This window comes from Actinoallomurus acanthiterrae, assembly GCF_054775715.1.
Map to the genome: position 1 here is coordinate 10,536,674 of NZ_BAAHCO010000001.1, position 56,783 is coordinate 10,593,456.

51 protein-coding genes and 2 pseudogenes (1 of these 53 cut by a window edge) are annotated in these 56,783 nt (G+C 72.3%); 30 read left to right on the forward strand and 23 right to left on the reverse strand.

Features of this window, described 5'->3' with window-relative positions; translation table 11 throughout:
- Positions 1–542: the 3' portion of an alpha/beta fold hydrolase gene (locus tag ACYVF7_RS49690; RefSeq protein WP_460353627.1), read on the forward strand. It extends 328 nt beyond the left edge of the window; the window shows 542 of its 870 coding nt (coding positions 329–870); its start codon lies off the left edge, out of view; its stop codon occupies positions 540–542.
- 86 nt (positions 543–628) lie between these two features.
- A complete protein-coding gene (locus tag ACYVF7_RS49695) occupies positions 629–1,528 on the forward strand; it encodes an oxygenase MpaB family protein (RefSeq protein WP_460353630.1) in 900 nt (299 codons plus the stop codon).
- 33 nt (positions 1,529–1,561) lie between these two features.
- On the opposite strand, the pseudogene ACYVF7_RS49700 reads toward ACYVF7_RS49695, so the two are convergent.
- Together ACYVF7_RS49700 and ACYVF7_RS49705 are read right to left on the reverse strand one after the other, a co-directional pair.
- A pseudogene (locus ACYVF7_RS49700) lies at positions 1,562–2,439 on the reverse strand (RecB family exonuclease).
- Positions 2,440–2,443: 4 nt separating this feature from the next.
- Positions 2,444–3,136, reverse strand: a complete 693-nt coding sequence (locus ACYVF7_RS49705; RefSeq protein ID WP_460353632.1) for an MBL fold metallo-hydrolase — start codon at positions 3,134–3,136, stop codon at positions 2,444–2,446.
- Between the two features lie 152 nt (positions 3,137–3,288).
- On the opposite strand from ACYVF7_RS49705, the gene ACYVF7_RS49710 reads away from it, so the two are divergent.
- Both ACYVF7_RS49710 and ACYVF7_RS49715 read left to right on the forward strand, forming a co-directional pair.
- Positions 3,289–3,798: an Lrp/AsnC family transcriptional regulator gene (locus tag ACYVF7_RS49710; RefSeq protein ID WP_460353633.1), complete on the forward strand. Its 510-nt coding sequence runs from the start codon at positions 3,289–3,291 to the stop codon at positions 3,796–3,798.
- Complete coding sequence (locus tag ACYVF7_RS49715; protein ID WP_460353635.1) at positions 3,798–4,415, forward strand: LysE family translocator; 618 nt, start codon at positions 3,798–3,800, stop codon at positions 4,413–4,415. Before ACYVF7_RS49710 ends, ACYVF7_RS49715 begins: the two co-directional genes overlap by 1 nt.
- A 23-nt stretch (positions 4,416–4,438) precedes the next feature.
- Here the strand turns inward: ACYVF7_RS49715 and ACYVF7_RS49720 are convergent, their stop codons facing one another.
- On the reverse strand, positions 4,439–5,341 hold the full coding sequence (locus ACYVF7_RS49720; protein ID WP_460353637.1) for an alpha/beta fold hydrolase: 903 nt from the start codon (positions 5,339–5,341) through the stop codon (positions 4,439–4,441).
- A 62-nt stretch (positions 5,342–5,403) separates the two neighbouring features.
- On the opposite strand from ACYVF7_RS49720, the gene ACYVF7_RS49725 reads away from it, so the two are divergent.
- Positions 5,404–6,000: a TetR/AcrR family transcriptional regulator gene (locus ACYVF7_RS49725; protein WP_460353638.1), complete on the forward strand. Its 597-nt coding sequence runs from the start codon at positions 5,404–5,406 to the stop codon at positions 5,998–6,000.
- A 138-nt stretch (positions 6,001–6,138) separates the two neighbouring features.
- Here the strand turns inward: ACYVF7_RS49725 and ACYVF7_RS49730 are convergent, their stop codons facing one another.
- The 3 genes from ACYVF7_RS49730 to ACYVF7_RS49740 form a co-directional block, all read right to left on the reverse strand.
- Positions 6,139–6,999: a PHP domain-containing protein gene (locus ACYVF7_RS49730; RefSeq protein ID WP_460353641.1), complete on the reverse strand. Its 861-nt coding sequence runs from the start codon at positions 6,997–6,999 to the stop codon at positions 6,139–6,141.
- 7 nt (positions 7,000–7,006) lie between these two features.
- A complete protein-coding gene (locus ACYVF7_RS49735) occupies positions 7,007–7,627 on the reverse strand; it encodes a DUF6758 family protein (RefSeq protein ID WP_460353643.1) in 621 nt (206 codons plus the stop codon).
- 85 nt (positions 7,628–7,712) lie between these two features.
- Complete coding sequence (locus tag ACYVF7_RS49740) at positions 7,713–8,657, reverse strand: HpcH/HpaI aldolase/citrate lyase family protein (RefSeq protein ID WP_460353646.1); 945 nt, start codon at positions 8,655–8,657, stop codon at positions 7,713–7,715.
- Between the two features lie 334 nt (positions 8,658–8,991).
- Between ACYVF7_RS49740 and ACYVF7_RS49745 the strand changes: the two genes are divergently transcribed.
- The 8 genes from ACYVF7_RS49745 (at position 8,992) to ACYVF7_RS49780 (ending at position 19,168) form a co-directional block, all read left to right on the forward strand.
- A complete protein-coding gene (locus ACYVF7_RS49745) occupies positions 8,992–10,611 on the forward strand; it encodes an alkaline phosphatase PhoX (protein WP_460353649.1) in 1,620 nt (539 codons plus the stop codon).
- Positions 10,612–11,464: 853 nt separating this feature from the next.
- A complete protein-coding gene (locus tag ACYVF7_RS49750; RefSeq protein WP_460353651.1) occupies positions 11,465–12,091 on the forward strand; it encodes a hypothetical protein in 627 nt (208 codons plus the stop codon).
- Between the two features lie 28 nt (positions 12,092–12,119).
- Positions 12,120–14,288, forward strand: a complete 2,169-nt coding sequence (locus tag ACYVF7_RS49755; RefSeq protein ID WP_460353653.1) for a tetratricopeptide repeat protein — start codon at positions 12,120–12,122, stop codon at positions 14,286–14,288.
- Between the two features lie 56 nt (positions 14,289–14,344).
- Complete coding sequence (locus tag ACYVF7_RS49760; protein ID WP_460353655.1) at positions 14,345–14,857, forward strand: hypothetical protein; 513 nt, start codon at positions 14,345–14,347, stop codon at positions 14,855–14,857.
- Between the two features lie 101 nt (positions 14,858–14,958).
- Entirely contained in the window at positions 14,959–16,314 is a 1,356-nt protein-coding gene (locus ACYVF7_RS49765) for a magnesium transporter MgtE N-terminal domain-containing protein (RefSeq protein WP_460353656.1), read from the forward strand.
- Positions 16,311–16,883 (forward strand): DUF1003 domain-containing protein, encoded by a 573-nt coding sequence (locus ACYVF7_RS49770; RefSeq protein WP_460353658.1) that lies wholly within the window; start codon positions 16,311–16,313, stop codon positions 16,881–16,883. Before ACYVF7_RS49765 ends, ACYVF7_RS49770 begins: the two co-directional genes overlap by 4 nt.
- Positions 16,884–16,903: 20 nt before the next feature.
- Positions 16,904–18,040, forward strand: a complete 1,137-nt coding sequence (locus tag ACYVF7_RS49775; protein ID WP_460353661.1) for an Mrp/NBP35 family ATP-binding protein — start codon at positions 16,904–16,906, stop codon at positions 18,038–18,040.
- 279 nt (positions 18,041–18,319) lie between these two features.
- Positions 18,320–19,168, forward strand: a complete 849-nt coding sequence (locus tag ACYVF7_RS49780) for a glycoside hydrolase family 16 protein (protein WP_460353664.1) — start codon at positions 18,320–18,322, stop codon at positions 19,166–19,168.
- Positions 19,169–19,175: 7 nt separating this feature from the next.
- Here ACYVF7_RS49780 and ACYVF7_RS49785 read toward each other — a convergent pair whose 3' ends face one another.
- The 5 genes from ACYVF7_RS49785 to sigE form a co-directional block, all read right to left on the reverse strand.
- Entirely contained in the window at positions 19,176–19,502 is a 327-nt protein-coding gene (locus tag ACYVF7_RS49785; protein ID WP_460353667.1) for a sec-independent translocase, read from the reverse strand.
- A gap of 92 nt (positions 19,503–19,594) precedes the next feature.
- The gene (locus tag ACYVF7_RS49790) at positions 19,595–21,247 is read right to left on the reverse strand and encodes a S1C family serine protease (RefSeq protein WP_460353670.1); all 1,653 of its coding nucleotides are present in this window, start codon (positions 21,245–21,247) and stop codon (positions 19,595–19,597) included.
- A 170-nt stretch (positions 21,248–21,417) separates the two neighbouring features.
- Entirely contained in the window at positions 21,418–22,494 is a 1,077-nt protein-coding gene (locus ACYVF7_RS49795; protein WP_460353672.1) for a sigma-E factor regulatory protein RseB domain-containing protein, read from the reverse strand.
- On the reverse strand, positions 22,491–23,054 hold the full coding sequence (locus ACYVF7_RS49800) for a zf-HC2 domain-containing protein (protein WP_460353674.1): 564 nt from the start codon (positions 23,052–23,054) through the stop codon (positions 22,491–22,493). Before ACYVF7_RS49800 ends, ACYVF7_RS49795 begins: the two co-directional genes overlap by 4 nt.
- Positions 23,055–23,118: 64 nt before the next feature.
- Complete coding sequence (gene sigE / locus ACYVF7_RS49805) at positions 23,119–23,745, reverse strand: RNA polymerase sigma factor SigE (RefSeq protein WP_460353675.1); 627 nt, start codon at positions 23,743–23,745, stop codon at positions 23,119–23,121.
- A 136-nt stretch (positions 23,746–23,881) separates the two neighbouring features.
- Between sigE and ACYVF7_RS49810 the strand changes: the two genes are divergently transcribed.
- The 3 genes from ACYVF7_RS49810 (at position 23,882) to ACYVF7_RS49820 (ending at position 26,468) form a co-directional block, all read left to right on the forward strand.
- A complete protein-coding gene (locus tag ACYVF7_RS49810) occupies positions 23,882–24,505 on the forward strand; it encodes an O-methyltransferase (RefSeq protein ID WP_460353677.1) in 624 nt (207 codons plus the stop codon).
- A gap of 349 nt (positions 24,506–24,854) precedes the next feature.
- Positions 24,855–25,430, forward strand: a complete 576-nt coding sequence (locus ACYVF7_RS49815) for a hypothetical protein (protein WP_460353679.1) — start codon at positions 24,855–24,857, stop codon at positions 25,428–25,430.
- Positions 25,431–25,493: 63 nt separating this feature from the next.
- Complete coding sequence (locus tag ACYVF7_RS49820; RefSeq protein WP_460353681.1) at positions 25,494–26,468, forward strand: glycosyltransferase family 2 protein; 975 nt, start codon at positions 25,494–25,496, stop codon at positions 26,466–26,468.
- A 242-nt stretch (positions 26,469–26,710) separates the two neighbouring features.
- Here ACYVF7_RS49820 and ACYVF7_RS49825 read toward each other — a convergent pair whose 3' ends face one another.
- Positions 26,711–27,523: a glycosyltransferase family 2 protein gene (locus ACYVF7_RS49825; RefSeq protein ID WP_460353684.1), complete on the reverse strand. Its 813-nt coding sequence runs from the start codon at positions 27,521–27,523 to the stop codon at positions 26,711–26,713.
- Positions 27,524–27,542: 19 nt separating this feature from the next.
- Here ACYVF7_RS49825 and ACYVF7_RS49830 point away from each other — a divergent pair, with 19 nt between their 5' ends.
- The 10 genes and pseudogenes from ACYVF7_RS49830 (at position 27,543) to ACYVF7_RS49875 (ending at position 41,978) form a co-directional block, all read left to right on the forward strand.
- Positions 27,543–28,136 (forward strand): acyltransferase, encoded by a 594-nt coding sequence (locus ACYVF7_RS49830; RefSeq protein WP_460353686.1) that lies wholly within the window; start codon positions 27,543–27,545, stop codon positions 28,134–28,136.
- Positions 28,137–28,379: 243 nt separating this feature from the next.
- A pseudogene (locus tag ACYVF7_RS49835) lies at positions 28,380–33,034 on the forward strand (DUF4082 domain-containing protein); the annotation flags it as partial.
- 181 nt (positions 33,035–33,215) lie between these two features.
- Positions 33,216–34,247: a Gfo/Idh/MocA family protein gene (locus tag ACYVF7_RS49840; protein ID WP_460353689.1), complete on the forward strand. Its 1,032-nt coding sequence runs from the start codon at positions 33,216–33,218 to the stop codon at positions 34,245–34,247.
- Positions 34,244–35,197: an NAD-dependent epimerase/dehydratase family protein gene (locus tag ACYVF7_RS49845; RefSeq protein WP_460353692.1), complete on the forward strand. Its 954-nt coding sequence runs from the start codon at positions 34,244–34,246 to the stop codon at positions 35,195–35,197. Before ACYVF7_RS49840 ends, ACYVF7_RS49845 begins: the two co-directional genes overlap by 4 nt.
- A gap of 148 nt (positions 35,198–35,345) precedes the next feature.
- Positions 35,346–36,464: a glycosyltransferase gene (locus tag ACYVF7_RS49850; RefSeq protein ID WP_460353693.1), complete on the forward strand. Its 1,119-nt coding sequence runs from the start codon at positions 35,346–35,348 to the stop codon at positions 36,462–36,464.
- A gap of 5 nt (positions 36,465–36,469) precedes the next feature.
- On the forward strand, positions 36,470–37,558 hold the full coding sequence (locus tag ACYVF7_RS49855; protein WP_460353695.1) for a DegT/DnrJ/EryC1/StrS family aminotransferase: 1,089 nt from the start codon (positions 36,470–36,472) through the stop codon (positions 37,556–37,558).
- Complete coding sequence (locus ACYVF7_RS49860) at positions 37,555–38,790, forward strand: glycosyltransferase (RefSeq protein ID WP_460353698.1); 1,236 nt, start codon at positions 37,555–37,557, stop codon at positions 38,788–38,790. The genes ACYVF7_RS49855 and ACYVF7_RS49860 overlap by 4 nt, the downstream gene beginning before the upstream one ends.
- Positions 38,787–40,211, forward strand: coding sequence for an oligosaccharide flippase family protein (locus ACYVF7_RS49865; protein WP_460353699.1), 1,425 nt, complete (start codon positions 38,787–38,789; stop codon positions 40,209–40,211). The genes ACYVF7_RS49860 and ACYVF7_RS49865 overlap by 4 nt, the downstream gene beginning before the upstream one ends.
- A 50-nt stretch (positions 40,212–40,261) precedes the next feature.
- The gene (locus ACYVF7_RS49870; protein ID WP_460353701.1) at positions 40,262–40,900 is read left to right on the forward strand and encodes an acetyltransferase; all 639 of its coding nucleotides are present in this window, start codon (positions 40,262–40,264) and stop codon (positions 40,898–40,900) included.
- On the forward strand, positions 40,893–41,978 hold the full coding sequence (locus tag ACYVF7_RS49875) for a DegT/DnrJ/EryC1/StrS family aminotransferase (protein ID WP_460353704.1): 1,086 nt from the start codon (positions 40,893–40,895) through the stop codon (positions 41,976–41,978). The genes ACYVF7_RS49870 and ACYVF7_RS49875 overlap by 8 nt, the downstream gene beginning before the upstream one ends.
- A 91-nt stretch (positions 41,979–42,069) precedes the next feature.
- On the opposite strand, the gene ACYVF7_RS49880 is transcribed toward ACYVF7_RS49875, so the two are convergent.
- Positions 42,070–43,584 (reverse strand): S1 RNA-binding domain-containing protein, encoded by a 1,515-nt coding sequence (locus tag ACYVF7_RS49880; protein WP_460353706.1) that lies wholly within the window; start codon positions 43,582–43,584, stop codon positions 42,070–42,072.
- A 164-nt stretch (positions 43,585–43,748) separates the two neighbouring features.
- Here ACYVF7_RS49880 and ACYVF7_RS49885 point away from each other — a divergent pair, with 164 nt between their 5' ends.
- Together ACYVF7_RS49885 and ACYVF7_RS49890 are read left to right on the forward strand one after the other, a co-directional pair.
- Positions 43,749–44,096, forward strand: a complete 348-nt coding sequence (locus tag ACYVF7_RS49885) for a GntR family transcriptional regulator (RefSeq protein WP_460353709.1) — start codon at positions 43,749–43,751, stop codon at positions 44,094–44,096.
- Positions 44,093–44,596: a hypothetical protein gene (locus tag ACYVF7_RS49890; RefSeq protein WP_460353712.1), complete on the forward strand. Its 504-nt coding sequence runs from the start codon at positions 44,093–44,095 to the stop codon at positions 44,594–44,596. Before ACYVF7_RS49885 ends, ACYVF7_RS49890 begins: the two co-directional genes overlap by 4 nt.
- A gap of 72 nt (positions 44,597–44,668) precedes the next feature.
- On the opposite strand, the gene ACYVF7_RS49895 is transcribed toward ACYVF7_RS49890, so the two are convergent.
- From ACYVF7_RS49895 to ACYVF7_RS49910, 4 genes are all read right to left on the reverse strand, one after another.
- A complete protein-coding gene (locus tag ACYVF7_RS49895) occupies positions 44,669–46,099 on the reverse strand; it encodes a hypothetical protein (RefSeq protein ID WP_460353713.1) in 1,431 nt (476 codons plus the stop codon).
- Positions 46,100–46,346: 247 nt separating this feature from the next.
- Positions 46,347–47,300 carry an O-antigen ligase family protein gene (locus ACYVF7_RS49900; protein WP_460353715.1) on the reverse strand — a complete coding sequence of 318 codons (954 nt, stop codon included), beginning with the start codon at positions 47,298–47,300 and terminating at the stop codon, positions 46,347–46,349.
- 20 nt (positions 47,301–47,320) lie between these two features.
- The gene (locus tag ACYVF7_RS49905; RefSeq protein WP_460353718.1) at positions 47,321–47,677 is read right to left on the reverse strand and encodes a hypothetical protein; all 357 of its coding nucleotides are present in this window, start codon (positions 47,675–47,677) and stop codon (positions 47,321–47,323) included.
- Entirely contained in the window at positions 47,674–48,282 is a 609-nt protein-coding gene (locus ACYVF7_RS49910) for a hypothetical protein (RefSeq protein WP_460353720.1), read from the reverse strand. Before ACYVF7_RS49910 ends, ACYVF7_RS49905 begins: the two co-directional genes overlap by 4 nt.
- Before the next feature lie 104 nt (positions 48,283–48,386).
- Between ACYVF7_RS49910 and ACYVF7_RS49915 the strand changes: the two genes are divergently transcribed.
- Positions 48,387–49,013, forward strand: coding sequence for a hypothetical protein (locus ACYVF7_RS49915; protein WP_460353721.1), 627 nt, complete (start codon positions 48,387–48,389; stop codon positions 49,011–49,013).
- Positions 49,014–49,017: 4 nt separating this feature from the next.
- Positions 49,018–50,016, forward strand: coding sequence for a hypothetical protein (locus ACYVF7_RS49920; protein WP_460353723.1), 999 nt, complete (start codon positions 49,018–49,020; stop codon positions 50,014–50,016).
- Positions 50,017–50,029: 13 nt separating this feature from the next.
- On the opposite strand, the gene ACYVF7_RS49925 is transcribed toward ACYVF7_RS49920, so the two are convergent.
- The 6 genes from ACYVF7_RS49925 to ACYVF7_RS49950 are packed head-to-tail and all read right to left on the reverse strand — an operon-like array spanning position 50,030 to position 56,482.
- Positions 50,030–50,878 (reverse strand): class I SAM-dependent methyltransferase, encoded by an 849-nt coding sequence (locus ACYVF7_RS49925; RefSeq protein ID WP_460353725.1) that lies wholly within the window; start codon positions 50,876–50,878, stop codon positions 50,030–50,032.
- Entirely contained in the window at positions 50,871–51,593 is a 723-nt protein-coding gene (locus ACYVF7_RS49930; protein ID WP_460353727.1) for a hypothetical protein, read from the reverse strand. The genes ACYVF7_RS49925 and ACYVF7_RS49930 overlap by 8 nt, the downstream gene beginning before the upstream one ends.
- Positions 51,590–52,750, reverse strand: coding sequence for a non-hydrolyzing UDP-N-acetylglucosamine 2-epimerase (gene wecB / locus ACYVF7_RS49935; protein ID WP_460353730.1), 1,161 nt, complete (start codon positions 52,748–52,750; stop codon positions 51,590–51,592). Before wecB ends, ACYVF7_RS49930 begins: the two co-directional genes overlap by 4 nt.
- A complete protein-coding gene (locus ACYVF7_RS49940) occupies positions 52,747–54,003 on the reverse strand; it encodes a nucleotide sugar dehydrogenase (protein ID WP_460353732.1) in 1,257 nt (418 codons plus the stop codon). The genes wecB and ACYVF7_RS49940 overlap by 4 nt, the downstream gene beginning before the upstream one ends.
- On the reverse strand, positions 54,000–54,761 hold the full coding sequence (locus ACYVF7_RS49945) for a WecB/TagA/CpsF family glycosyltransferase (RefSeq protein WP_460353734.1): 762 nt from the start codon (positions 54,759–54,761) through the stop codon (positions 54,000–54,002). Before ACYVF7_RS49945 ends, ACYVF7_RS49940 begins: the two co-directional genes overlap by 4 nt.
- A complete protein-coding gene (locus ACYVF7_RS49950; RefSeq protein ID WP_460353736.1) occupies positions 54,719–56,482 on the reverse strand; it encodes a hypothetical protein in 1,764 nt (587 codons plus the stop codon). Before ACYVF7_RS49950 ends, ACYVF7_RS49945 begins: the two co-directional genes overlap by 43 nt.
- Between the last annotated feature and the right edge of the window lie 301 nt (positions 56,483–56,783).

Genomic DNA, 56,783 nt, shown 5'->3' on the forward strand with positions numbered 1-56,783 from the left:
ACCTCGTCGGGCACTCGTTCGGCGGGCTGGTGACGCGCGAGGCGGTGATCGCCGATCCGGCGATGCTGGCCTCGTACACGGTGATGAGCTCCGGACCGGCCGCGATCGGCGGCTCGCGGGAGGTCGAGGGCCGGGTGCTGCTCGCGGCCCTGCCCAAGGTCGGCCTCGAACACCTCTGGTCGACCCGCATGGAGCCGGACGTGATCGCCAAGGGGGTCGCTCCCGAGATCGTCGCGTTCCTGCGCCGGCGGATGTTCATGAACTCCCCCGCGGGCCTGCTGACGATGGCCCGGGAGGTCCTGTCCTGCCCCGACCGGGTGGACGAGCTCGCCAAGGTCGCCGACGACGCCGACCTGCCGGTCCTCGTGCTGTACGGCGAGGACGACGACGGGTGGGATCCGCGCGAGCAGGCCGCGATGGCCGAGCGCCTGGGCGCCCGGAAGGTCGTGATCCCGGGGGCCGCCCATTCGCCCGCCGTGGAGGCCCCGGAGACCGTGGCGAGCGCGCTGACCGCCTTCTGGAACGAGGCCGAGCGCGCCTGACGACACCGCATACCCATCGCCACCCCGACGACTTTGAGACAAGAAACACCTGGCGTCTCATGTAACTGATCGCTTACCCTGATCCCATGGCAGCGACGGTTCAGCCCCCGCAGAGCGTCACCTGGCAGGTGCACATCGACCGGTCGATGTGGATCGGCGGTGTGCGCGGCCTGATGCTCCAGGCCCTGCACCCCATCGCCATGCGCGGTGTATGGCAGAACTCCAACTTCCAGGAGGACCCGATCGGCCGGCTCCAGCGCACGGCCGACTTCGTCGGCGTCGTCACCTGGGGCACGCGCGAAGAGGCCGACCGTCTCGGCCGCCGGGTCAGGGACATCCACCGCGCACTGCGGATCAAGGATCCAGACACGGGCCGGACCCACCGCGTCGACGACCCGGAACTGCTCCTGTGGGTGCACTGCGCGGAGGTCTCCTCCTACCTCGAGGTCGCGCGGCGCGCCGGGTTGCGGCTCACCGACCGGCAGGCCGACCGTTACCTCGCCGAACAGCGCCGCAGCGCCACGTACGTCGGCCTGCACGAGGAGGACGTGCCGGGCAGCCTCGCGGAGATGGAGGCCTTCTTCGCGGAGATGCGCCCGCGGCTGAAGGTCACCCCGGAGGCCCGCTCGACCGTACGCTTCCTGCTGTGGCCGAGGCTGCCCGAGGAGATGCGGTGGCTGTCGGCCGGCAAGCCGATGTACGTCCCGTTCGGCGCCCTGTGCTACTACTCGCTGCCCGCCTGGGCCCGGCGGATGTACGGCGTCCTGCCGGAGATCCCGCAGCCGGCGGTGACGGCGGCGCTGAGATCGTTCCGGCTGGCGATGAACACCCTCCCGGAGAAGGTCCACGACCTGTCGTTCCAGCAGGCCACGAAGGACATGCTCGAAGCCGCCCGGCAGCGGCTCGCCGCCGAGGGCTACGACCTCGACAAGGGCCTGCAGGGCCTCCGCGACCCCCGCCGCTGGCCCAGGCCCGCCGCCGCCTGACCCCCGGTACGACGGCGGGGTCGGGCGGTAGGTCTAGTCCGACGCCAGCGCGGACCAGGGGTCGCGGGTGGGGGCGGCGGCCTGGCCCTCCGGGCAGTGGCGCGCGTAGTCGCACCAGGCGCACAGCGGGCCCGGCTGGGGCGGGAACCTCTCGTCGAAGCGTTCGTGGCGGCGCTCCGGCGGGATCGCGACGTCCGCCGGCCGCGTGGTGGCGCGGAACCACTCGTCCGCCTCGCCGCACTCCTCGGCGATCTGCTCGGCGCGCCGGAGGTGGCGGTCGAGGGACTCGTCGGTGTGCTCCCAGACCGCGACCTCGCCGGTCGGCAGATGGTGGAGCTCGACGAGACGGCACGGGGTCCGCATCATGCGGCGTGCCGACGCGGCGTACAGCGCGAGCGCCAGGGACGTGCGGGCGTCGTCGGCGGTCAGCGGCCGGCGACCGGTCTTGTAGTCGACGACCACGAGTTCGTCGCCGCGCCGGTCGAGGCGGTCGATCCGCCCCTGGACGGTGATCACGTGCGTCTTCATCGAGACCGTGCGCTCGACGCCGACGGGCTCGTCCGCCGGGTCGAGCCCGGCGGCGTAGCGCAGCACCATCTCCCGGGCGCGGTGCCGCCATTCGGCGGCCTGGGCGTCGTCCCGGAAGCCGTCGCTCAGCCAGGCCCGGTCGAGCAGCCGGCGGCCTCGGTCGTGCGCTCGTCGAGCGGCAGCCGCCACCAGCCGGCGAGGGCGTTGTGGACGCTCGCGCCGACGCTGTTGTGCGCCCACGGCGGACCCTTCTCCGGCTTGGGCCGGTCGAGATAGGTCATCCGGTAGCGGCGCGGACAGTCGAGCCAGGTGTTCAGGCGGGAGGGCGTGCAGGGGTAGAGCCGTCTCGGCATCCCCTCGAAACCGAGCTGCTCGGCCGCCATGGCGTCAGTCCTCGGAGCTCGGCTCCTGCGCGAGCGCGAACCAGCTCTCCCACTGGGAGTCCTCTTCGCCGACGGTCGTCTCGTCGCCCTGGCCGGGCAGCACCCGCGTGTCCTTGGGCAGCGGCCCGAGCAGCGACCCGATGGAGTTGAGCTGCTCCTGGAGGTCGTGGTACTCCTCGCCGACCCGGCCCGGACGGCCCTTGTGCAGGGTGTCGCCGGAGAACAGCACACCGAGCTGCTCGCTGTAGAGGCAGATGCTGCCGGGGGTGTGCCCGGGCGTGTGCATCACCTCGAGCTGGGCGCCGGCGATCTCGAAGATGCCGCCGTCCTCGATGTCGATGTCGGGCTGGAGGTCCTTGAACTCCGAGTCCTCCTCCTTCTTGGCGAGGGCACGGAAGTACTGACGCCACAGGAGGCGGTCCCGCGAGTGCACGCCGATCGGCGCCACCTCTTCCTCGTCGGCCTCGGCGATCTCGAGCACGGCGCCCAGGTGATGATCGCGACCGTCGGTACAGATGACGGCCATCACCTCCCGCTCGCCGATCTCCTTGAGGATCGCCTCGGCGTCGTTGGCGGGGTCGATCACGATCACCTCGTCGTCGTCTCCGACGATGTAGGTGTTGCTCTCGACGTCGTACTCGTTGTCGTCGACGGTGACCTTGCCCGACGTCACCACTTTGTCGATACGCGCGTCCACATTGGAACCTTACCGACTTCCCAGGACTGGTGTGCGGTACGCGGCCGATCCCGGCCCCGCGTAGGGCCGTCGACAATCCACCGCGAAACGCCGACGAAACATTGCCGATCTATGCTGCCGACTCTAATGAACATTCGCGAAGGAGCTAATCCGTGAACGATCCGGTCGACGAGACGGATCTGGCGATCCTGCGGCGGCTGCAGGCCGACGGGCGGGCGACGCACGCGGCCATCGGCAAGGCCGTCGGCCTGACCGGGCCGTCGGTGTACGCGCGGATCAAACGCATGGAGCGGGAGGGGATCATCCGCGGTTACACCGCGCTCATCGATCCGGCCGTCCTCGACCAAGGGCTCGTCGCGATCGTCCGGGTCGAGGTCAGGGCGTCGGCGGACGAGCAGCAGCCGTTCGAGTCGGTCATCGGCGCCGATCCCCAGGTCGTGGAATGCCATGACGTGGACGGCGAGGACAGTTACATCCTCAAGGTCCGTACCGCGTCCCCGCAGACCCTGCGCCGCCTGCTGGCCGATCTCCGCGCGATCCCGGGCGTCACGCGGACCGTGTCGTCCATCGCGCTGGAGACCGTGAAGGACGTGACGGCGACCGCCGTGCTCGGCCCGGTCGCGGGCTCCGGCCGGACCGCCGACGCGGCGGAGGGCCGCTGATGGGCGAGGTCGTCTGGCTCGGAGTGCTGCTCGGCGCGGGTGCGGCGGTGTCCGTCGGGCCGATCTTCATCACGATCCTGAACGAGGCCGCCACCCGCGGTTTCGGCGCGGCGTTCCGCGTCATCCTCGGCTCCGCGGTCGCGGACGTCGTTCTCCTGCTGCCCGCGCTGGCGTTCGCGTGGGTGATCGCCGCCGTCGCCCAGGCCACACTGTGGGTCGCGCTCGTCGGCGCGGCGTTCTTCCTCTGGCTCGCGGTCCGCGCCGTACGGGACACCGTGCGCCTGTGGCGGAAGGAGACGGTGCCGCAGGGCGAAGGGTGGGCGTTCTGGAAGGGCGTCGCGGCGAACCTGGCCAACCCGCTGACGTGGACGTTCTGGCTCGCCACGGGCACGCCGGCGATGCTGCGCGCCCAGCATCTCGCCGGTCCGTCCGGCCTGGTGGTGTTCACCGTCACCTGGTTCGTGGTCGCCTCCGGCCTGGAGGCGGTCATCGCGCTGGTGGTGGCGCGGTCGGGCCGACGTCTCGGCCACCGCGGGCAGGGCGCGTTCACCGGCCTGTCCGCGGCGCTGTTCGCCGCACTCGCGGCGCTGATGCTCGCCCGCGCCGTCGCCCCGTGAGCGGCCGTCCCCGGGTGGGCGTCTCAGGAACCGGGTGACCGTCCGTCGACGTCGTCGACGAAGCGCAGCACCCGGGCGTTGACCTCGTCGGCGCACTGGCCGGAGATGGCGTGGGTGGCGTCCGGCCAGAGCTCGGCCTGGACGTCGCCGATGAGGGTCTCGGCGCGGCGGAGCGCGCGGTGTGGATCGTGTACGGCGCTGCGTCCGGCGACGAGCACGAGCGCGGGCACGTCGATGGAGCGGATCTCCTCGTCGGTGAAGTAGGCCGGAGTGGGCATGGCGGCGCGGTGGTCGCGCATGCCGGCACTGATCACCCGGCCCACGGGATCGTCCTCGGGAGCCTGGCCCTGACCGTCGATCCAGCTCAGGAACCTGGGCCGCGCCCATCCCGCCGTGAGCGGCAGGACGACGGGGATCGTCCGGAGGATCAGGCCGAGGGACATCCGCGCCAGGGTGTTGATCGGGTCGAGGAGACTGATCGACGCGACGGACTGCGGCGCTCGTACGGCCTGGTTGCAGGCCATCCAGCCGCCGATGGACGCGCCCACGAGATGGGCGGCCGGGACGTCGAGCCGTTCCAGGACGGCGGCGAGCCACGCGGCCTGGTCGCCGGCTCCCCGGATGGGCGCCGTCTGTTCGCTGCGGCCGGCCTCCCCCAGCAGGTCGATCGCGTACACGCTGCGCTTCTCGGCCAGGGCCGCGACGTTCGGCCGCCACATGACGCTCGTTCCCCCCGTGCCGTGCAGCAGCACGATGGGGACGCCCCCGGCGTCGCCGAAGCGGTACGCCCGCACCCGGCCGAAGGCGGTCGGCACGTCGCGCACCTCCACAGGGCGAGGCAGCAGCCGCATCCCCTCCTCGTACACCCGGTCGAACCGGCTGCGGCCTTCCGGCGTGGTGAAGCCGCCGACCTTGTCGCGGGACATCCGGACCACCTTTCGCAATATGATCGTATCGTAACGATAGGTGATATCCGGGAGGACTCGGCATGCCGAAACAGGTCGACCACGATCAGCGGCGCCGGCAGATCGCCGAGGCGTTGTGGCGGATCTCCGCCGAGCGCGGCCTGGAGGCGGTGAGCATGCGGGAGGTGGCCGCCGGGGCGGGCGTGTCGATCGGCCTGGTGCAGCACTATTTCCGCGACAAGAACGACCTGGTCGGATTCGCCGTCGGGCGCCTACGCGAGCGCATCGAGGAGCGCGTACGCCAGAGCGTCGCGAGAACCCCGCCGCCGCACACCCCGCGACGGCTGCTGCGCGCCGTCCTCGTCGCGTTGCTGCCGCTGGAGCCCGAGGGCCGGACGGAGTCCCTGGTGGGCATCGCGGTGTTCATCCGGGCGCTGGGCGATCCGGATCTCGCGGCCACCTACCGGCGTGGCCAGGTGCTGCTGGTCGCGGCGGTGGCCGACCAGATCAGGGCCGGCGTCCGCGACGGGGAGCTCCGGCCGGACCTCGACGCGGAGACGGAGGCGGACATCCTCCTCGCCCTCGTGAGCGGGCTGACCACCACCCTGCTCCTGGGACACGGCTCCGCCGACCAGGCCCTGAACACCCTCGACCATCAGCTCGCCCGGCTGGCGACGTGATCGCACCGGCGCTTCTGGCGAATGGGACGCACCGTCGACGAGGACACGCGCCGCGTGTGCGGACGGACCACGCCTGATCGCCGGCGTACGCCGCCCAGGAAGGCGGCAGCCGGGCAGGCGCGCGGCGACCGGCGGTGGTCAGAAGTCCCCGCGTCCGCCCACGTCGGGGCGCGCGCCGGTGGCCTGGGCGAGCAGTGCCTCGTACGCCTCCGCCGACGTGGTCTCCGCGCCGAGCCGGTGGCCGGTCGCCTCGCCGTGGTCGTCGCTGGCGCCGGTCGTGAACAGCCCCAGGTCCGCCGCGAGTCCCCGCAGGCGGGCGCGGTCCGCCTCCGCCTGCTCCGGATGGTCGGCCTCGATCCCGCCCAGTCCGGCGCGGGCCAGGCGCGTGATCTCCTCGTCGGTGAAGAGGTAGCCGCCCCGGGACGCCCGGGGGTGGGCGATCACGGGGACGCCGCCCGCCTCGCGCACCAGGCCGACGGCCATGACGGCGTCCAGGGCGTACCGGTCGACGTACGCGCGGCCGCCCGCGCCGATCCACTCGCGCGTGAACGCCTCGTCCATGCGGGAGATCACCCCGGCCTCGACCATCGCGCGGGCGATGTGGGGCCGTCCGGGGACGGACTCCCCGGTGACGCGCTGGACCATCTCCCAGGTGACCGGCGCGCCGAGCCGGCCCAGGCGCTCGACCATGCCGCGCGCCCGGTGCGCCCGGTCCTCGCGGATGCGCCGCCGCTCGGCCGCGAGCTCGGGCTCGGCGGGGTCGAACAGGTAGGCCAGCAGGTGGAGGCCGCGCCCGCCGAGGCGGCAGGACAGCTCCATGCCACGGATGAGGGTCATGCCGGGCGGCAGCGCGCGTACGGCCTCGGCGTGGCCGGCGACGGTGTCGTGGTCGGTCAGGGCGAGGACGTCGACGCCCGCGGCGTGCGCGCGGCGGACGACGTCGGCGGGCGGCTGGCTGCCGTCCGAGACGGAGCTGTGGGAGTGCAGGTCGATGCGCACGATCCGATCATGCACCCAGCCGGGGACACGCGGCTCCGTACGGCAGGTCGAGATCGGCGTCGCGCAGGTCGCGCAGGCGCAGGTCCTCGAGCATGAGCGCGCCCGCCGAGACAGGCCACAGGACGGCCCAGAGCCAGTGGCCGAGCGCCTCGCCGGCGAACGTCGCCGTCTCGGCGGTGGGCAGCGCCCACAGCGGCAGCGGATGCCCGCCGATGTCGACCTTCGCGTCGGGCGCCGAGGTCCCGAATCCGTGCCCGGGATCCGGACCGGGCAGCCCGGCGTACGACGCGCCGAGGCCGATGCCGGGCTCCTCGGCGACGAGGATCAGGTCGGCCGGACCGCCGACCGGTGACGGGCCGGACAGCGCGACCGCGACGGCCCGGCTTCCGGACCGCTCGTCGCCGGCGTCGGCGAACCCGGTGACCAGCCAGCCGAGCGGCAGGGGCCAGGGCGTCCAGACCGGGACCCGCGTCTCGGCCCGCGTCGCCTCGAGCCCCTCCCGGCAGGGCCGGCGGGGCGGGCGCAGGGGGCAGACCTCGCCGTGCGTCGAGCAGGTCCAGGCACTCGACCAGACGTTTGGCGGGGCGACGGGCCCGCGACACCGCGGGCAGATGGGCGCGGCCCTCATGGTGTTTCACGGTCCCGCTGTCGCGGTGGCCACGTCAAGGTTTCCGGACGGCCAAAAAACGGTGATCTGGCGTCTTTACTCAATGCTACGCGGGAGGGGAGAACTCCTTCGTGCGCCGCAGTCCGGCGGCCCGGCCCTTCGCGGCGATGACCAGGGCCATCTTCCGGGACGCCTCGTCGATCATCTCGTCGCCGAGCATCGCCGCCCCGCGGCCCTCCACCCGGGTGGCGTGGTCGTACGCGTCCAGGATCAGCTCGGCGTGGTCGTAGTCCTCCTGGGCCGGGGAGAACACCTCGTTGCACGCCTCGACCTGGGCTGGATGCAGGACCCACTTGCCGTCGAAGCCGAGCGCGGCGCTGCGCCGCGCCGCCCGCGTGAAGGCCGCCGCGTCGCGGACGTTGAAGTACGGCCCGTCGATCGCCTGCAGGTCACGGGCGCGAGCCGCGATGAGGATGCGCATCAGGACGTGGTGGTAGGCGTCGCCCTCGGTGTAGCCGGGTGGCTGCTCCCCCACTACCAGGGTCTTCATGTTGAGCGAGGCCATCAGGTCGCCGGGGCCGAAGACCAGCGTCTCCAGCCGGGAGGACGCGGCGGCGATCTCGTCGATGCGCGTGAGCCCCCGGGCGTCTTCGATCTGTGCCTCGATGCCGATCCGGCCGACGGGCAGGCCGGTCGCGCGCTCGAGCTGGGTGAGCAGGACGTCGAGCCACACGACGTGGTCCGGGGAGGTGACCTTGGGCAGCATCAGGCAGTCGAGGTCGGCGCCCGCTCCCTCGACCACCTCGATCGCGTCGCGGTGGGCGAACCCGGTCGTCGCGTCGTTGATCCGGACGACGCGGACCCGGTCGCCCCAGCCGCCGTCGCGCAGCGCGGCCACGGCGTTCGCCCGGGCGTCCGCCTTGGCGGACGGCGCGACGGCGTCCTCCAGGTCGAGGAAGAACGCGTCGACCGAGAGGCCTCGGGCCTTCTCGATGAACCGCGGGTTGCTGGCGGGCACGGCGAGAGTGCTGCGGCGAGCGCGCGTCGGCATGGTTCCGGATGCTATCCGCCCGGCCCGTCGCCACCCGCGAGGCCCGTCACCGCCCGCGGGCCCGTCACCGCCCGCGAGGCCCTCCACCGCCCGGGAGGTCCGCCACCGCCCGGGAGGTCCGCCACCGCCCGCCGGGCCCGTCGCTGTCCGCGAAGCCTTCACGGGCATCGTCGAATCCACGGTGAATCACCTCACCGGGTCACTTTCTCGCCGTCAGACAGGTGCACGGCTCGCCGGTTTCATCGGCGGGACACCGTCGCGCCACGGAGATGACGCCGGTCCTGGATTGACTCCGGCCGCCCCCACCATCGGGGAGCGGGATGGAGCGAGGACCATGAATCACGTTACAAGGCGCGTCGCCACGGCCGGGGTGGCCCTGGGCGCGGTCGTCGCGCTCGGCGCGACCTCGGCGAGCGCCGCGAGCGGCGTCGGCGGCTGGGCGTCGGTGCCCGCCGTCGCCAAGGCCGCCGGAGCGGCCGCTCCGAACACGCTCTCGCCCGGGCTGGCGGAGCACGCGGTCGCGCAGGGATCGAACAGGCTGGAGAACCCCGCCGGGGAGGTCCAGTACTACGGCTACCACGCGGACGGCCCGATGCTGCCGCAGCCCGGCGCCGTCCAGTCCCCCGGTCACAACGTCGAGGCGACGAAGACCGAGCCGGACAAGAACACCTACCTGCGGCTGCGCGGCCTGCACGGCGCCGACTCCGGCTACGACTACGGCACGCACTTCCTGTTCCAGGGCCACGAGCGCGGCGGCCCCGGGTACATCAGCCGGGTCAACCTCGACGCCGACGCGGCGCACCGCGTCACGCTGCTGGCCACCAAGACCACCGACGGCAGGGAACTGCCCGCGTTCGACGGGTCGACGTGGAACCCCTTCGCCAAGAAGCTGCTGCTCACCGCCGAGAACGGCGCCGACGGCGGCGTCTGGCAGAGCGACCCCGACGTCGGCGCCAAGGTCCAGGACATCTCGAACGTCCTCGGGCGCGGCTCGTACGAGGGCATCCAGGTCGACCCGGCCGGGAACCTGTGGATCGTCGAGGACGCCAGCGGCGACGTCCCCTCGGGCACCGGCGCCCGCCTGCCCAACAGCTTCGTCTACCGGTTCGTGCCGAAGGACAAGGGCGACCTGAGCAAGGGCGGCACGCTCCAGGCCCTCCAGGTGATCTCCCGGCGCAGCGGGCAGCCGATCACCTTCACCCCCGCCGACGCGTCCCACCCGACCGGCGCGATCTTCTCGGACGACACCAAGGACCTGCACACGTACGGGACGGTGTTCGACACCCGCTGGGTGACGCTCCACCAGGGCGACGCCTCCAGCACCCCGTTCGACGCGAACGCGCTGGCCAAGGCCGCCAAGGCGACGCCGTTCAAGCGACCGGAGAACGGCGTGTTCCGGCCGGGCGTCGACTTCCGCGAGTTCTTCTTCACCGAGACCGGCGACACGAACGCGAACAGCAAGGCCAACGGCGCGTACGGCGGCTGGGGCGGGATCTACAAGCTCACCCAGTCCGGCTCCGCCGCCGACCAGGGCAAGCTGACGATCTTCTTCAACGGCGACCAGGCGCACACCGGCCTGGACAACATCTCGTTCCTCGACCGGGACCACGTCGCCGCCGTCGAGGACGCCGGCGACTCGCTGCACACCCAGCGCGGCCTGCTCGACTCGGCGTACCTGTTCGACCTGAACGCCGACTACGCCAAGGGCCAGCCTGTGCGGTTCCTGGCGGAGGGCCGCGACCCGTCGGCGACCGTCGACTCGGCCTGGTCCGCGCAGGGCAACGGGTTCCAGAACGACGGCGACAACGAGATCACCGGTATCCACACCTCCGACGGCGACCCGACCGTCGCCGGGCTCCTCGGCGCGAAGAACCCCCACCCGTTCCACGGCGACTGGCGGATCTTCTGGACCCAGCAGCACGGTGACAACACCACCTGGGAGATCACCCGCTAACATCGATCATGATCATCTCAGCCGGCCGGATGGTGTCGCGGCGATCGGCAGCGGGCGGTTGAGGCCACACGCAAAGGAGTGATCGCGTGGAGAAGGCGGACCAGGACCAGCCCATGAAGAAGATCGTGGTGCGGCGGACCGAGCCGATCAAGGTGACGTCCGCGCCGCTCAACCACCAGCCCGCCATTGCCACTACCTGACTCGGCCGGCGAACGGGCGGAGCGCGCGGGGCGGCAGCCTCCGCGCGTTCCGCCGCCGGTTCCGGGAGCACGGGCGGCGCATGCGGCCCCGTAGTCCGGGATGAGCGGCGACGTCCTGATGTTCCATCCGCTGACCATGGTGCCGGACGGCCCCGATGTCATCGTGGGGCGCAGGGACAGCGACAGCTACGCCGCGTTCCCGGCGGACGGCGCGGAGCTGCTACGGCGGCTGCAGGCGGGCGTCGGCGCCGAAGAGGCGGCCCGCTGGTACCGGGAACGGTACGGCGAGTCCGTGGACATGGCGGACTTCCTGGAGACCTTGCGGGATCTGGGGTTCGTCCGCTCGGCCGGTGAGCCGGACCCGGCCGCCGCGCCGGAACGGCCGCGCTGGCAGCGTCTCGGGCGCGCCGCCTTCTCCTGGCCGGCCTGGCTCGTCTACCTCGGGATCTGCGGATACGCGCTGTGGCTGATGATCCGGTTCCCCTACCTCCGGCCGGACTACCGGAACTTCTTCTTCACGCCGTCCCTGCTGCTGATCGAGCTGGGGCTGTTCTTCGGGCAAGTGCCGGGAATCGTCTTCCACGAGGCCATGCACGCGCTGGCCGGCGCGGCTCGGCGTCTCCAGTCGGCTGCGGCTCGGCAACCGGCTCTACATGCTGGTCTTCGAGACCCACCTGAACGGGCTGTGGAGCGTGCCGCGCCGGTCCCGGTACCTGCCGCTGGTGGCGGGGATGGTGGGCGACCTGGTCTGGTGCTCGCTGCTCACGATCCTGGCCCGGCTGACCGACCCGCACGGCCTACCGCACGCCTTCCCGGGCGCGTTCTTGCGGGCACTGGCCCTGTCCACGTTGCTCCGGCTGGCGTGGCAGTTCTATTTCTATCTGCGAACCGACGTCTACCAGGTGTTCGTCACCGCGCTGCACTGCGTGGACCTGCACCGGACCACCAGGGAGTACCTCTCCAACCGGGCGCACCGGCTGGTGCGCCGTACCGCGCCGTACGACGAGGAGCGCTGGCATCCGCGCGACCGGCAGGTGGCCCGCTGGTACGGCTACCTGTTCGGGCTCGGTTACCTGTTCACCCTGGGCACGCTGGCCTGGGTCGGCGTCCCGGCCGTGCTGGAGGTCCTCTCCGGCATCGCCACCCGGCTGCTGAGCGGCACCGCGTTCGACGCCCGGTTCCTGGACGGTTGTGCCACTCTCGCCCTCAACTTCGTCCCCCTGGCGATCGTCGCCGTCATGGTGCTGCGCCGCCGGAGAGCACGCCGGAAGGCCGGCTGACCATGTCCCCAACGAATCGGAACGAGGAATGTTGAGCCATCTCAGGATCACCGGCCCGCACCGGCAGAGCCGGCTGGCCGCCTGGCAGGACGCCGCGCCGGCCGGGGTGACGCTGGTGGCCGACTGCCACAGTCGGCTGCGCGGCATCTACACGGGTGTCAACACCCTGATGCGCCAGTTGGTCCCGATGGTGTACGAGAAGGATCCAGAGCTCGTGCACGCGCACGCCACCGAGATCCTCTACCTGGCTCCGGAGCTGAACGAGCTCATCGACGACGAGGTGTTCCGGCCGATCCCGGTGGACGTGTACCAGGAGCACCGGCGCTTCCTCACCCGGGCCTATTCCACGGTGCGACCGCTCCTGCTCGCGCACGGCCTGACGAACTTCCTCAAGAAGTGCGCGGCCCTGCCGTACCTCGGACAGCTCGGCTGCCACTTCGAGAACGTGCACGCGGCGGACGAGTTGGACCGTCGGTTCCTCGCCATCCTGGTCCGCCGGATGGACCCCGCCCTGCTGACCGTGGGGATCGGCGTGACAGGCGACCCGCTGCCCGCGGACCTCGAGACCGCGCTGGACGGGTACACCCGCCCGGTGCCGGCGGCACCGTCGACCGGGCCGGACGTCGCCCACGAGCTGGAGCGGGCGTCTGCCGCCGTCCGCAGCACCTGGGCGAGGGCGTTCGTCGACTCGGACGGCACCAGTGACGTGCCTCTGGAGGTGGCCGCGTACGAGGCCGCGGAGGCCGCCGAGCGGCAGCGGTGGCACGACGAACGCGCCGAGGTGCTGGAGCGGCAGGACGACTTCGGACTCCGGCTGGGCGCGATCCCCTACCATCGCGCGCACGGCCGGTCCCCCGGCACGCTGGGGGCCGCCGCGTACCGGCTCGCGACCGAGTACGTCACCGACGTCGGCTACTACGAAGCGGCGGTGCGGATCGGCGACCTCGGCCGCGCCCTCGTCGATCGGGCCACCCAGCTGCGCGACCAGCCGAGTCTCTTCCTCGATCAGGACATTCCGCTGCTCGCGCTCCGCCGCACCGACGAGGCCCGCCGTGTCTACGGGGAGCTGCGTGCCTTCTCGGCCGAGCCGTCCGTGCAGGCCCACGCCGCGTACGGCATGGCCATGCTGTACGTCCGCTTCTACCCGCCGGAGCGACGCGACTACGCCGAGGCCAGAGGGTGGATCAACACCGCCCTCGCCCTGGCGCGCACCCTGCCCGAGGTCGGCCTCCGCGCTCACCTGACCGCGTTCGAGCAGAACGGTCTGGCCCTGGTCGAGTTCCGGCTCGGCAACTTCGACGAGGCGATCCGTCTGGAGACCGAGGCGATGGAGCTGCTGGACGCCCAGCCCGGTCCCCACCCGTACGAGCTGTACCTCCGCCGCGCGCTGCTGTCGTTCAACCGTGCGCAGGTCTACGCCGTGGTCGGCCGGTACGACGAGGCCATCGCGGACCTGACCTCGGTCATCGACCTGTTCCCCGAGGAGAGCGACGGATATCTCGAGCGAGGCAACGCGCACCGCCGCGCGGGCCGCCCCGAAAAGGCCCTCGCGGACTACGACCGCTCGATCGCCCGCAATCCCCCGCCCGAGGCGTACTACAACCGGGCCGGGCTGTTGTCCGAACTCGGCCGGGACGAGGCGGCGCTCGCCGACTACGACAGCGTCCTGGACCTCGATCCGGACCACGTGGACTCGCTGGTCAACCGCGCCGGCCTCCACTACGACCGCGGCGACTTCGGCGACGCCCGCCGGGACGTCGAGCACGGCCTGACCCTGGATCCCGGCAATGCCCGGCTCCTGTGCACCCTGGGCCTGCTCGACCTGGCCGACGGCCGTACGGAGGCGGCCGGACAGGCGCTCACCAGGGCGATCGAGCGCGACACCACGCTCGCCGCGGCGTGGGTCAACCGCGCCGTCCTCGCCTTCGAGAACGGCGAGGTGGACGCCGCCATCGCCGACCTGAGCGAGGCGCTGACCCTGGGTGAGGACGCCGTGGCCCGGTTCAACCGGGCCGTGGCCTACCAGCGCCGCCGGCGCTGGCAGGAGGCCATCGACGACTTCACCCAGGCCCTGGCCGTGGACCCGGGCGTCGCCGAGGAGGTCCTGACCCGCCGCGCCGCCTGCCACCGCGAACTGGGCCGGTCCGAGGAGGCCCGGCGCGACCTGGACGAGCACGCCCGGCTGCGCGCCGGGTAGGACGCCGCCTGTGCTCCGGGTCCCGAGTCCCGGCCGGTCGTGAAAAGGTGGGATCCATGAGCGATCCCACCAACCCGCTCGTCGAAGAGGCCACCAAGCGGTCGGGTCTCATCTGGCTCGCCCTGCCCGACCTCCCCCAGCCGCGCGCCGCCTGGCACCTCTGGCACGACGGGTCGGCCTACGTCGTGACGGGCGGCATCGAACAGCCACTGCCGGGTCTGCCGGAGGCCGAGCGCGTCACCGTGACCGTTCGTAGCAAGGACAAGGGCGGCAGGATCGTCTCGTGGGTCGCCGCCGTGAGCGAGGTCGAGCCGGCGTCGGAGGAGTGGTCGGCGGTGGTGCCGCTGCTGGCGAAGGAGCGCCTGAACGCCCCGGACGGCGAGGCGCAGACCGAGCGCTGGGCCCAGGAGGCGTTCGTCATGCGGCTCACGCCCACCGGCGAGGTCACCGAGTCGCCCGGCGCGATGCCCGCCGACTACGCCGCCGTACGCCCGGTGCTCAGCCCCGCGACGTCCGTCGGCAAACCGCCCTTCATGGTCGGCGGACGGCGCCGCCGCCCGGACCGATAGGCCCCCCGTGGCATCCGTACGGACCCGCGTCATCTCCCGGCTCCCATGGAATAGATCGCCCTTTACCTGGAGACAGGACGCGTATCGATAGCCTTCGAGCTATGACCGGAACGCCGTCGCGGGTGTTCGTCGCGCGCCTGGCGGGGATCGCCGTGTTCGACCCCGCGGGAGACCAGATCGGCCGCGCGCGCGACGTCGTCGTCGCGCTCCGCCCGCCGCCGAGGCCGCCGCGCGTGCTCGGCCTGGTGGTCGAGGTCCCCCCGCATCGTCTCGTCTTCCTGCCGATCACCCGGGTCACCAACATCGACGCGGGCGCCGTGATCTTCGACGGGCGCATCAACATGCGCCGGTTCGAGAAACGCGAGTCCGAGACCCTGGCCCTCGGCGAGATGCTCGACCGGACCGTCGAGCTCAAGGAGGACGGCGAGAAGGCCATCGTCCTGGACCTGGGCATGGAGCAGACCCGGACCCGCGACTGGCTGATCACGAAGGTGGCCGTACGCCGCGTCGGCCCGGCCGCCGGGCGAGGCCACGGCGCCCGCCTGAGCCTGCGGCGGCGCCGGGGCGAGACGTTCGTCGTCGACTGGGACGCGGTCAGCGGCCTGACGACGGTCGAGGAGAAGCAGGGCGCCGCGAACCTCATCGCCGCGTTCGAGCAGATGCGCGCCCCCGACCTGGCGAACGTCGTGCACGAGCTGTCGGCCAAGCGGCGGGTCGAGGTCGCCGCCGCGCTCGACGACCGGCGGCTCGCCGACGTCCTGGAGGAGCTGCCCGAGGACGACCAGGTGGAGATCCTCGGCGAACTGGGCGTGGACCGGGCCGCCGACGTGCTGGAGGAGATGGGCCCGGACGACGCGGCCGACCTGCTCGGCGAGCTGCCCGCCGAACAGCGCGAGCAGCTCCTCGCCCTGATGCAGCCCGAGGAGGCCGCGCCCGTGCGCCGCCTGCTCACCTACGCCGACAACAGCGCGGGCGGCATGATGACCACCGAACCGGTGATCGTGTCCCCCGACGCGACCGTCGCGGAGGCCCTCGCCCTCATCCGCAACTCCGACCTGAACCCGGCACTGGCCGCGCAGGTGTACGTGTGCCGGCCGCCGACGGCGACGCCGACCGGCCGCTACCTCGGCACCGTCCACTTCCAGCGGTTGCTGCGGGAGCCCCCGCCGACCCTGGTCAGCGCCATCTGCGACACCGAACTGGACCCGCTGCGGCCGTCGCGCTCGCTGGAGGCGGTGGCGAGCTACCTGGCGACGTACAACCTCGTCTCCGTGCCGATCGTCGACGAGGGCGGGCATCTGCTCGGCACGGTCACGGTCGACGACGTCCTCGACCACCTCCTGCCGGACGACTGGCGGGAGAGCGTCATGGACGCCCCGGCGGAGGAGGCCGACGAAGAGGAAGAAGCCCTCCGCAGCGCGGTGGGCGGCGGAGAACGAAGGGTGGAACGGCGATGAGCACCGCCCTGGGCAGAAGCCGTGAGGAGCGGCGGTTCGGACGTCTCGACCAGCCGCTGGAGTACCGCCGGACGATCTCGCCACGGCTCTATTACGACCCGGAGGCGTTCGGCCAGTTCTCCGAGCGGATCGCGCGGTTCCTCGGGACGGCGCGCTTCCTCGTGTACATGACGGCGTTCATCACGATCTGGCTCGCCTGGAACGCCTTCGCCCCGACGAACCTGCGCTGGGACCCGTACCCCTTCATCTTCCTGACCCTGATCCTTTCGCTGCAGGCGTCGTACGCCGCGCCGCTGATCCTGCTGGCCCAGAACCGCCAGGACGACCGCGACCGGGTGCAGTACGAGCAGGACCGCGCCCGCAACGAGCGGAGCGTCTCCGACACCGAGTACCTCACCCGGGAGATCGCGAGCCTGCGGATGGCGATGAACGAGGTCGCCACCCGCGACTGGATCCGCGACGAACTGGCGCACCTGCTCAAGGAGCTCGACGGCCACCGCCGCCCGGAACCGGAGTGGCGCGACCACCGAACCTCCGGCGCGGGCGAGCTCGGTTCGCCCGGCGGTTGACCTCTAAATATCATGTACCCATGGCCTCCCCCACGATCGAGCAGGTGACCGCGGCACTCGCGACGGTGAACGACCCGGAGATCCGCCGTCCGATCACCGAGCTTGACATGATCAAGGGCGTCGACGTGGCCGCCGACGGCAACGTGACGGTCGGCGTGTACCTCACGGTCGCCGGCTGCCCGCTCCGTGACACGATCACGCGCGACGTCACCGCCGCCGTCTCCAAGGTCGCCGGCGTCACCGGCGTACGGGTCGACCTCGACGTGATGAGCGAGGAGCAACGCTCCGCCCTCCAGACGAAACTACGCGGCGGGCAGGCGCCGAAGGAGATCCCCTTCGCCAAGCCCAACTCCCTGACCAAGGTCTACGCCGTGGCGAGCGGCAAGGGCGGCGTCGGCAAGTCGTCGGTGACGGTGAACCTCGCGGCCGCCATGGCCGCGCAGGGCCGCAAGGTCGGTGTCGTCGACGCCGACATCTACGGCCACTCCGTGCCCCGCATGCTCGGGGTCACCGGCCGCCCCACCCAGGTCCAGCAGATGATCATGCCGCCGAACGCCCACGGGGTGAAGGTCATCTCGATCGGCATGTTCACCGAGGGCAACGCCCCGGTCGTCTGGCGCGGCCCGATGCTGCACCGTGCGCTGCAGCAGTTCCTCGCCGACGTCTACTGGGGCGACCTCGACGTCCTGCTCATGGACCTGCCGCCCGGCACCGGCGACATCGCCATCTCGGTGGCCCAGCTGCTGCCCTCGGCGGAGATCCTCGTCGTGACCACCCCGCAGCAGGCCGCCGCCGAGGTCGCCGAGCGCGCGGGCGCGATCTCCGCGCAGACCCACCAGACGGTCGCCGGTGTGATCGAGAACATGTCCTACCTGCCCTGCCCGCACTGCGGCGAGCCGGTCGACGTGTTCGGCTCCGGCGGCGGGCAGACGGTCGCCGACGCGCTGACCCGGACGCTCGGCACGTCCGTGCCGCTGCTCGGCCAGGTCCCGATCGACGTGCGCCTGCGCGAGGGCGGCGACGAGGGCCGGCCGATCGTGCTGGACGACCCGGACGCCCCGGCCTCCAAGGAGCTGCGGGCCATCGCCGACAAGCTCTCGGGCCGCGCGAAGAGCCTGCGCGGCCGTCAGCTCGGCCTGAGCCCCAGCCGCGCCTGACCGATTCGCCAGGGCCTGTCGCAAGGCTCCCGTCCAGTAGGACAGCGGGGTTTTGAGGCGGGCCCTGGGGCATGTCTGGACAAATCCGCTGTCCGGCTGCGCGGCGCCCAGACGACGCTCGCCACGAACGGGGTCTGTCAGACCCGCCCTAGGCGCGTCCGGCGGGTCTCTGTCCGGCCGCGCGGCGCCCGGAGCGCGCCTCGTGACGAACGAGACCCTCGGACATGCCCTGGCGCGTCAATCGCTTGACCGGCCGTACGCGCGTGGTTTCGTGTGGTCATGGCACCTCGTCACGCCCGTACGGCCGTCGTGCTCTTAACGATCGCGGCGGTGGGATGCTCGTCCGGCGGCCGCGGGCACACCGCCGCGCCGCCCGCCGCCCCGCCGGCCGCAACCGCGGTCCCGCCGTCGAGTGCCGCGACGCCGGTTCCGACCGACGCGCTGCGGCCCATCCGGCCGTCGCCCCGGCGGTCGTACGGGCCGTGGGGTGCTCCCGTCCTGTCCGACGACTTCGGCAGCGACCGCCTGGACCCGGGCAAGTGGCAGGTCTACGACGCGCCGAACGCCGTCTCCCACCCCGGCTCGCCCGCCGGGGTCCACGTGTCCGGCGGGCTCCTGCGGCTCGTCGGCGGGCTCTACGGCGGCAAGGACCAGTCCGCGGGCGTCGTCTCCCGCCTCGCCCAGACGTACGGCCGCTGGGAGGCGCGGATCCGGGCCGACCGCGGCAGCGGGTACTCGGCGACCGCGTTCCTGTGGCCGACGCGGCTCGGGTCCCCGGAGTGGGCCGAGATCGACTTCGCCGAGATCATCGACGGGACCCGGCGTACGGGCGGGCTGTTCGTCCACCACGGCGCGGACGACCGGCAGCTGATGAAGATCGTCCATGTCGACTTCACCCGGTGGCACACCGTGGCCGTGGACTGGCTGCCCGGGCGGCTGACGTTCGAGGTGGACGGCAAGGCGGTGTGGAGCTACCAGGGGCCGTTCGTGCCGAGCCGGGCGGACATGCACCTCAACCTGCGGAACGAGACCGCCGACGGCTTCCACCGCTTGGCGAGCACGCCGCAGCGCGTGACCATGGAGGTCGACTGGATCCGGGTCTTCCGCGCCCCGGCTGCCATGCGCTGAGCGGGGCTCAGGTGGCCTCGGGATCGTACGGCGGGCGCTCGCCGTACGGCAGGAAGGGCTCCTCCTCCGCCGACTCTCGCCCGTCGAAGTCGTTCATGTCGTCGAGCAGGTGCTTGGTGACGAAACGACGAGGGTTCAGGTCCGAGATGTCGAAGTCGGCGAACTCCGGGCCCAGCCCCTCCTGCAGATCCGCCTTGGCGCTGTTGGCCATCGTGCGCAGCTGCCGCAGGGCACGGCCCGCCTGGGCCGCGACCTTGGGGAGCTGGTCCGGACCGAAGATGATCACAGCCAGCACCACGAGGACCGCCGCCTCGCCGATCCCTACGTCGAACACCCGTCCTCCTGACGGTGGCCACCGCTCGTCCGCGGAGCCACCGACCCCAGCTTAACCGGGCCGGGATCGGCGGTCTCCCCCCGAGGGCGGCGTCAGTTGCCGGCCGCGAGCGTCAGCTGGACGGTCTTGTTCTGCCCGGCGCGGACGAAGGTGACCGGCACCGTGTCACCGGGGGCCTTGCTGCGGATGGCCACGATCAGCTCGTCGGCCCCGCCGATCGGCTTCCCGGCGAAGGACGTGATGACGTCGCCCGCCTTCAGCCCGGCCTTCTCCGCCGGGCCGCCGGGGGTGATCGTTCCGGTCTTGCACTGTGTGCCCGAGCCGGACGTCGCGATCCGCGCGCCGCTGCCCTGGTAGGACATGTCCATGCAGGCGCCGATGATCGGGTGGACGACCTTGCCGCCCTTGATCAGTTGCTCGGCGACCCGCTTGACCTGGTTGGCCGGGATCGCGAAGCCCAGGCCGATGCTGCCGCTCTGCTGCTTCTCACCGCCGAGGTCCTGGCCGCCCAGCGTGGCGATGGCGGAGTTCACGCCGATCACGCGTCCCTGGGAGTCGACCAGCGGGCCGCCGGAGTTGCCGGGGTTGATCGCGGCGTCCGTCTGAACCGCGCTGATGTAGGCGGACTCGCCGCCCTCGCCGCTCGTGGTGACCGGCCGGTTCAGGGCGCTGACGATGCCGGTGGTGACCGTGCCCGCCAGGCCGAGCGGCGATCCGATCGCGATGACCGGGTCGCCGACGGCCAGTCCGTCGGAGTCGCCGAGGACGAGCGACGGGCGGCCGTCGAGGGAGGCCGGCTTGATCACCGCGATGTCGGAGTTGGGGTCGCGGCCGACGATGGTCGCCGAAGTGGTCTTGCCGTCGTTGAAGACGACCTGCATCGTGCCGCCCTGGGCGGCGGGGGCGACCACGTGGTTGTTGGTCACGATGTAGCCGCCGTTGACGATGAAGCCGGTGCCCGCACCGCCCTCGGTGCCGTTCGCGACCTTGATCATCACGACGCTGGGCACGACGCGCTTGGCGATCCCGGCCACGGACCCCGGATCGCGGTTCTTGGCCCCGGTCGAGGTCGCGCCCGAGCCCAGGTCGACGGACTTGTTGCCGTCGCCGCGGGTCGCGATCACGCCGATGCCGGCTCCCAGGGCGCCGGCGATGAGCGCGACCACCACCGAGACGGCCAGGAACATTCCCATGACCGGGCCGGACCGCTCGTTCGGCCGGATGGGAGGCACGGGCGCCCAGTTGGGGCTCGAGCCTCCGGGGCCCGAGCCTCCGGGCCCCGGCTGTGCGCTCCAGGCGTACGGCGTCGGGGACGGGTGCGGCTGGTGGTGCGGCGCGAAATACGGCCGGGTCGGCGTCGGCTCACCGGGCACGCCGCCCGGACCGGGCTGCCCGCCCTGGCCCGGCGGACCGGGCGGAACCGTCGGACCGCCCTGGCCGTACTGACCCGGTTGACCGCCTGGGCCCGGTTGACCGCCTGGGCCCGGCTGACCTGGCGGAGCGGGCGGGCCCATCGGGCCTCCCGCTCCCGGGCCGCCCGGCGAACCGGCGTAGTCCGCGGGCTCCCCGCCGTACGGCAGGGCCGCTCCCGGGTCCGGTGGCGCCATGCCCTCGTGTCGCGGCGGGCCGGAGACCAGCAGCTTGTCCGTCAGGCTCGGGGCGGTGTCGTCATCCCCGGCGTTCGACCCAAGCGCACGCCCGTCGTCCGGCGTCGGTCCCCCGGGCGCGCGGCTGTCGTCCGTCATCCCAAAGCTCCTTGCGTACCGCGCATGGATTTCGTCTCAGCGCTCCACAGTGGCGGGCGAGGCATGTGGCGAGCATAAGCGACCCGGCAGGCGGAACCTTCCGCATCGCGGCGTTGCCTCACCGGTGCCCGCTTCCCCCTGAACGTCCTACAAAACGCGATCTTCACCGATCAGTCAAACGGGTTCGCCCATGATGTCAGGCGGTTCAGCCCTCGGCCGAGGCGCCCCCAGAAGCCCGTGTCGCCGTGTGGGAGGGCCGCCATGGCGCGGTCGACGACCGGCGGCGGCGCGTCCGCGAGGATCGTGTAGACGTAGCCGCGGCTGGCCCACACGGCGCGCTGCTGGACGGTGTCGCGGAGGTAGACGGTCCGGCCGCCCCGGGTGGTCTTGTGCCAGTGTGCGACGCTGGCCGGGTCGAGGGTGCCGCGCTGGACGAACACCGACACGACCGAGAGGCCGTCGGAGTAGCTGAGGTGCACGACGGGGGCGTGGCTGTCGAGCTGGCGCGCGTCGTACAGGCTGAGCTCGCCCGGCAGGGTGGACTGCACCGGCCAGCCGCGGTAGCGCAGGGTGTCCAGGTCGGCCCCGGCGAGCCGGTGGGTCCACGGCGTCTCCACGGTCTGCGGCGTCACCGAGGCCATCAGGAACGTCGGCTTCGGCGGCGACGGCCGGATCTCGGTGAAGAACGTGAGGTTCACCGCGCGGCCCTGCTGGTCGAGCAGTTCACGGCGCAGCATCAGGCCGGTGGCCCGGTCGAGGTGGAACCGGCCGGCGGCGGTGCCGTCGGCGCGGCGCGCCTCGACGATGGTCGTGGGCCGGCCGCAGACCTGGCCCTCGCCGGCGCGGACGACGGCGTAGTTGCGGGCGAGCAGGTCGAGCATCTTCGGCGTGTAGCCGGTGAGGCCGCCCCGGCCCTGCTGAGAGTCGTCGGCCTCGAACATCTGCCCGCCCTGCTCGGCGGTGGTGCTCTCCACCCGCATCCGGGTGCCCTGGCCGGGCATGTGAGCGACGTTGACCAGCGACGTCGTCGACATGCCGCTGCGGCTCCAGGAGGTGATGTACTGCACGCCCTCGTACGAGGTGCCGCTCTCGGCCCCCTCGGCGGCGCGCAGGAGCCGCAGCGCCTCGGGGTCGGAGCGCAGCCGGGCGCCGCTCGCGGTGTCGCCGGTGGACACGAACCACAGCATCAGCAGCGCGGTGGCGATGCCGCCCGCCAGCCACGCGCGATGCGAGGCCCGGTGGTTCACGGGTGCTCGCCGGCCGTGACCGCCGGCCGCGGGTCGGTGAGCGGAACGTCCCCGGAGGTCAGGGCGTGCTCGACGGCGAACTGCTCGACGGACGGTGAGACGCGGGGCAGGCGGTCCGGGTCGGCGCCCGCGGCGAACGCCGCCGTGCCGACGCCGAGGACGGCGAACGCGGCCGCGCCCGCGACGAGGTAGCGGCCACGCGGCAGCCGCCGGCGCGTCGCCGCGGCGCGGCGGGGACGGTTGTCGGACGGCCGCGCCCGCGAGGGGCGGATGTCGGCGGGCCGGACGGCGGCCGGAGGCCGCGCCTGGCCGGGCAGCCGGGGGACGGGCGGCGGAAGGGGGTCTCCCGGCTCACCCATGGCCTCCAGGCGGCGCAGGAGGGCCTCGGACGGCATCGTGTCGTTCAGCGCCCGGAGCCGCTTCTTCAGGCCGCGCATCGCCTCCGCCTCGGCGCGGCACTCCGCGCAGGCGGCGAGGTGGCGGTGCGCCTTCTCACGCTCGTCGTGGCCCAGTTCGCCGTCGATCAGCGCGGTGAGCCGCTCCCCTAGGTGGCCGCTCATACGACCTCCTTTATCGGAGGAGTGACCGGACGCGCGGCGCTCACGATTCGCTCGCTCCGCTCACTCATGAGGCCTCCTCGGTCGGAGGCTCCAGACCAACCCGTTTGGACGGTGCGGCGGCGCGTCGCGGGCCACGGTGCTCCAGGGCGGCGCGCAGCTGCGAGCGGCCGCGGTGGATCCGGCTGCGGACGGTGCCGAGCTTCACGCCGAGCGTCGCGGCGATCTCCTCGTACGACAGGCCCTCGATGTCGCACAGGACGACGGCCGCCCGGTAGTCGGGCGCGAGGGAGTCGAGCGCCTCCTGGACGTCGGCGTCGAGGTTCTTGTCGTCGTAGGCCTGGGCGGGCGAGGGCTCCGGACCGTGCAGCCGCTCGGCCGCGTCCTCGGCGAGTCCTTCGAAGCGGATGCGCTGACGCCGCCGCGCCTGGTCGAGGAAGAGGTTGGTGGTGATGCGGTGCAGCCAGCCCTCGAACGTGCCGGGCTGGTAGTTGGCCAGGGATCGGAACACCCGGACGAAGACCTCCTGAGTGAGGTCCTCGGCGTCGTGGGGGTTGCCGGTCAGCCGGAAGGCGAGGCGGTAGACGCGCGCGGAGTGCTCCCGCACGATCTCGTCCCACGTCGGAGGAGTCCAGGCGATGCCGGGGTCGTGCACCGGCGCTCCCCTTTCACGTACGAGTTCTGCCACCGACATACTGCCCCGTTTCTTCCTTCGCGCCTAGCCGTAGCCACGCCCTCTGAAGAACGTGACGGTACGCGGCGGAGTTCCCCCTCCGTACTAGTGTTTGCCCTGCAGGCTCATGCGTCCCTAGGAGGAAGTCATCGACGCGGTGAAGGCCACCCTGGCCTACGTGGAGCAATACCTCCCGGAGGACGAGCCGCTGCGCGATGCCCGGCAGCGGGGACTGGACGTCGGAGCGACCCCGATCGGACCGGCGGGCGGCGCGGCACTGCGCCTCCTCGCCAGCGCGATCAGCGCGCGCACGGTCGTGGAGGTCGGCTCCGGGTGCGGCGTGTCCGGCATCTGGCTGCTGCGCGGGATGCGTCCCGACGGCGTGCTCACGAGCGTGGACGTCGAGCCGGAGAATCAGCGGCTGGCCCGCGAGGCGTACGCCGCGGCCGGTTTCCCGACCTCGCGCGCCCGGCTGATCGCCGGCCGCGCCCTCGACGTGCTGCCGCGCCTCACCGACGGCGCGTACGACATGGTGTTCTGCGACGCGGCCAAGCACGAGTATCCAGACTATCTGGGTGAGGCGCTGCGGCTGCTGCGGCCCGGCGGCGTCGTGGCGTTCGACAACGCCCTGTGGGGCGACCGGGTGGCCGACCCGTCCAACCGCGAGCCGGAGACCGTGGCGATCCGCACGCTCGGCCGGATGGTCCGCGACGACGACCGCCTCGTGCCGCTGCTGCTGCCGGTCGGGGACGGACTCCTCATCGCCGTCAAGAGCCGGTGACCGCGCTCCGGAGCGAGCCCGACGCAGCGAGCGGAGTGGTCGGGTGAGGCACGAGCCCGGCCGCGAAGCGAGTGAGGAGGGTGAGCGACCATCGAACGCGAGCGAGCCCGACGCAGCGAGCGGAGTGGTCGGGTGAGGCACGAGCCCGGCCGCGAAGCGGGTGAGGAGGGTGAGCGACCATCGAACCCGAGCGAGCCCGACGCAGCGAGCGGCTGAGCAACGACGCCGCCCGCGAAGCGGGTGAGGAGGGCGAGCGACCATCGAACGCGAGCGGAGTGCGCGGCCGAGGCACGAGCCCGACCGCGAAGCCGGCGAGGACGATCGAGCGGCCCGCGGGCGCGGTGATGGCGTGATCGCGGTACGGTCGCGGGCTTCGGCCCAGGGTGTCATCGCGGCGACCGGGACGCTCGTCCTGGTGGCGGTGTCGGTGGCGTTCGCGGTGAGCGGGGCGCGGGACGTGACGGCAGTCGGCGGCATGGTCGCCCTGGCCGTCGGCGTGGCGGGGATCGCGCTGTTCGGCGGGGGGCTCGTGGTCGCGGCCGGGCGGGCGGTGAGCGGCCGCCCGGTGCTGGAGGTCGACGAGGCGGGGGTGCGCCTGCCGGCGGCATGGCCGTGGTCGCGTTCGCGGGACCGCCGGCTCCCCTGGCCGGAGGTGGCCGCGGTGGTCGTGTGGAGCCGGGAGATTCCGCGCGGCCGGCAGCGGGTGGTGGAGCACGTGGCCTTCCTGCCCACCGAAGAGCGCGCCGAGGGCTCCTCTCCTCCGCCGAGCGCGGAACTGCTGGCCATGGGCCTGGACGACGTGCCCGGAGTGGCGACCCTCCACTGGTCGGTCGAGGTCTCGCCGGGCTGGGACACCGATCTGGCGACGGTCCTCACCGAGATCCACCGTCGCGGCGTCCCCACCGCCGACGTCCGGTCGCGGTGAACACCACGGCGGTACGCTCCCGGCAGCAGGGATGAGCGACCGCGTCATCCCGGGAGGGTTGGCATGGCCGGTGCTCCTCACCCCGACCCGGACGTCTCGATCATCGTCGTGACCTACCGCAGCGCCGCGTACATCGGCGAATGCGCGGAGGCCGTACGAAAGGCGTCGGCCGGCGTCTCCGCCGAGCTCATCATCGTGGACAACGCCTCGGGCGATGGCACGGCGGACGCGGCCCGTGCCGCGGCGCCGGACGCGCGGGTCGTCGAGAACGACCGTAACGGGGGGTTCGCCTACGCCTGCCACGCCGGCGTCGCCCGGGCGCGCGGCCGGCTGCTGTGGTTCGTCAACCCCGACGCCGTACCGGCCCCGGGAAGCCTCGCGGCCCTCCTCGCGTGCGCACGCCGCAATCCGCGGGCGGGGATCGTCGGCGGCCGGAGCATGCTCGAGGACGGCACGCCGGACCCGCGTTCCTGGTGGGGCCGCCCGACGTTCTGGTCCACGCTGTGCTTCGCGTTCCTCCTCGGCTCGGCCTTCCCCGGCAGTCGCGTGTTCGACCCCGAGACGCCCGGCCCCTGGACGGACGAGGAACGGCAGGTGCCGATCGTCACCGGCGGATTCATGCTCGTCGACCGCGCTCTCTGGGACGAGCTCGGCGGTTTCGACCGGTCGATCTTCATGTACGGCGAGGACGCCGACCTGTGCCTGCGAGCGCGGAAGGCCGGTTTCCGGCCGATGGTGACCGCGCGCGCCGAGTACCGGCACGAGGTCGGCGCCTCGTCGTCGAGCGTGCGCAAGCTCGTCCTGCTGTTCACAGGGAAGGTCACCGTGCTGCGGCGCCACCTGCCGTACGGGCGGCGCGGCGCGGGCGTGCGCCTCCTGACGCTCGGTGTGCTCTTACGCGCGCTGCTGAGTCGCCTGGTCTCCGCGCGGCCGCAGCGGCAGGGCCGTCCGACGGCCAGCGGCGCGGACTGGCGGGGGCTGTGGGCGGCGCGCCGCGAATGGACCGGCGGCTGGCCCGTTTCACAGCCCCGCCCGTAGCGCCGCGCCGCGAATAGACCCGCGGCCGGCCCGTTTCACAGCCCCGCCCGTAGCGGCACGCCGCGAATAGACCCGCGGCTGGCCCGTTTCACAGCCCCGCCCGTAGCGGCACGCCGCGAATAGACCCGCGGCCGGCCCGTTTCACAGCCCCGCCCGTAGCGGCGCGCGGCCCGATCGCGGCCTGTCTCAAAGCCCCGCCGTCCCGCGGACAGGGACTTCGAGACAGGCCCTGGGAGACATCCCTATGCCCGGCTGCTCTCGTCGCGCTGCCAGGTGGTGGCGCCGGACCGCCGGGCGCGCCACCGGGCGAGCAGCGTCACGGTGAGGAAGAGGGCGAGGCGCGGCAGGAGACGCGGGTCCCGTGACGCCATCGCCGCCAGGTCGCGCACGCTCGTCCGCGCGGAGCCGCCCGCCTGACCGAGTGCCGCCTCCTCGAGCTGCGCGACACCGGTGACGGCGCGGGTCCGGCGGCGCAGCAGGTCCCCCCAGGTGCGCGGCGGGTGGATCAGCACGCCGGCCGTTTCGACGACGGCGCGCTCGTCCGCGGCGAACGCGAGGGAGGCGGCGAGGTCGTCGGCGATGACGCCCGGCAGCCGCGCCAGGCGCGCGTGCCCGTCGGCGCCGACCGCGATGACGCCGCGGCCGAAGAGCCCGCGCCGCACCTCCGGGAGCCGGGTCCAGACGTCGTAGTACCAGCGGACCGGCCACGGCCGTCGCGTCATGTCCAGAACGCGCGCGGGCGCCGCCGCGAGCACACCCGGCCGGTCGAGAGCGGCCACCAGGGCCCGCACGTCATCGGCTCCCAGCTCGACGTCGGCGTCGACGTACAGCCTGGGGAACCCGCTGGCCGCGCGGTCGCCGAGACGCAGTGCCTCCGCCTTGGACGCCTCCGGCGACGTGACCACCCGCACGCCGAAGGACGCGGCGATCTCCGCGGTGCCGTCGGTGCAGCCATTGGGCACGACGACGATGTCGAACCCGGAGTCCGCGAGGCGCGCGAGTAACCGGCCGATGACCCGCGCCTCGTCGTGCGCGGGGATGACGACGCTCACCATAGGAGCGATTATGGCGCGCATGAGTCGCATTCACCCGGGCGCCGATGTGGACGACACGGCGCGCATCGGCGCGGACACGACGATCTGGCATCTCGCCCAGATCCGCGAGGACGCCCGTCTCGGTCAGGGCTGCATCGTCGGCCGGGGCGCGTACGTCGGGCCGGGCGTGCGCATCGGCGACCGCGTCAAGCTGCAGAATTACGCGCTCGTCTACGAACCGGCGGAGCTGGAGGACGGGGTCTTCATCGGGCCCGCCGCCGTCCTGACCAATGATCCCTACCCTCGTTCGACCGGTCTGGACGGCGAGCTCAAGCGCCCGGACGACTGGGAGGCCCACGGAGTGGTCGTCAGGGAGGGCGCCGCCGTCGGCGCGCGGGCGGTCGTCCTGGCGGGCCGGATCATCGGCCGCTGGGCGCTGGTCGCGGCGGGCGCGGTCGTGACACGGGACGTCGCCGACTTCGCGCTGGTGGCGGGCGTGCCCGCGCGCCGGATCGGCTGGGTCGGGCACGCCGGCGAGCCCTTGGAGGACGAAGGCGGCGGGCACTGGCGGTGCCCGCGTACGGGCGATCGCTACACGGAGAGCGACGGACGCCTCAGCCCGGCCGGAGGATGACCCGGCGCCTCACTGCGCCAAGGCCGAATGCGGACAACCCAGACCTCGCTTTCCGCCGTATATTCGGAGTCGCATTACCGAGGACTGCTTCATTTGGCGATCTGACCGCGCGCCAGCGGACGCGGGTTTCGGAGGTTGAGGAATCCGTTTTCGGCTTCCGCTCAGCCGGGGGAAATCATGGCCAGTGCAGGGCTAAGGCTGTTAGTAAGAGGGCTTCTCCTCGCGGCCGCGGTGTTTCTCATCATGGCGATCGCCGGATCGAAGGCGCACGCCGCCGGTCCGTGCGATTCCGGCGGAAATCTCGTGGCCTGCGAGAATACAAAACCGGGGTCGCCGAGCACGGAGTGGGACAAGATCTCCGGCGGCGGCCAGACAATCGAGGGCTACGCCGCCGAATTCAGCGTGAACGCCGGGGAGACCGTGCACTTCAAGGTCAATACCCCGGCCCGGAGCTATTCGATCGACATCTACCGGATGGGCTACTACGGCGGCGACGGCGCCCGGAAGATCGCCAGCATCACCCCGTCCGCCTCCCTCCCGCAGACGCAGCCGTCGTGTCTCAGCGACGACGCCACCGGGCTGATCGACTGCGGCGACTGGAAGGTCTCGGCGAGCTGGCCGGTGCCGGCCACCGCCGTCTCGGGGATCTACTTCGCGCACATCTCCCGTACCGACGGGAGCAACGACGACAACCACATCGTGTTCGTGGTCCGCAACGACGCCAGCCACTCGGACGTGGTCTTCAAGACCTCCGACACCACCTGGCAGGCGTACAACAGCTGGGGCGGCAACAGCCTCTACACCGGCGACAGCACGGCCGCGCCGGGCCGGGCCGTCAAGGTCAGCTACAACCGGCCTTTCAACACGCGCGAGTCGACCCCCTGGGGCCGTGACTTCGTCTTCGCCAACGAGTACCCGATGGTGCGGTTCCTCGAGGCCCAGGGGTACGACGTCACCTATCTGAGCAGCATCGACGCCGACGCGCGCGGCTCGCTCCTGAAGAACCACAAGGTCTTCCTGTCCGTCGGGCACGACGAGTACTGGTCCGCCGGCGAGCGCGCCAACGTCGAGGCCGCCCGGGACGCGGGAGTGAACCTCGGGTTCTTCAGCGGCAACTCGGTGTTCTGGAAGACCCGCTGGGAACCGAGCACCGACGGCACCTCGACCCCGTACCGCACGCTGGTGACGTACAAGTCGACGAGAGACAACGCGCAGACCGACCCCACCGGGACCTGGACGGGCAGCTGGCGGGATCCGCGGTTCAGCCCGCCCGCCGACGGCGGCCGCCCGGAGAACGGCCTGATGGGCACGATCTGGACGGTCAACTGCTGCGGCGTGGCCATGAAGGTGCCGGCGGCCGACGGGAAGATGCGGTTCTGGCGGAACACCCCGGCCGGAAGCCAGTCCGCGGGCGCGACCCTGACCCTGCCCGACCTGACGCTCGGCTACGAGTGGGACGAGGACCTGGACAACGGGTTCCGGCCGGCGGGGCTCATCGACATGTCCTCCACGACGGCCGACGTACCGGAGAAGCTCGTCGACTTCGGCGTCAACGTCGCCCCGGGGACCGCCACCCACCACCTGACGCTCTATCGCGCGCCGAGCGGCGCGCTCGTCTTCGGCGGCGGGACCGTGCAGTGGTCGTGGGGGCTGGACGCCGTCCACGACGGCCCCGACGGCGCGCCCACGGCCCCGGACCCGAGCATGCGGCAGGCCACGATCAACCTGCTGGCCGACATGAACGTCCAGCCGCTGACGTTGCAGAGCGACCTGAGGGTGGCCACGGCCTCCACCGACCACACGGCGCCGACCTCGACGGTCACCTCTCCGGCCGCGAACGCGAGCATCGCCAACGGCAGCACCGTCACGATCAGCGGCACCGCCTCCGACGCCGGCGGGCAGGTGGGCGGCGTCGAGGTGTCCATCGACGGCGGGACGACCTGGCATCCCGCGAACGGCCGCGCGACCTGGACCTACTCGTGGGACGCGACCGGCGCCGGCCCGGTGACGATCAGGACGCGCGCGACCGATGACAGCGGCAACATCGAGACGCCGGGCTCCGGGCGCACCGTCAACGTCACGTGCCCCTGCGGGCTGTTCGGGCAGTCGGCCACTCCGGCGACCCCGGCGGAGAACGACGCGACCCCGCTCGAGGCGGGCGTCAAGTTCCGCGCGGGCGTCGACGGCTGGGTCACGGGCGTGCGCTTCTACAAGGGCACCGGCAACACCGGCACGCACACCGGCAGCCTGTGGGCCGCCGACGGCACCCGCCTCGCCACCGCGACGTTCACGAACGAGACCTCGACCGGCTGGCAGTCCGTCTCCTTCCCGGTGCCGATCCACGTCACCGCCGGCACGACCTACGTCGCGTCGTACTTCGCGCCGGCCGGGCACTACGCCGCGGACGCCGCGTACTTCGCCTATCAGCCCAAGAACTCCCCGCCGCTCACCGGCCTGCGGGCGGGCACGGACGGCGGCAACGGCGTCTACCACGCCGGCGGGGCGGGCTTCCCCACGACCACCTACAACGGCGGCAACTACTGGGTCGACGTCGTGTTCAACACGGTGGAGCCGCCGGACACGACGCCTCCCGCGGTGATCGACTCGACGCCCTACGCGGGGTCCTCCAGCGTGCCGACGGCCGTCCTGCCGTCGGTCACGTTCGGCGAGCCGGTGCGGGCCGGGTCGGCGTCGTTCACCCTCAAGGACTCCGGTGGCACCGCCGTGGCCGGCAGCACCTCCCTGGACTCCGCGGGCACCGGCCTCACGTTCGTGCCGACCGGCCCACTGCCGGGCGGGACGACCTTCACGGCGACGGTGACCGGCGCCAAGGACGCCGCCGGGAACACGATGACGTCCTTCTCGTACTCGTTCACGACCGCGAAGCCACGGCCGGCGGCGGGTCAGTGCCCGTGCAGCATCTGGGCCGACGACACCGCGCCGTCCGTCGAGGGCGTGAACGACCCGAACGCACTGGAGCTCGGGGTCAAGTTCACCCCGGACACGAGCGGCTTCGTCAGCGGGATCCGGTTCTACAAGGGACGGAACAACACCGGAACCCACACCGGCACGCTCTGGACCGCGGGCGGCACCCAACTCGCCACGGCCACGTTCTCAAGCGAGTCGACGCTCGGCTGGCAGGAGGTCCGCTTCTCCTCGCCGGTGGCGGTGACGGCGGGCACCACCTATGTCGCGTCGTACCACACGACGACCGGCTGGTTCTCCGCCGACGGCGGCGGCCTGAGCCGCGCGGTCGACGACCCGCCGCTGCACACCGTCGCCGACGGGGCGGACGGCGTGTTCGCCTACGGCGCGCACGCCTTCCCCAACCAGAGCTACAACACCACGAACTACTGGGTGGACGTCGTCTTCACCCTGCCGCCCGACACCACGCCCCCGACGGTCGCGTCGACGAACCCCTCGAACAACGCGACGAGCGTTCCGGCGGGCGCCCCGGTGAAGGTCACCTTCAGCGAGGCCGTGCAGCCCTCGTCACCGGTGTTCACGCTGAAGAATCCCGGTGGCACCGCGATCGCCGGCAGTACCGCGTTCGACGCCGCGTCCAGGGTCCTCACGTTCACGCCGTCGAGCCCGCTCGCCGCGGGCACGAAGTACACCGCGAGCGTCAGCGGGGCGAAGGACGTCGCGGGCAACACGATGCAGGGGACGACCACGTGGTCGTTCACCACGAGCGGATCGTGTCCGTGCACGCTCTTCCCGAGCGACGCCGCGCCCGTCACGGCCTCCGCCGGCGACACCGGCTCGGTCGAGCTGGGCGTCAGGTTCACCCCGGACACAAGCGGGTGGATCTCCGGGGTGCGCTTCTACAAGGGGGCCGGCAACACCGGCACGCACACCGGCAGCCTCTGGACCACGGGCGGCACCCGGCTGGCCACCGGCACCTTCACCGGCGAGACGGCGTCGGGCTGGCAGACCCTGGCGTTCTCCGGGCCGGTGCAGGTCACGGCCGGCACGACGTACGTCGCCTCGTACCACGCGCCGAACGGCCACTACGCGGCGGACGGCGGCTACTTCTGGAACGCCCTGGACAACGCGCCGCTGCACGCCCCCGCGAGCGGCGCGTCGGGCGGCAACGGCCTGTACTCCTACGGTTCGGGCACGCGCTTCCCGAACGAGTCCTACGGCGGGTCGAACTACTGGATCGACCCCGTCTTCTCGACCGCCCAGCCGGGCGACGTCACGCCACCGACGGTCGACGCGTCGAACCCGGTCAGCGGCCAGACGAGCGTGCCGCCGGGCACCGGCATCTCCGCCACGTTCGGCGAGGCGGTGCAGGGCGGCACCGTCCAGTTCGCGGTCACCCCGTCCGTGACGGGCTCCGTGACGTACGACTCCGCGACCAGGACCGCGACCTTCCAGCCGCCGGCGCCCTGGCCTGGAACACCGCGTACACGGTGAAGGTCACCGGCGCCAAGGACATCGCCGGCAACACGATGACGGCCGCGTACACCTGGTCGTTCACCACCGCGCGGCAGCCGACCCCGGGCACGTGCCCGTGCTCGATCTGGGCCGACAGCGCGATCCCGCAGGTCACGGACGTGGACGACCCGAACTCTGTGGAGCTCGGCGTCAGGTTCACCTCCGACACCGCCGGGTGGGTCACCGGCGTCCGGTTCTACAAGGGGCCCGGCAACACCGGCACGCACACCGGCACCCTGTGGGCCGCCGACGGCACCAGGCTGGCCACCGTGACGTTCTCCGGCGAGTCGGCGGCGGGCTGGCAGGAGGCGCACTTCTCCACCGCGGTCGCCGTCGCCGCGAACACGACCTACGTGGTGTCCTACCTCGCGCCGAACGGCGAATACGCGGCCGACTCCGCCGCGCTCGCCGGGGCGGGCGTCGACGCCCCGCCGCTGCACGCCCTGCAGTCCGGCGGCCTCTACGGGTACGGCGCCGGGGGCTTCCCGCCGAACGCGAGCACCGCGAACTACTGGGTGGACGTCGTCTTCACCACGACCGCCCCGTCGGCGGCGCCGGCCGCGTGCCGAAGAACAGCCCGTCGCCGACGCCTACGCCATCGACGCCACCGTCGACCACACCACGCGAAGGAGAACACCGTTGACGGACGCAGTGGGACTGGCGGTCATCGGGGCCGGCTACTGGGGGCCGAACCTCGTACGGACCGCTCAGGCGACCCCGGCTCTGCGGCTGGAGTGGCTGTGCGACCTGGACGAGGAGCGGGCGCGCACCGTGCTCGGGGCCTACACGACGGTCCGGGTCACGACGTCCTACGAAGCGGTCTTAGACGATCCCGCCGTCGACGCGGTCGCGATCGCGACACCGGCCGCCACCCACTTCGATCTCGTACGGTCGGCGCTCGAAGCGGGCAAGCACGTGCTCGTCGAGAAGCCGCTCACGATGTCGGCCGCCGAGGGCCGCAAGCTCGTCGACCTGGCCGACCGGACCGGCCGCGTGCTCATGTGCGACCACACCTACTGCTACACCCCGGCGGTCCGGCGGATCCGCGAGCTGATCCACGGCGGTGAGCTCGGCGACGTGCAGTTCGTCGACTCCGTCCGCATCAACCTCGGGCTGGTGCAGTCCGACATCGACGTGCTGTGGGACCTCGCCCCGCACGACCTGTCGATCCTCGACTTCGTGCTCCCGGAGAGGGTCGCCGCCGTCGCCGCCCACGGCAGCGACCCCATCGACGCCGGCCGCGCCTGCGTGGCGCACCTGACGCTGTGGCTGACGTCGGGGGCGATGGCCCACGTCCACGTCAACTGGCTCAGCCCGACCAAGATCCGCACCACCGTGATCGGCGGGTCGCGTCGGACGGTCGTGTGGGACGACCTGGACCCGCTGCGCCGGGTCTCGGTGCACGACCGGGGCGTGGACCGCGTCCCCCAGGGACCCGACCAGCGCCGGGAGGCGCTGATCTCCTACCGGCTGGGCGACATCCACGTGCCCGCCCTGCCGGAGCAGGAGGCGCTGCGCGGGGTGATGACCGAGTTCGCCGCCGCCATCAACGAGTCCCGGCCGGCGCTCACCGACGGCCGCGCCGGCCTCCGCGTGATCACCCTGCTCGAGGCGGCGTCGCGCAGCATCGCGAGCGGCGGAGCGACCATCCCGACGAAGGAGAACGCGTGATCGAAGGTAGCCGCTGTCTCGTCACCGGCGGAGCCGGGACCATCGGCTCGACCATCGTCGACCAGCTCGTCGCCGCGGGCTGCGCGGACGTCGTCGTCCTGGACAACTTCGTCCGCGGCCGGCCGGAGAACCTCGCCGGCGCGCGGGAGAGCGGCCGGGTACGCGTGGTCGACGGCGACATCCGTGACGGCGCGCTCGTACGGTCGCTGCTCGACGGCGTGGACGTCGTCTTCCACCAGGCCGCGATCCGCATCACCCAGTGCGCGGAGGAGCCGCGGCTCGCGCTGCAGGTCCTCGTCGACGGCACCTACGAGGTGGTCGAGGCGGCAGCCGAGCGCGGGGTGCGCAAGGTCGTCGCGGCCTCCTCGGCGTCCGTGTACGGCCTCGCGGAGGAGTTCCCCACGCCGGAGCGCCACCACCCGTACGCCAACGACACGCTGTACGGCGCGGCGAAGACGTTCAACGAGGGGCTGCTGCGCAGCTTCCACGCGACGCACGGCCTCGACTACGTGGCCCTGCGCTACTTCAACGTGTACGGCCCGCGGATGGACATCCACGGCCTCTACACCGAGGTGCTGATCCGCTGGATGGAGCGCATCGAGTCCGGCCGGCCGCCGCTCATTCTCGGCGACGGCGCCCAGACCATGGACTTCGTCTTCACCGAGGACATCGCGCGGGCGAACCTCCTGGCGGCCGACGGCGACGTCACCGACGAGGTGTTCAACATCGGCAGCCGCACCGAGACCAGCCTCCGCGAGCTGGCCGAGGCGCTGCTGCGGGCGATGGACGCGGACCTCGGGCTCGAGTTCGGCCCGGCCCGGACCGTCAACGCGGTGACCCGGCGTCTCGCGGACGTGTCGAAGGCCGAGGAACGCCTCGGCTGGAAGGCCGAGATCGGCCTGGACGAGGGCCTGCGCCGGCTCGTTCGCTGGTGGCGGTCGCAGCGTTGAGCGGGCCGAGCGGCACCTGCCCGCGCCCGGTGAGCGGCGCCTGCCCGCGCCCGGTGAGCGGGCCGAGCGGCGCCTGTCCGCGCCGGCCGCCGGACGCGGGCAGGCCACCGGACGCGGGCGGGCGGCGATCCGGTGCCGTGGGCGCCTCATGAGCCTGGTCGTCTACTTCGGCGGCACCGGCTACGACGGGGTCGCGGGCACGGACCGGCGCATGGCCGACGAGCTCGCCGCCCTGACGCCCGTCCTCTACGTCGACCCGCCGCGCTCGGTGCTGACCCCCCTGATCCACCCGCACCTCGCGGCGTCGCTGCGCGGTCCGGCGTTGCGCGAGGTGCGCGCGGGCCTGTGGTGGCTCACCCCGCGCGTGCTGCCCGGCGCGCAGCGCCCCGGCATGCGCCCCGTCACCGACGCGCTCATCCGCCGGGCGGCCCGTCGTGCGGCCGCCCGGCTCGGGATGCGCGTGCCGGCGGTGGTCGTCGCGGGTCCCGGCGACCTGCTCGGCGCCGTGCCGGGTGCGCGCGCCGTGTACTACGCCACCGACGACCTCGTGGCGGGCGCGGCGCTGCTGGGCCAGTCGGCACGGCACCTGCGCGCGGCGCAGGCCCGGCAGCTCGCCCGCGCCGACGCGGTCGCGGTCGTCTCCCCCGTGCTGCGGGAGAGGCTCCCGGGGGCGGTGGTGATCCCGAACGGCTGCACGCCCGTCGACGCCGACGCGGCGCCGTGGCCCGGCGACGTGCCCGGGTCCTTCGCCGGTCCGGTCGCCGGGTTCGTCGGGCACATCAACGCGCGGATCGACCTCACGCTCCTGGAGGCCGTCGCGGGCTCCGGACGCCCGCTGCTGCTCGTCGGCCCGCACGACCCGTCGTACGAACCGGCGCGCTTCGCGGCCCTGGTCGCGCGGGAGAACGTGTGCTGGACGGGACGCAAGCCCGCCGAGGAGCTGGCGTCGTACCTGAGGGTCATCGACGTGGGCCTCACGCCGTACGCGACCAGCGATTTCAACCGGGCCAGCTTCCCGATCAAGACCCTCGACTACCTCGCCGCCGGCCGTGGCGTGGTCTCGACCGACCTGCCGGCGACGGCATGGCTCGGCACGGACCTCGTGCGCACGGCGACCCGCGACGGCTTCGCGACCGCCGTCGAGAAGGAGCTGGCTGTGCCCCGGACGCCGGAGCTCCAGGCACGGCGACGCGCCTTCGCGGAACGGCACACCTGGTCCCGGCGGGCTCGCGACCTCGCCGCCCTACTCGGATTGGAGAACGATTGATCCCCGTGATCAGGCCCGTCCTGGGCGATGAGGAGGCGGCGGCCGCCGCCGAGGCCGTACGGTCCGGCTGGGTGGCGCAGGGGCCACGGGTCGCGGAGTTCGAGCGCGCGTTCGCCGGCCGCGTCGGCGCCGGCCACGGCGTGGCCACGTCGTCGTGCACGACCGCGCTGCACCTGGCGCTCCTGCTCGTGGGCGTGGGCGCCGGGGACGAGGTCGTCGTGCCGTCGCTGTCGTTCATCGCCACCGCGAACGCCGTGCGGTACTGCGGCGCCACCCCGGTCTTCGCCGACGTCGACGCGGCCACCGGCAACGTCACGGCCAAGACCGTCGAGACGGCCATCACCGCACGGACCCGCGCGGTGATCGCCGTCGACCAGGCCGGCGTGCCGTGCGACCTCGACGAGATCACCGCGCTCGGCGTCCCGGTGATCGAGGACGCGGCCTGCGCGGCGGGCTCGACCTATCGCGGCCGGCCGGTCGGCGCGGGGGCCGAGATCGCCGCCTGGTCCTTCCACCCGCGCAAGCTGATCACGACCGGCGAGGGCGGCATGCTCACCACGAGCTCCGGCGACCGGGCACGGCGGGCGCGGCGGCTTCGCGAGCACGGGATGAGCGTGAGCGCCGCCGAGCGGCACGCCAGCCGGACGGCCATCGTCGAGGAGTACTCCGAGACGGGCTTCAACTACCGGATGACCGACATCCAGGCGGCGATCGGGCTCGTCCAGCTGAAACGCCTCGACGAGATCATCGCGCGGCGGCGTGCCCTGGCCGCGCGGTACCAGGAGCTGCTGCCCGGTTATGAGACGGCACGCGACCCGGCGTACGGCGAGACCAACTACCAGTCGTTCTGGATCGTGCTGCCCGACGACCACCCCATCGGCCGCGACGCCCTGCTGGCACGCCTCGCCGAGGAGGGGATCTCGGCCCGGCGCGGCATCATGGCCGCCCATCTCGAGCCCGCCTACGCCGGCACCACCGCCGATCTTCCGGTGACCGAACGGCTGACGCGGCGTTCCCTGATCCTTCCGCTGTTCCACGAGATGACCCATGCCGAGCAGGACCGGGTCGTCTCCGTCATCGCGGAGGCCCGGTGAAGATCCTGGTCTACCCGCACGCGATGGAGATCGGCGGCAGCCAGCTGAACGCGATCGAGCTGGCCGCCGCGGTCCGGGACCTCGGCCACGAGGTCGCCGTGATCGCGGAGCCGGGCCCGCTGGTCGAACGGGTGCTCTCGCTCGGCCTCGAACACCTGCCCCTGGACGCCGGCCGGCGACGGCCCTCCCCCGCGACCGTACGGCTCCTGCGCCGGCTGATCGCCGAGCGCGGGTACGACGTCGTCCACGGGTACGAGTGGCCGCCCGGGATCGAGGCGTTCTACGCGGCGGGCCGGCGGGCGGCGGCCGTGTGCACGGTGATGTCGATGTCCGTCGCGCCCTTCCTCCCGGCGTCGCTGCCGCTCGTGGTGGGCACGCACGAGCTCCGCGAACGCACGGCCGGAGGGCGGTCCGGCCCGGTCCATCTCATCGAGCCGCCGATCGACGTGGACGCCAACGCGCCGGGGCACCCGGTACACGAGTTCAGGGCACGGTTCGCGCTCGATGAGGACCATTTCGACGTGGTGGTCGTCGGCCGCCTCGTCCAGGAGCTCAAGCTCGAAGGGGTGCTCACGGCCGTCGACGTCGTCGGCGAGCTCAGCCGGGAGCTGCCGATCCGGCTGGTCATCGTCGGCGACGGCCCGGCCCGGCCGGCCGTCGAGGCCCGCGCGGAGCGGGTCAACGCGGACCTCGGCCGCCGCGCCGTCGTCCTCACCGGGCGGCTCGACGATCCACGCCCGGCGTACGCCGCGGCGTCGGTCGCGCTGGCGATGGGCGGCTCGGCGCTGCGGGCGCTCGCCTTCGCCCGCCCGCTCATCGTCCAGGGCGAGCGGGGTTTCTTCGAGCTGCTGACGCCGGAGTCGTGCGGCCGGTTCCTGAAGCAGGGCTGGTACGGCCTCGGCGACGGGAACGGGGCCGCCCGGCTGGCGACGATCCTCCGCGAGCTGGCCGCCCACCCGGAACGCGGCGCGGAGCTCGGCGCGTACGGCCGGGACCTGGTCGTCCAGCGCTTCGGTCTCCGGCGGGCGGCGCGCGTCCAGGAGCAGATCTACCGCGAAGCGCTCGCCTGGCACTCGCCGGCCCGTGAGCTGGCGAGCACCGCCGGCCGGGTGATGGCGTACAAGCTCCGCCGCCGCTACCGGCGGATGCGCGGCACGGCCGCGCGCGACGACTTCAACGCGGTGCGCGGGCCGGACTCGCGCCCAGTGAGCCGTCCCGTGGGCTCGCGATGACGCTGTTCCGGCAGGCGTCCCGCGCCCTCGGATGGAGCTTCCTCAACACCATGCTGGGGCGGTTCGGCACGCTCGCCATCGGCATCCTGCTCGCCCGGGTCCTCGGCCCGGAGGAGTTCGGTGTCTTCGCCGTCGCGATGGTGGCGCTGCTCGCGGTGCTGAGCTTCAACGAGCTCGGCGTGAGCCTGGCGATCGTGCGCTGGCCCGGCGAGCCACGGGAGATCGCGCCGACCGTGGCGACCATCTCGGTGATCTCCAGCGGGCTCGTCTACGCGGGCTGCTTCGCCGGGGCGCCCGCCTTCGCGGCGGCGATGGGCGCGCCCGCGGCCACCGGGGTCATCCGGCTGCTCACGCTCAGCGTGCTGGTCGACGGCCTGGTCGCCACTCCGGCGGCCATGCTGCAGCGGGCCTTCCGCCAGGACCGCAAGATGATCGCCGACCAGGTCAACAGCTGGGGCGGGGCGGCCGTGTCCGTCGCGCTCGCCCTCTCCGGCTGGGGAGCGATGAGCCTGGCGGTCGGGCGGCTCGCGGGCGCCGTCGGCTCGGGCGTGCTGCTGGTGGCCTTCTCCGCCGAGCGCCTGCGGTTCGGCTTCGACCGCGCGGTGGCGCGAAGGCTGCTGCGGTTCGGGCTGCCGCTCGCCGGGTCGAGCGTCGTCGTCTTCGCGGTCGGCGCCGTGGACCAGTTCGTGGTCGGCGACGTGCTCGGCGCCACCGCGCTCGGCTTCTACGTGCTGGCCTTCAACCTGTCGAACTGGCCGGTGGGCATGTTCTCCCAACCGGTCCGCAGCGTCGCGCCGGCGGCCTTCGCCCGCCTCCAGCACGACGCCCCGGCGATGCGGCGCACGTTCCTGTCCACCGCGGGGCTGCTCACCGCGGTGACCCTGCCGGTGTGCCTGCTCCTCGGCGGGGCGGCCGGGCCGCTGGTCCGTTTCGTGTACGGAGCCCGGTGGGAACCCGCCGCCGCGGCCCTGTTCTGGCTGGCGCTGCTCGGCGGGCTCCGGATCCTCTTCGAGCTGATGTACGACTATTTCGTCGTCCTCGCCCGTACCCGCGCGGTGTTCGCGATCCAGGCCGTCTGGCTGTCCGTCCTGGTGCCGGCGCTGATCATCGGCGCGCGGCTGGACGGCATCGCCGGGGCCGCCGCCGCGCACGCCACCGTCGCCGCGCTCGTGCCGCTGCCGCTGTACCTGACACAGCTGCGCCGGGTGGGCATCGGCGTCCGCGCGGTCGGCGCCCGCGTCGCGCCGGCGGTGCTGGTCGCCTCGGTCGTCGGGCCCGCCGCCGTGCTGGTCCACCGCGCGATCCCCTTCGACCTGCTCGCCCTCGCCGTCGCCGGCACCGTCGCGGTCACCGCGACCGGGCTGCTGGTCTACCGGATGCGGGGCGCGCTCAGGGAACTGCGAGGAGCCGAACATGCGTGACCCGGGCGACCGGATGCGCGGCGCGCGCAGGGAATCGCGAGGAGCCGAACATGCGTGATCTGGTGATCGTCGGTGCGGGCGGCTTCGCGCGCGAGACCGCGCAGCTCGCCCGCGAACGCCTGCTGGGCTTCCTGGACGACGATCCGGCCAAGCAGGGCACGGACGTCGACGGCGTCCCGGTGCTCGGCGGGACCAAGGAGGTCCCGCCCGGCGCCCAGGTCGTCGTGTGCGTCGGGAGCCCGCGCGACAACGGCGTCCGGGCGCGCCTCGTCGACCGGCTCGACCTGCCGCCCGAGCGCTACGCCACACTCGTACACCCGACCGCCTGGGTGTCGGCGTCGTCGCGGATCGGCCCGGGCTCGGTGCTGCTCGCGCAGGTCGTGCTCACCGCGTCGGTGCGGGTCGGCGCGCACGTCGCGATCATGCCGCACGTCACCCTGACCCACGATGACGTCGTGGCGGACTTCGTCACCATCGCCTCGGGAGTCCGGCTCGCCGGGGGCGTGCACGTGGGGCGAGGCGCCTACCTGGGCTCCGGCGCGCTCGTCCGGGAGGGCCGCACGATCGGCCCGGGCGCCCTGGTCGGCATGGGCGCGGTCGTCACGCGCGACGTACCGGCCGGAGAGGTCTGGGCCGGCAATCCGGCGCGCCACCTGCGCCACGTCTCCGAGGAGCACCGCCATGCCTGACGTCCCCTTCGTCGACCTCGCCGCCGCGCACGCCGAAGTCGCGCACGAGATCCGGGCGGGCTTCGACCGGGTGCTCGACACCACCGCGTTCGTCCAGGGGCCCGACGTCGCCGCCTTCGAGCGGGAGTACGCCGCCTTCTCCGGCGCGGCCCACTGCGTCGGCGTCGCCAACGGCACCGACGCGCTCGAACTCGCGCTCCGCGCGCTGGGATGCGGGCCGGACCGCGAGGTCGTCCTCCCCGCGAACACGTTCGTGGCGACCGCCGAAGCGGTCGTCCGAACCGGCGCGCGTCCCGTCCTCGTCGACGTCGACCCCGACCATCTGCTGCTCGAACCCCGCCTTCTGCTGTCGGCGATCGGGCCGCGGACGGCCGCGATCGTGCCGGTGCACCTGTACGGTCAGCTGCCGCCGATGGCCGCCATCGCGGCGCACGGGATCCCCGTCGTGGAGGACGCGGCCCAGTCGCAGGGGGCGTCCCAAGACGGCCGCGGCCTCTTCGGCCGGCTCGCCGCGACCAGCTTCTACCCCGGCAAGAACCTCGGCGCGTACGGCGACGCGGGAGCCGTGCTCACCGACTCCGCCGACCTGGCCCGCGCGGTGCGGCTCCTCGGCGACCACGGCAGCGAGGTGAAGTACCGCCACGAGACGCTCGGCTTCAACTCCCGCCTGGACACCCTGCAGGCGGTCGTGCTGCGCGCGAAACTACGCCGCCTCGCGGACTGGAACGGACGCCGCCGCGTCGCCGCGGCGCGCTACGCCGCGCTGCTGGACGGCCTTCCCGACGTCACGCTGCCCACCGAGGCCCCCGGCAACACGCACGTCTGGCACCTGTACGTCATCCGCGTGCCCCGCCGCGACGAGGTGGCGAGGTCCCTGGCCGAGATGGGGATCCGGACCGGCATCCACTACCCCGTCCCGATCCACCTGCAGCCGGCCTTCCGCGACCTGGGACACGCCCCCGGAGACTTCTCCGTCACCGAGACGGCGGCGACGGAGATCCTCTCGCTGCCGATGTTCCCGCACATCACCGAGGAGCAGCAGGACCACGTCGCCACCGCCCTCCGCAAAGCCCTCTAGGGCTGCGCGCAGCAGCCTCAGCGGCCGGTCATGATCTGCCGAGGCCTTCGGCGCGTGCATCGCTGATCGCCACCAGCAGACGGCTGGATCTTCACTCCCTGTGAGTTCTGAGGGAGAGGCTGATGCGGCGACGATTCAGGTCCATGTCGAGGATGGCGGCGATGACCTCATCGCCTATCGCCACCACTTCCTCGGGGTCATCCACGCCGTGGTCGGCCAGTTCGGTGAGATGGACCAAGCCTTCGACGCCTTTCGCGACGCGGACGAACGCGCCGAACGGCACCAGTTCGGTGACGGTGCCCGGGACCGTCTCGCCGACCTGATGAACTTCGGCGTACAGCCGCCAGGGATCAGGCTGAAGCGCCTTGAGGGACAAGCTCACGCGCTCCCGCCCCCAGTCGATGGCGAGGATCTCGGCGCGGATCTTACGGCCGATGGGGGCGACGTCGTCCACTGAGTCGAAGTGCTCCCAGGACATCTCGGGGACACGGAGGAAGCCGAGACCGTGACCCAGCTCATGGTCCAGGTCCACGTGCACACCGACGTCGTCCAGGCCGGTCGCAACGGTGCCGGGGACGACGTCCCCGACCCGCAGCGAGTCGAGCAGCGACCGCCGCTCGTCGGCCTGGGTGCGGTTGGCGCGCCACCGTGCCCGTAGGACGCCGTCGGCGTCCGGCAGCACCCCGGCGAGCAGCGGGCGGCGTTCGCTCGGATCCAGCGGGACCAGCGCGGCCCGCCGACCCGGTCCGGCCGGGATCGCCGCGTAAGCGGCATCGGACTTGCCCATCCACGGCTCGGCGATGCGCACCGGACTGAAGCCTCCGTCGGAATTCTGCTCGACGAGCAGTTCGAGGCGCTCCCCGCCCAGGACGGCGGCACGGATCGCCTCGATGTCCTCGGTGAGGCCCGGCCACACCGTCAGCCGGGCCCGCGGGGTCAACCCCGAGCGGACGGCCTTGACCTCTCTTGCGCTGGTCAGGCGATGCCAGCGGCGGGCGTTGCCGATGTACAGCTCTTCCAGCAGCACCTCGTCATGCTCAGCGATCAGGCCGTCCAGTTCGCTCCAGAAGGCGTCATCTGCGGGCCGCTGAGTGTCCGTCTCGTCGAAGGCCGGATCGTAGGGGGACAGTGCGACCGGTTCGGTGAACAACCCCAGCGCGCGGGTGCGCACCACGGTGTCCTCCTGCGGTCGATCACTGCCGACGTAGAAATCGTCCTTATCCCCGACGTGGAGGAAGAACCTGTTCTCCGTATGCAGTCGGCACCAGGCGCCTTCACGCAGCACCATGGCGCGCAGCAGCCCGAGCCCGGTGGCGAGCGGGACGCGCGCGCCGTCGTGATAGCCGGCCAAGTCGTCGGGGAAGAGCCCGGACAGGCCGTGCCGTCCCCAGTCCGCGTGGGCAGAGAAGGAGAAGAAGCCGCCGAGCATCGGGTTGTCGATCGCCAATTGGTCGACACCGGCGTCGAGCGCGAATTCGGCCGCCGCTGCGACACAGGCAGCGGCAACGCGTTCCCGTGAGTAATACGGGACAACCGATCTGCCGCGGTCCGTTTCCTCCCACTCAGCGGGGGCGTACGGGGTGATCCGGTACACGAAGGGCGCCATGTCAGCGCCTCGCGCGGCTCAAAGTCGCCCCAAGGGCCAGTCGCGGGTTGGCAGGGGAAGCGATCATGGGCGCAGCTTACAGACGCTGGAACAGGGTCTAGCGCCGCGTTCGAGAGAACTGACTGCTTGACTCATGGCCAAATGGTGCTAATAATACTAGCACCATGAGATGGACTGTTGATCACTCATCCCCGGACCCGCTGCAGCATCAGATCGCCGGCTGCGTCCGCCACGGGGTGGCATCGGGCGAGCTGACCACCGGTGAGCAGCTTCCGCCGGCCGCCGAGCTGGCGATGGCCCTGTCCGTCGACCGCAACACCGTGCTCGCCGCCTACCGACAGCTGAGAGACGAGGGCCTGCTGGAGTTCCGCCGGGGGCGCGGAGCCCGGGTGACCTCGGCAGGTGCACCGCTGGCCTCGGTCACCGAGGCGGCCCACGCGCTGATCGCCGTCGCCCGCGCCCAGGGGCTCGGCCGTACCGAACTGATCCGCCTCATCGAGGAGCTGACATGACCGCATCCGGGTTCTCCGGCGCCGGCCGGAACTCGATCTACACCGGCCGCGTGACCAACTGGCCCATGGTGGCCGGCAGCGCCGTACTGCTGCTGACGCTGCTGATCCTGGGAGGGGGGCCGAACGAGAGCTGGCGGGACCTGGCACCGATACTGATCTCCGTCGCCGGCGTGGTCCTCTACGCTCTTGTCGGGTCCAGCGTCAGAATAACGGCCGGCCCCAACGGAGTCTCCATTCATTTCGGAGCACTCGGATGGCCACGCTGCGCCTACCGCCTCGACCAGATCAAGCGCGCCGAAGTGATCGACCTCCACCCCTTGTTCGTCGCCTTCGGTTTCTGGTGGACCCCACGACGCACCTGCTACACCGTCCGCTCCGGCCCCACCCTGCGGCTGCTGCTGAGCAACGGCCGCACCGTCACCGTCACCACGCCCCACCCCCACGCGGCCGCCACCGCCATCAACGACGCGAAGGCGCGACGGGGCGGCGAACACATCTAGCACCTGCAACGCGCGGTGCAGATGCTCCAGCACGCACACCACGTAAGCGTCCCGCTCCACCGCCCCCTTCGGTCAGGGGCCGGCGGCGATCTCGAGGATGGCGAGGAAGGCGGCGGTGGCCTCGCCGGGGCTGCGGGTGCCGTTCAGCATCTCCTCCAGCCACTGCTCGCGGATGAGGCCGGTGGCGGCGACCGGCTCCAGCACGTCCGGACAAGCCCTCCAGTAGCGGACGAGCAGCTCGGTGACGGTCGGCACGCCGACGCCGGGGTTGCCGCTGTTCCGGACGCGCTGCCCGACCTTGCGGCTCGCCCGTCGCGCGAAGTCGTACGACGAGCGCAGCGGGCCCCTCGTCGGCAGGGTGTCCGGCCGGATCCCCGTGTCGAGGGGGATCCTCGCGAGTTCGGGGTCGAGCTCCATCAGCACGCGCGCGTTGAACCGCGACCCGCGCTTGTCCTCCGGTGCCAGCGACCGGGCGGCGGCCAGGAATCCGGGGTGCAGCAGCGGGCTGAGCGTCACGTAGCGCAGGCACGCGCCGGTGAGCGTCGCGCCGACCCAGCGATGGGCGCGTTCCCGCACGTAGAACTCGTCGGTCGCCGTCAGCCAGTCGGTGTCGTAGGCGGCGAACACGTCCCGGAGGGTGGCCAGCGTGGCGGCTTCGGTCTCGGCCGCGTACTCGGGGTCGAACATCGCCGGGTCGGCCGGTTCGAGGGTGAAGACGCGCCACCTCGCCAGCCGGTCGACCAGCGCCGGGGTGGGGCGATGGTGCTGCCGCTGCGCCGGGTAGTAGAAGGCCCGGGCCGTCTCGCCGCCGAACCCGTTGATCCGCGGCTCGCCCGGGGCCCGGGCCTCCGCCCAGTCGAGCACGGCGAACGCGATGGGGCTGCCGAGCCCGTCGCTGCGCAGCGCCGCCCGGTGCACGAGGTCGTACGCCTGCGCGGGGTCGAGCGCGGCCAGGCCGCCGAGATCGATGACCTGGCGCCTTAAGCCGTACGCCTCCGCCAGGCGGGTGGCGACCGTGTGGTCCCGGCTCTCGGCCGAGGAGAGCGTCAGCGCCCGCAGCCCGCGCCGGCGGTCCGGTGGGACGGCGGCGAGGAGCACGCGCGAGTCCAGGCCACCGGAGAGCTGCAGCACGGCGTCGGGATGCTCGTCCAGGGCGTGTTCCACATCGTCGCGGAGGACGCGCGCCGTGCTCCGGACCGGATCGTCCGCCGGTTCGAAGACGGGCATCGGATAGGGCTCCTCATGCAGCCGCCCGCCGGTGAGCCGCCAGCGATGGGCGGCCGGCAGTTTGGTGACCCCCTCGTACGGCGTCGCGACGCCCAGGTGGTGGCCGATGAGCCGGTACGCCCCCAGCGCCCGGAGGTCGAGCGGAGCCCCGGCGATCCGGGCGAGCAGCCGCGCCGAGGTGGAGATCGCCGCCCAGCCCTCACCCCGCACCCCGTAGATGTGGCGAAGTCCGAGGTGGTCGGTGGCGGCGGTGACGGCGTCCCCGTCGACGAGCACGGCCGCGTACGGCGCCGCGATGTCGCCGAGGCCGTCCCCGGACCGCAGCGGCCGGCGAGGTCGCTCGACGTCAGCGCCCCCTTCGCGTGGTCCCGCGACCCCAGGGACAGCGCGATGCCCGTGCCGGCACGCGGCTCGCCGGTCGCCCAGACGACGCCGCCGGGGAAGGACAGCCTCGCCGACTCCGGTCCGAAGGGGGCCTCCGCCGTCCGGCCGGACACCGCGAGGAACTCGCCGCATGTGATCGTCATTGGGTGCTCCGGGTGAGTTCGGACCGCGAGGCGGCGGACGGCTCCGCCGCGGACCGCGGCCGCAGCAACCGCCACAGGGCGCCGCAGCAGCCCAGGATGAGAAAGGTCAGGCCGCAGGTCATCGGGAACGACGCGGCGTCGAACACTCCGAAACTGAAGGCCGCGACGGCGACGCACGCGGCCAGGCACTGGGCCAGATGCCGGACCCGCGGATCGTCGCTCATCGCGCGGGCCCGCCGCGCCAGCCACCAGGCCGTGCCGAAGAGGCCGAGCAGGGCGACCACGCCGGTGGCCCCCATCTCCACGAGCGTGACGAGGTACTGGTTGTCGAAGATCCGGTAGAACTGCGGCAGGAACGTCCCGAATCCGCGCCCGAACCACGGGCTGCGCGCGAAGTAGTGCGCGGCCGCGTCGTAGTCGTGCGTCCGGTAGTTCGTGCTGCTGTCGTTGCCGATGTGAGTGATCAGCGACTTCACCGTGCCGAGCAGCCCCGGCGTGAGGACGTACAGCGCCCCGCCGAAGCACACGATGACCGCGTACGCGCGGCGCCGGGATCCGGCGTCCCAGGTGGGCAGGATCACCACCAGCGCGATGAACGCGCCCAGCACGGCCGACCGCGAGACCGTCATCATCATCGCCGCGGCGATGACGATGACCTGCGTCCACCGGATCCCCCGGCGCCCCTCCGGCGCGTACCGCGCGCCGTGGATGGCCAGCGGCAGGAGCAGCCCGAGCACCACGCCGAACTCGATCGGGTGGATGGCCGTTCCGGCGGGCCGGTTGAACTCGTCGCGCGGCACGGAGGAGAAGATGTGCGTCTGTTGGACCAGACCCGGGATATGGACATAGCGGGCCAGGTCGAGGCCGGTGAAGAACTGCGTGATCCCGACGACGCCCAGCAGCCCGCCGATCGTGGACATGCGGCGGTGCAGCACCTCGAGGTTGTCCACGCGTTCGACGCAGTCCGCCGTCAGCAGGGCGATGCCGGCCCAGCGGCGGCGATGATGAGACCGCGGTCGGCGCCGTTGAGCTCGAGCACCTGCAGCGGCCTGGTCATCGCCATGACGTAGCTGAGCAGCACGGCGATGAGGAAGGCGGCGATCGCGAGGCGCAGCGGCTGCCGCTCGCGGGCGACGGCCGACCGCGGGCTCAGCCAGGCGAAGCAGTACCAGAGGAAGTAGAGCACGGCGAGGACGCCCGCGGGCGTGCCCGCGGCGCCGAGCGAGCTGATGGCGTACTGCGACGGGATGAGCAGCAGGATGAGCACGTACGCGGTGAGGATCGTGACCGGCGCCGTGCGCGCCAGCGGCCGATGGATCTCCGTCACCGGGCCGTCCGCCGGCGATCGGTCACGGTGTCCACCACGACGGGAAGCGCGACACAGGCCAGGAGCTCCACGGCGACGACCATGACGAGCAGCCGCACCTTCTCCTTCGGCACGCGCCGCGGCTCCCGGCTCACCGCGATGACCTGGGTGCGCACCTTGGCGCGCTCGGACATCCCCGACTGCATCGTCGCGAGGCGCCGGGGGATCTCCGCGAGCAGCGCGTCGAGCGTCGACTGGATGTTGCGGGGGTTCACGCCGACGACCGCGACGTCCAGCGCCGGCTCCGCGTACACCGGCGCAGGGCTCAGCGTGTACGCGCTGGTGAAGCCGTGCCGGCGAAGGCTCTCGACCGTACGCGCGTCCATCACCGCGCGGCCGACCGCCTCCGCGGAGATGTGCAGTGAATCGGCGAACTGCTGATAGGGATTACCGCCAGCCTCTTTTGTCTGAATAGGAGAGGACAAAAATAGGACGCTCGCGGTGCCCTGATACGTCCACGGCAACGCCGTGTAGAAGAACGCGACCCCGCCGGACGACAGGAGCAGGAGAAGGAGCGTCAGCCACCACCATCGCGTCAGAGCGCGAAGAGTTCCGAGTAGATCCATCAGCCCCGTTCCCCCACCCGCATGGACCCATCCACAATAGATTTAGCCGGAGTTTCGCGCTATCGGGCCGTCGACGTATTCGTATGAGAAGATGGCAGGAGCCGATGACCATACAAGATTTCGCCCTCCTGCTCTGGCGGCACCCGGTGGTGGTCCTGCTGGCGATATTCGTCACCGCCGGTGCGGCGTTGCAGATCGTGATCGAGCGGCCGGCATATGAGACCCGCGCGGTGGTCAATTTCCTGATGCCTGGCTCGACCGGCTTCGAGAACTTCAACATCAGCCTCGTGGTCGAGGGCGCGGTGACCGCGCTGTCACTCGACTCGCAGGACGGCGCGGCGCGGGTGCGCCGCCAGGGCGGCACCGCCGACTACGACGTCGTGCTCGCCAACCGGGGGAACGACGAGCAGCCGATCCACGACCAGCCGTACGTGACCCTGATCGTCAACTCCCATGACCCCGCCCGGGCGTCCCGCACGCTCGCCGTCCTCATCGGCGTCCTCCGCGCCGACGTCCGCGACCGGCAGCTGGCGGCCGGGGCCCGCCCGGACGCGCTCATGACCACCCAGGTGGTGGCGAGCTCCGACCGGCCGATCCCGCTCGTCGCCCGCCGGACGCGCGCGCTCGCCGCGATCGGGGCGGCCGGTCTCCTGGCCATGCTGGTCGCGGCCCTCATGGCCGAGCGGCATCCGCGGCTCCGGCTCCGCCGCCTCCTCCGCTCCCAGGCGTGACGTCGTGACCGGCCGCACGCGCTTAACGACGGCGATCGTCATCGCGGCGGTCGCCGCGTCGGTCTCGGCGTTGCTCGTCGGCTGGGCGGCACGGGGCTCGCCGTCCTCCCGCCGAGCGGGACCGGGAGCCACCGCGGCACGGCCCGGAGCCTCCGCCGGCGGAACGACACGGCCGCCCTCCCAGATGCCCTCGCTCCAGCTCAGGTCGGGGCCGCCGTCGTCCGCGCCGTCGCGCTGGCCCGACGCCGCCACCACCGGACCACGGCCGGGCACCCGGCTCCAGGTACGGACCGGGACCATCAAGGTCACGACGGACGGCGCCGTGCTCGACGGGCTGGAGGTCCACGGCGACATCGTGGTCCTGGCCAGGAACGTCACCATCCGCAACTGCCGGGTCATCGGCGCGGGCGACTGGGCGATCCTGCAGCGCATGGAGGCCGGAAGCGGCGGGCTGACCGTCGAGGACACCGAGATCTCCGGTGGCGGCGGCCGCCCGCTGGAGTTCGGCGTGCTCAACTTCGCGGGCGACCTCACGGTCCGGCGGGTGAACGTCCACGCGATGATGTCGGCCGTCCAGACCAGCCAGGGGCTCATCGAGGACTCCTACTTCCACGACCCGAAGGACTTCCCCGGCGCGCACGTGACCCTCGTGGCCTCCGGCAGCGGACCGCGCCCGGGCATGACCTTCGTCGTCCGGCACAACGCCATCCTGAATCCCGGCGGCCAGACCGCCGCCGTAGCGCTCTACCAGGACTTCGGCCTCAACCACGACGTCCTCGTCCAGGGCAACCTGCTCGCCGGCGGCGGCTACACGGTGTACGGCGGAGCCGGCAAGTACGGCCGGCCGCACCACATCCGGTTCGTCGGCAACGTCTTCAGCCGCCGCTACTTCCGTAAGGGCGGGGCGTTCGGGTGGGGCACCACCTGGGACGGCTCCGGCCCCGGCAACCAGTGGAAGGACAACACGTGGGCGGACACCGGCGAACCCGTCCCCGCGCCGTGAGACACACCGGTTCTCAGACGCGGCGGAGCCAGATGGAGCCGGGTTCCTCGTGGGCGAGGGCGGCCGGGACGCGGTCCGGGTGTTCCTTCCAGAGCCAGGAGGAGAACAGCAGCACCTCCCAGTCGGCGTTGCCGACGAGGAACGCGTGCAGCAGGTAGTTCTCGGTCCAGTCGCGGCCTTCGCGCAGCCACGCCTCGGGGTATTCGAACGGCCAGAACACGTCGTGGATGTGCACCACGACGCCCGCCGCCAGCCGCGGCAGCACCTGGAGGTACAGCCAGACCACGTCGGATCCGGCCTTCGCGACGTGCGTGGAGTCGATGAAGAGCACGTCGCCCGCCCCGAGCGCGTCGTACGCGGTGAGGGGGACGTCCTGGACCGGCCGGGTCAGGAGCGTCACCGGGTCGCCCGCGCGCAGCACCGACAGCAGGCGGTCCGGGTACGGCTCGACGCAGCTCACCTCCAGGCCGGGCAGGTGGGCGTCCGCGGTGTCGAGGGCGAGGGCCGTGCTGTGCCCGGAGCCGATCTCCATCACGCGTTCGGGCCGCAGGTGACGGAGCATCGCCCGGTAGACCGCTCCGTCGCCGGCGCCGTACATCGGGTTGCCCGGCGCGTAGCGCGGCCCCTCGAAGGGCTCGGCCATCATCGGGGCGAGCTTCTCCGCGAGAGCGAGCTGGCCGGCGGCTCTCAGGTCGACGCCGGGCGCCGCGTGCGACGCCCGCCACTCGAGGGCCCGCCGCACGTCGGACGGTGCCGTCAGCGGGGAGTAGAAATGCCCGGGCGGCATCCAGGACGGGCGGGTCAGGGCGGCGGACAGGGCCCGCGCCGTGCGGCCCGCGCGCCGCAGCATCGGGTTACGCATGGTCGTCCGCTCTCCGGTGATCGGGGTCCCCCGGCCGGCTGTCCAGCCACATGGCCCCGTAGTCGATCTGCTCGGCCGATACGTCCGGAGACCGTGGCGGCGCGGGCGGCGGGCCGGTGGCGCGGCGGCGGCGGTCCGCCAGCGCCTGGACGAGCAGCAGCAGGCCGGCGGACACCCCGAGCGCGACGGCGAGAAGCTCGCCGAGCAGCTGGATCTTCGGTTTCCGGACACGGAGCGGCCGGTCGGTCGAGTTGACGACGTCGGCGGTGATGCGCGCGTCGGGTTTCAGGCCGCTCTGCAACGTCTCGAGCTGGGAGTTCACCGCCCCGATGAGGGCCTTGAGCGTCGTGCCGGTGGTGCGGGGATCGGAGCCGGTCACCGTGATCGACAGCACCGGTCCCGCCGAGTCGGGGGCGACACCGACCGTGTAGTGAGCGGTGTATCCCTGTTTGCGCAGGGACTGCACCGTCTGATCGTCCATCAGCCGGCGGCCCACGACCTCGGCCGACACCGTCAGCGAGGAGGCGAAGACGAGGTACGGATTGCCGCCGGCCTGCTTGGCGACGATCCGCGAGGAGAGGAAGACCATGTTGGCGTCGCCCTCGTAGGTCCACGGCAGGATCACCACGCCCGCCCCCAGGCCGGCGACCGTGAGCGCGAGCAGGACCGACGCGAGCCGCCACCGGGCACGGACGGCACGAAGTAAAACCCTCATCGATCTCCTACGGTCGCGGGCTCCCCATCACCTTGCCATGGCACGGTCCGGCGTGGAAGGGACGTCGGCCGTAGCCGTTCGTCGCCGGCCATGAGGACGTCGGCGACGCGCTCACCCGCCCGTCCGTCCCACAGGTCGGGAACGCGCCGCGGTGGCCGCTCGCGGATCACCTCCGCGACGGCCGCGGCGATCCGCCGCGGGTCGCGCCCGACGAGCCGGTTCGTGCCCTGCTCGATCGTGATCGGGCGTTCGGTGTTGTCCCGCAGGGTGAGGCAGGGCACGCCCAGCGCGGTCGTCTCCTCCTGGACGCCTCCGGAGTCGGTGAGCACGATCCGCGCGGACGCCTGCAGCGCGATGAAGTCCAGGTATCCGGCGGGCGGGATGAGCCGTACGCCGTCCGGAACCCCGATCGCGTCGAGGGGTCCCCGCGCCCGCGGATGGACCGGCAGCACCAGCGGGCACAGCCGCGCCGTGTCGCCGAGCGCCGCCATCAGGGTCCGCAGCGTGTCCGGGTCGTCGACGTTGGCGGGCCGGTGCAGGGTGACGAGGCCGTACCCGCCCGGCTGCAGGCCGAGGCGTCGCAGCACGTCCGACTCCAGCGCCCGGTCGAGGTTGGCGAAGAGGGTGTCGACCATGACGTTGCCCACGAGGTGGATCTGGTCGTCGCGGTACCCCTCACTCCGGAGGTTGACGACGGCGTCCGGCGACGGCGCGAGGAGGTGGTCGCTCACCCGGTCGGTGACGACGCGGTTGATCTCCTCCGGCATCGACCAGTCGCGGCTGCGCAGCCCGGCCTCCACGTGGGCGAGCGATGCCCCCGACTTCGCGGTCACGATGGCGCAGGCCATCGTGGAGTTGACGTCGCCGACCACCACGACGACGTCCGGGGACAGCTCGTCGAGGAGCGGTTCGAAGGCGGTCATCACCCGGCCGGTCTGCCGGGCGTGGCTGCCCGAGCCGGCGCCGAGGACGTGGTCGGGCGGGCGGATGCCGAGTTCGCGGAAGAACACGTCGTTCATGGCGGCGTCGTAGTGCTGGCCCGTGTGCACCAGCACGACCTCGGCGCCCCGCCGTTCCAGGGCGTCCATCACCGGCTTGACCTTCATGTAGTTGGGCCGGGCCGCGGCCACGCAGACGACTCGGCGCGCAGGGGTCACAGCCGCTCCACCTGGGGACCGGCCAGACGGCGCCGGCAGTCGAGGACGAGAGAGGCGTGCCGGGCGATCTCGTCGACGTCGAACGCGTCGTGGTCCGTGACCAGCACGACGATGTCCGCGGCCGCGAGCTCCTCGGGGGTGACCTCGACCCGGCGGACGATGCCGTCCACGGGGGTGGCCTCGACGACGTGCGGGTCGGCCCCGCTCACCCGCGCGCCCAGGGCGGTGAGCAGCTGGGCGGCGCGTACGGCGGGTGACTCACGTGCGTCTCCGGTGTTCTTCTTGTAGGCGAGCCCGAGCAGCAGGACGCTGGATCCGTTGACGGGCTTGCGGTGGGCGTTGAGCGCCGTGCTGATCCGCTGGACCACGTAGTCGGGCATGTGGCCGTTGATGTCGTTGGCCAGCTCCACGAACCGGAAGTTCTGGCCGAGGGCGCGTTCCACCCGCCACGAGAGGTACGACGGGTCGATCGGCAGGCAGTGCCCGCCCACCCCGGGTCCGGGGGTGAACGGCATGAATCCGAACGGCTTGGTCGAGGCGGCGTCGATCGCCTCCCACACGTCGACGCCGAGCCCGTGGGCGAACATCGCGATCTCGTTGACCAGCGCGATGTTGACGTGCCGGAAGGTGTTCTCCAGCAGCTTGGCCAGCTCGGCCGTGCGCGGCGACCGCACCGGCACCGTCGTCTCCACGATCGTGTCGTAGAAGCTCCGCACGGCCTCCCGCGACGTCTCGTCGACACCCGAGACGATCTTCGGTGTGGTGACGAGGGTCCAGGCCGTGTTGCCGGGATCGATGCGCTCCGGGCTGTAGCCGAGATGGAAGTCGGTGCCGGCGATGAGACCGGATCCGTCCTCCAGAAGCGGCGCCACGAGCTCCTCGGTGGTGCCCGGATAGGTCGTCGATTCCACGACGACGGTGGCGCCCGGGCGCAGGTACCGGGCGAGCGTACGGGCCGCGCCCTCGGTGTAGCTGAGGTCGGGCAGCCCCTCGCGCAGCGGCGTCGGCACGGCGATCAGCGCGACGTCGAAGCCACCGCACGCCCGCGCCTCGGCGGACGCGTGGAACGTACCGGCGTCGAGCACCGCCCGCAGATCCTCGGGCCCGACGTCCTCGATGTAAGACTCGCCCGCGGACAGCGCCTTCACCCGGTCCTCGTCCACGTCGTACCCGACGACCTGGTGGCCGGCCTGCGCCGAGCGGACGGCGAGCGGAAGTCCGACGTACCCGAGCCCGACGACGACGACCTTCATGACGTGCCCCGGAGCAGTTCGCGGACCAGGAGGGCCAGAAACTGGACATTGGTGGTGAGGTATCGCGGGCCGAGCCGCATCGGCTCCTGGATGGCCCGGTAGAGCCACTCCAGGCCGTGCCGGCGCCACCAGAGAGGGGCGCGGCGGACCTCGCCCGCGAGGACGTCGAAGGAGCCGCCGACGCCGTGGATGACGAACGCTCCGGTGTGCGGTCCCCACTCCTTCTCGAACAGCTCCTTCTTCGGCGAGGACATCCCGAGGAAGAGCAGGTCGGCGCGGGCGTCGCGGACGGCCTCGGCGACGGCGGGCGCTTCACCGGCCGGGAAGTACCCGTTGCGGGCGCCGGCCACCTGCAGTCCGGGGTACCGCTTGCCGACCTCGTCGAGCATCCGCATTAAGACGGCATCACGCGCCCCGAGGAAGTAGACCCGCTGCCCCCGGCGCGCGGCCTCGGAGAGCAGCCCGAGGAGAAGGTCGATGCCGGCCACCCGCTCGGGCAGCGGCTGCCCGAGGAGCCGGCTCGCCCAGACGACCGACTGCCCGTCGGCCAGCACGAGGTCGCAACCGCTCACCGCCGCGTGCAGCCGGCGGTCGCGCCGCATCTTCACGAGCTTCGCGGCGTTGACGCAGCCCACCGTGATCCGTTCCCGGCGTTCGACGGCCGTGACGCACCGGGCCACGGCCTGGTCGACGGTCACGGCGTCCAGCCAGAGTTCTAGGACTCGGCGCCGCTCCCGTTGCTGAGTTCCCCGTTCCATCGCCCCTCCAGGTTGTGTGCCGTGAGCCACGCGTAGAGAAGCCACCCGAACTCGTACGGGCGGCACTCCCGGTCGATCACGACCGGGCGGAAAATGCGGTCGAGGAGCGGCAGCCGCGTGCCGGGGCGGAGCCGTGCCGACAGCGCCCGGACACCGCGGACCATCTTTCGCGGATCGCCTCGGGCGACCTTGCGCCAGGTCAGCGACAGCTCGTCGATCACCAGTGGTTCGCCGGTCTCGGGCCGGCGGACCATCCAGAGCAGGCCCTTGCGGATCGCGTCGACGTGCGCCGTCCCGCCCGCGTCGGCGAGGTCGAGGAGCGCCATCGGTCCCATCGCGTGCTGGTGAACGCTGTAGACCGGGTAACCCTCGACGACCGCGCCGGTCCGCGCGTCGTAGTGCCACCACCACTGGCCGCCGTCTCCCTGCGCGGCGCAGATCATCCCCGCCGCCTCCTCCGCGGCCTTCAGCGCCTCCGGGTCGCCGAGCCGCGCGAGAGCCTGGATGGGGTACACCTGGTCGGCGAAGGAGCTGACGTGCGCGCGGTACCACGGGACCAGCCCCGGCCCGTCCACCGCGTGCGGATACAGGACGTCGCGGCCGGCGAGCAGGCGCGCGCGGGCGCGTTCGAGATGCCCGTCCGTCACCCCGGCGGCGACGAGGGCGGAGACGACCCAGGCCGCGTCGACGGTCAGCACGGGAGCGCCGGCGACGTCGAGCCGCGTCAGATGCTCGAGGGCGTAGGGCAGGTCGGCGTGCCCTGCCTCGGCGGCCGCCCAGCAGACGAGTGCCACGTCGCCCAGGCCCGTCAGCCGGCTGAGCCGGCGCATGAGGCCGTCGATGAGGTCGTCGACGGTGTCCCCGTGCAGGATGACGCGCTGTTCGTCGAGGGGCAGCGCGCGGATGCCGAGCGCGGCGATCGCCGCGTAGCGGAGGCTCCGCCCGACGGGCCGCGCCTCCTCGCCTCTCCGGGTGAAGACGAACTCGCCGTCGACGTGGGACGCGCGCAGGCCCGGCACGGCCAGGTCGAGCAACCGGCGTACGAGGGCGGCCGCCTCCGCGTCACGCCGGGTGATGGCGTCGAGCCGCGGCCCTTTCACGCCTTCACCGCGATCAGCGACTTGACGAGCCCGGCCATGCGCTCGGCCCGGATCCGCGAGTCCGGGAAGTAGAACGCCAGCTCGGTACGGCTCACGAGCTCCACGCTGAGGGCAGTGCGCAGAGCCGTCGCGCGGTCCGCGGGCGGAGTGTGCACCAGTGGCCAGTGCCGTGCGACCACCGCCCGGGCCGCGGCCGGGCAGGAACTGAAATCCGGGGAACAGCCAGTGCGGCTCCACCGGGAAGTACCGGTACGGCGTCTGGATCCAGTGCCGGTCGGCGAGCTGGTGTACGGCGTCCGCGAATCGCTGCCGCCGCTCGTGTCCTCCGACGTGCTCGAGGACGGAATTGGAGATGACCAGGTCGTACGGTCCCTTGAGAATCGTGTCCGGCAGTTCACAGGCGTCGGCGAGATCGGTCTCCATCCATTCGGGCAGGACCGCGGGGGGCGATTCGAGGTTGACGAGGTGAACGTGCGCCGGGCGCACCGGCGCCCGCAGCCACGCGTCGGCCGTGCCGCCGAGATCGATGACGGACATCTGGCCGATCAGCGGGAACGTGGCCTTCAGCCAGTCCCATCGGCGGGCCCGATAGCGTGCCCCGAGGGAATTCGGGGCGTCCACAAAGCTGGTCCGAAACTCGTGCAGGCGACCCACGCGAACTCCCGTCCCACATCGGGGATTCGGGCATGCCTTAATCCATTTACGGCAGCCGAAAGGCATGCCAAAGGCGTCGCCCGATCCAGCGAAGCGGTGGACAAATGAACGCGCTCATCCTCTCCCTCGCCACATGTACGGCGATATACGACAAACGCATGAAATAGTGGCCAAGATCGGCCAGCCCGCCAGGTAACACGGGCCGATGTCGAGACAGGCACTCACCGTCAGTGAGGGTGGTCGCACGTCAACGACTCACCAGAATTCC

What these genes read in the sequence shown, in the direction of transcription:
- ACYVF7_RS49940 (WP_460353732.1), bottom strand. Translation starts at nt 54,003, where the DNA reads ATGAAGGTCGTCGTCGTCGGGCTCGGGTACGTCGGACTTCCGCTCGCC.
- ACYVF7_RS49875 (WP_460353704.1), top strand. Translation starts at nt 40,893, where the DNA reads ATGCCTGACGTCCCCTTCGTCGACCTCGCCGCCGCGCACGCCGAAGTC.
- ACYVF7_RS49930 (WP_460353727.1), bottom strand. Translation starts at nt 51,593, where the DNA reads ATGAGGGTTTTACTTCGTGCCGTCCGTGCCCGGTGGCGGCTCGCGTCG.
- ACYVF7_RS49755 (WP_460353653.1), top strand. Translation starts at nt 12,120, where the DNA reads ATGTTGAGCCATCTCAGGATCACCGGCCCGCACCGGCAGAGCCGGCTG.
- ACYVF7_RS49745 (WP_460353649.1), top strand. Translation starts at nt 8,992, where the DNA reads ATGAATCACGTTACAAGGCGCGTCGCCACGGCCGGGGTGGCCCTGGGC.
- ACYVF7_RS49740 (WP_460353646.1), bottom strand. Translation starts at nt 8,657, where the DNA reads ATGCCGACGCGCGCTCGCCGCAGCACTCTCGCCGTGCCCGCCAGCAAC.
- ACYVF7_RS49830 (WP_460353686.1), top strand. Translation starts at nt 27,543, where the DNA reads ATGAGTCGCATTCACCCGGGCGCCGATGTGGACGACACGGCGCGCATC.
- ACYVF7_RS49850 (WP_460353693.1), top strand. Translation starts at nt 35,346, where the DNA reads ATGAGCCTGGTCGTCTACTTCGGCGGCACCGGCTACGACGGGGTCGCG.
- ACYVF7_RS49735 (WP_460353643.1), bottom strand. Translation starts at nt 7,627, where the DNA reads ATGAGGGCCGCGCCCATCTGCCCGCGGTGTCGCGGGCCCGTCGCCCCG.
- ACYVF7_RS49725 (WP_460353638.1), top strand. Translation starts at nt 5,404, where the DNA reads ATGCCGAAACAGGTCGACCACGATCAGCGGCGCCGGCAGATCGCCGAG.
- ACYVF7_RS49820 (WP_460353681.1), top strand. Translation starts at nt 25,494, where the DNA reads ATGGCCGGTGCTCCTCACCCCGACCCGGACGTCTCGATCATCGTCGTG.
- ACYVF7_RS49760 (WP_460353655.1), top strand. Translation starts at nt 14,345, where the DNA reads ATGAGCGATCCCACCAACCCGCTCGTCGAAGAGGCCACCAAGCGGTCG.
- ACYVF7_RS49775 (WP_460353661.1), top strand. Translation starts at nt 16,904, where the DNA reads ATGGCCTCCCCCACGATCGAGCAGGTGACCGCGGCACTCGCGACGGTG.
- ACYVF7_RS49910 (WP_460353720.1), bottom strand. Translation starts at nt 48,282, where the DNA reads ATGGATCTACTCGGAACTCTTCGCGCTCTGACGCGATGGTGGTGGCTG.
- ACYVF7_RS49885 (WP_460353709.1), top strand. Translation starts at nt 43,749, where the DNA reads ATGAGATGGACTGTTGATCACTCATCCCCGGACCCGCTGCAGCATCAG.
- ACYVF7_RS49770 (WP_460353658.1), top strand. Translation starts at nt 16,311, where the DNA reads ATGAGCACCGCCCTGGGCAGAAGCCGTGAGGAGCGGCGGTTCGGACGT.
- ACYVF7_RS49750 (WP_460353651.1), top strand. Translation starts at nt 11,465, where the DNA reads ATGCTGGTCTTCGAGACCCACCTGAACGGGCTGTGGAGCGTGCCGCGC.
- ACYVF7_RS49720 (WP_460353637.1), bottom strand. Translation starts at nt 5,341, where the DNA reads ATGTCCCGCGACAAGGTCGGCGGCTTCACCACGCCGGAAGGCCGCAGC.
- ACYVF7_RS49915 (WP_460353721.1), top strand. Translation starts at nt 48,387, where the DNA reads ATGACCATACAAGATTTCGCCCTCCTGCTCTGGCGGCACCCGGTGGTG.
- ACYVF7_RS49825 (WP_460353684.1), bottom strand. Translation starts at nt 27,523, where the DNA reads ATGGTGAGCGTCGTCATCCCCGCGCACGACGAGGCGCGGGTCATCGGC.
- ACYVF7_RS49870 (WP_460353701.1), top strand. Translation starts at nt 40,262, where the DNA reads ATGCGTGATCTGGTGATCGTCGGTGCGGGCGGCTTCGCGCGCGAGACC.
- ACYVF7_RS49790 (WP_460353670.1), bottom strand. Translation starts at nt 21,247, where the DNA reads ATGACGGACGACAGCCGCGCGCCCGGGGGACCGACGCCGGACGACGGG.
- ACYVF7_RS49715 (WP_460353635.1), top strand. Translation starts at nt 3,798, where the DNA reads ATGGGCGAGGTCGTCTGGCTCGGAGTGCTGCTCGGCGCGGGTGCGGCG.
- ACYVF7_RS49925 (WP_460353725.1), bottom strand. Translation starts at nt 50,878, where the DNA reads ATGCGTAACCCGATGCTGCGGCGCGCGGGCCGCACGGCGCGGGCCCTG.
- sigE (WP_460353675.1), bottom strand. Translation starts at nt 23,745, where the DNA reads ATGTCGGTGGCAGAACTCGTACGTGAAAGGGGAGCGCCGGTGCACGAC.
- ACYVF7_RS49865 (WP_460353699.1), top strand. Translation starts at nt 38,787, where the DNA reads ATGACGCTGTTCCGGCAGGCGTCCCGCGCCCTCGGATGGAGCTTCCTC.
- ACYVF7_RS49800 (WP_460353674.1), bottom strand. Translation starts at nt 23,054, where the DNA reads ATGAGCGGCCACCTAGGGGAGCGGCTCACCGCGCTGATCGACGGCGAA.
- ACYVF7_RS49880 (WP_460353706.1), bottom strand. Translation starts at nt 43,584, where the DNA reads ATGGCGCCCTTCGTGTACCGGATCACCCCGTACGCCCCCGCTGAGTGG.
- ACYVF7_RS49890 (WP_460353712.1), top strand. Translation starts at nt 44,093, where the DNA reads ATGACCGCATCCGGGTTCTCCGGCGCCGGCCGGAACTCGATCTACACC.
- ACYVF7_RS49945 (WP_460353734.1), bottom strand. Translation starts at nt 54,761, where the DNA reads ATGGAACGGGGAACTCAGCAACGGGAGCGGCGCCGAGTCCTAGAACTC.
- ACYVF7_RS49780 (WP_460353664.1), top strand. Translation starts at nt 18,320, where the DNA reads ATGGCACCTCGTCACGCCCGTACGGCCGTCGTGCTCTTAACGATCGCG.
- ACYVF7_RS49765 (WP_460353656.1), top strand. Translation starts at nt 14,959, where the DNA reads ATGACCGGAACGCCGTCGCGGGTGTTCGTCGCGCGCCTGGCGGGGATC.
- ACYVF7_RS49695 (WP_460353630.1), top strand. Translation starts at nt 629, where the DNA reads ATGGCAGCGACGGTTCAGCCCCCGCAGAGCGTCACCTGGCAGGTGCAC.